At 71.7% G+C, this 55,038-nt stretch carries 57 protein-coding genes (2 of these 57 running past the window's edge); 28 read left to right on the top strand and 29 right to left on the bottom strand.

All coding sequences use genetic code 11. The features are described from left to right. The 3 genes from FDA94_RS02160 to FDA94_RS02150 form a co-directional block, all read right to left on the bottom strand. A protein-coding gene (locus tag FDA94_RS02160; RefSeq protein ID WP_137245289.1) for a carbohydrate ABC transporter permease crosses the window boundary here: on the bottom strand, positions 1–761 show its 5' portion. The gene continues 124 nt to the left of window position 1, outside the view; only the first 761 of its 885 coding nucleotides appear in the window; its start codon is at positions 759–761; the stop codon falls past the left edge of the window. An 11-nt stretch (positions 762–772) separates the two neighbouring features. Then, positions 773–2,107, bottom strand: coding sequence for an ABC transporter substrate-binding protein (locus FDA94_RS02155; RefSeq protein WP_137245288.1), 1,335 nt, complete (start codon positions 2,105–2,107; stop codon positions 773–775). 168 nt (positions 2,108–2,275) lie between these two features. Beyond that, positions 2,276–2,593 carry a hypothetical protein gene (locus tag FDA94_RS02150; protein WP_137245287.1) on the bottom strand — a complete coding sequence of 106 codons (318 nt, stop codon included), beginning with the start codon at positions 2,591–2,593 and terminating at the stop codon, positions 2,276–2,278. 151 nt (positions 2,594–2,744) lie between these two features. Here FDA94_RS02150 and FDA94_RS02145 point away from each other — a divergent pair, with 151 nt between their 5' ends. From FDA94_RS02145 to FDA94_RS02115, 7 genes are read left to right on the top strand one after another with little or no spacing between them, the layout of a single operon-like run. After that, complete coding sequence (locus FDA94_RS02145; protein WP_137245286.1) at positions 2,745–3,671, top strand: carbohydrate kinase family protein; 927 nt, start codon at positions 2,745–2,747, stop codon at positions 3,669–3,671. After that, positions 3,668–4,570: an SIS domain-containing protein gene (locus tag FDA94_RS02140; protein ID WP_246059464.1), complete on the top strand. Its 903-nt coding sequence runs from the start codon at positions 3,668–3,670 to the stop codon at positions 4,568–4,570. Before FDA94_RS02145 ends, FDA94_RS02140 begins: the two co-directional genes overlap by 4 nt. A 2-nt stretch (positions 4,571–4,572) precedes the next feature. After that, positions 4,573–4,860, top strand: coding sequence for a hypothetical protein (locus FDA94_RS02135; RefSeq protein ID WP_137245285.1), 288 nt, complete (start codon positions 4,573–4,575; stop codon positions 4,858–4,860). Further along, complete coding sequence (locus tag FDA94_RS02130) at positions 4,857–5,747, top strand: 1-phosphofructokinase family hexose kinase (protein ID WP_137245284.1); 891 nt, start codon at positions 4,857–4,859, stop codon at positions 5,745–5,747. The genes FDA94_RS02135 and FDA94_RS02130 overlap by 4 nt, the downstream gene beginning before the upstream one ends. Beyond that, positions 5,741–6,556, top strand: coding sequence for a class II fructose-bisphosphate aldolase (locus FDA94_RS02125; protein WP_137245283.1), 816 nt, complete (start codon positions 5,741–5,743; stop codon positions 6,554–6,556). Before FDA94_RS02130 ends, FDA94_RS02125 begins: the two co-directional genes overlap by 7 nt. 11 nt (positions 6,557–6,567) lie before the next feature. Further along, positions 6,568–6,843 (top strand): hypothetical protein, encoded by a 276-nt coding sequence (locus FDA94_RS02120; RefSeq protein ID WP_137245282.1) that lies wholly within the window; start codon positions 6,568–6,570, stop codon positions 6,841–6,843. Position 6,844: 1 nt separating this feature from the next. Then, the gene (locus FDA94_RS02115; protein WP_137245281.1) at positions 6,845–7,516 is read left to right on the top strand and encodes a polysaccharide deacetylase family protein; all 672 of its coding nucleotides are present in this window, start codon (positions 6,845–6,847) and stop codon (positions 7,514–7,516) included. On the opposite strand, the gene FDA94_RS02110 is transcribed toward FDA94_RS02115, so the two are convergent. Beyond that, entirely contained in the window at positions 7,517–8,155 is a 639-nt protein-coding gene (locus tag FDA94_RS02110) for an HD domain-containing protein (RefSeq protein WP_137245280.1), read from the bottom strand. A gap of 94 nt (positions 8,156–8,249) precedes the next feature. On the opposite strand from FDA94_RS02110, the gene FDA94_RS02105 reads away from it, so the two are divergent. The 3 genes from FDA94_RS02105 (at position 8,250) to FDA94_RS02095 (ending at position 10,733) form a co-directional block, all read left to right on the top strand. After that, positions 8,250–9,209 (top strand): GlxA family transcriptional regulator, encoded by a 960-nt coding sequence (locus tag FDA94_RS02105; RefSeq protein ID WP_137245279.1) that lies wholly within the window; start codon positions 8,250–8,252, stop codon positions 9,207–9,209. Positions 9,210–9,273: 64 nt separating this feature from the next. After that, entirely contained in the window at positions 9,274–10,155 is an 882-nt protein-coding gene (locus FDA94_RS02100) for an SDR family NAD(P)-dependent oxidoreductase (protein WP_137245278.1), read from the top strand. Then, positions 10,152–10,733, top strand: coding sequence for a TetR/AcrR family transcriptional regulator (locus FDA94_RS02095; protein WP_137245277.1), 582 nt, complete (start codon positions 10,152–10,154; stop codon positions 10,731–10,733). The genes FDA94_RS02100 and FDA94_RS02095 overlap by 4 nt, the downstream gene beginning before the upstream one ends. Here FDA94_RS02095 and FDA94_RS02090 read toward each other — a convergent pair. Together FDA94_RS02090 and FDA94_RS02085 are read right to left on the bottom strand one after the other, a co-directional pair. Then, positions 10,724–11,368: a response regulator transcription factor gene (locus FDA94_RS02090; protein WP_137245276.1), complete on the bottom strand. Its 645-nt coding sequence runs from the start codon at positions 11,366–11,368 to the stop codon at positions 10,724–10,726. The two genes, FDA94_RS02095 and FDA94_RS02090, sit on opposite strands and share 10 nt — an antisense overlap. Before the next feature lie 11 nt (positions 11,369–11,379). Further along, a complete protein-coding gene (locus tag FDA94_RS02085; RefSeq protein ID WP_212735125.1) occupies positions 11,380–12,570 on the bottom strand; it encodes a sensor histidine kinase in 1,191 nt (396 codons plus the stop codon). Positions 12,571–12,669: 99 nt separating this feature from the next. On the opposite strand from FDA94_RS02085, the gene FDA94_RS02080 reads away from it, so the two are divergent. The 4 genes from FDA94_RS02080 (at position 12,670) to FDA94_RS02065 (ending at position 16,176) form a co-directional block, all read left to right on the top strand. Continuing rightward, a complete protein-coding gene (locus tag FDA94_RS02080) occupies positions 12,670–14,118 on the top strand; it encodes an alpha/beta fold hydrolase (protein ID WP_170990742.1) in 1,449 nt (482 codons plus the stop codon). 29 nt (positions 14,119–14,147) lie between these two features. After that, positions 14,148–14,483, top strand: a complete 336-nt coding sequence (locus FDA94_RS02075; protein WP_137245273.1) for a VOC family protein — start codon at positions 14,148–14,150, stop codon at positions 14,481–14,483. A gap of 89 nt (positions 14,484–14,572) precedes the next feature. Beyond that, positions 14,573–14,947, top strand: coding sequence for a YciI family protein (locus FDA94_RS02070; protein WP_137245272.1), 375 nt, complete (start codon positions 14,573–14,575; stop codon positions 14,945–14,947). Beyond that, positions 14,947–16,176 carry an RNA polymerase sigma factor gene (locus tag FDA94_RS02065; protein ID WP_137245271.1) on the top strand — a complete coding sequence of 410 codons (1,230 nt, stop codon included), beginning with the start codon at positions 14,947–14,949 and terminating at the stop codon, positions 16,174–16,176. Before FDA94_RS02070 ends, FDA94_RS02065 begins: the two co-directional genes overlap by 1 nt. On the opposite strand, the gene FDA94_RS02060 is transcribed toward FDA94_RS02065, so the two are convergent. Next, the gene (locus FDA94_RS02060) at positions 16,129–16,530 is read right to left on the bottom strand and encodes a CPCC family cysteine-rich protein (RefSeq protein WP_137245270.1); all 402 of its coding nucleotides are present in this window, start codon (positions 16,528–16,530) and stop codon (positions 16,129–16,131) included. The two genes, FDA94_RS02065 and FDA94_RS02060, sit on opposite strands and share 48 nt — an antisense overlap. Before the next feature lie 59 nt (positions 16,531–16,589). Here FDA94_RS02060 and FDA94_RS02055 point away from each other — a divergent pair, with 59 nt between their 5' ends. Together FDA94_RS02055 and FDA94_RS02050 are read left to right on the top strand one after the other, a co-directional pair. After that, a complete protein-coding gene (locus FDA94_RS02055; RefSeq protein ID WP_137245269.1) occupies positions 16,590–17,174 on the top strand; it encodes a TetR/AcrR family transcriptional regulator in 585 nt (194 codons plus the stop codon). A gap of 27 nt (positions 17,175–17,201) precedes the next feature. Then, positions 17,202–17,993, top strand: coding sequence for an SDR family NAD(P)-dependent oxidoreductase (locus tag FDA94_RS02050; protein WP_137245268.1), 792 nt, complete (start codon positions 17,202–17,204; stop codon positions 17,991–17,993). On the opposite strand, the gene FDA94_RS02045 is transcribed toward FDA94_RS02050, so the two are convergent. Next, on the bottom strand, positions 17,994–18,851 hold the full coding sequence (locus tag FDA94_RS02045; protein WP_137245267.1) for an SAM-dependent methyltransferase: 858 nt from the start codon (positions 18,849–18,851) through the stop codon (positions 17,994–17,996). A 226-nt stretch (positions 18,852–19,077) separates the two neighbouring features. Continuing rightward, entirely contained in the window at positions 19,078–20,373 is a 1,296-nt protein-coding gene (locus tag FDA94_RS02040) for a CE1 family esterase (RefSeq protein WP_246059461.1), read from the bottom strand. Positions 20,374–20,637: 264 nt separating this feature from the next. Between FDA94_RS02040 and FDA94_RS02035 the strand changes: the two genes are divergently transcribed. Continuing rightward, the gene (locus FDA94_RS02035) at positions 20,638–21,111 is read left to right on the top strand and encodes a pyridoxamine 5'-phosphate oxidase family protein (RefSeq protein WP_137245265.1); all 474 of its coding nucleotides are present in this window, start codon (positions 20,638–20,640) and stop codon (positions 21,109–21,111) included. 3 nt (positions 21,112–21,114) lie between these two features. Here the strand turns inward: FDA94_RS02035 and FDA94_RS02030 are convergent, their stop codons facing one another. Continuing rightward, entirely contained in the window at positions 21,115–21,588 is a 474-nt protein-coding gene (locus tag FDA94_RS02030) for a MarR family winged helix-turn-helix transcriptional regulator (protein ID WP_212735124.1), read from the bottom strand. 106 nt (positions 21,589–21,694) lie between these two features. Here FDA94_RS02030 and FDA94_RS02025 point away from each other — a divergent pair, with 106 nt between their 5' ends. The 4 genes from FDA94_RS02025 (at position 21,695) to FDA94_RS02010 (ending at position 25,379) form a co-directional block, all read left to right on the top strand. Further along, a complete protein-coding gene (locus tag FDA94_RS02025) occupies positions 21,695–21,907 on the top strand; it encodes a hypothetical protein (protein WP_137245264.1) in 213 nt (70 codons plus the stop codon). 23 nt (positions 21,908–21,930) lie between these two features. After that, positions 21,931–22,680, top strand: a complete 750-nt coding sequence (locus FDA94_RS02020; protein WP_137245263.1) for an SDR family oxidoreductase — start codon at positions 21,931–21,933, stop codon at positions 22,678–22,680. A gap of 96 nt (positions 22,681–22,776) precedes the next feature. Continuing rightward, a complete protein-coding gene (locus FDA94_RS02015; protein WP_137245262.1) occupies positions 22,777–23,607 on the top strand; it encodes an esterase/lipase family protein in 831 nt (276 codons plus the stop codon). A gap of 281 nt (positions 23,608–23,888) precedes the next feature. After that, a complete protein-coding gene (locus tag FDA94_RS02010; RefSeq protein ID WP_137245261.1) occupies positions 23,889–25,379 on the top strand; it encodes a non-reducing end alpha-L-arabinofuranosidase family hydrolase in 1,491 nt (496 codons plus the stop codon). Positions 25,380–25,601: 222 nt separating this feature from the next. Here FDA94_RS02010 and FDA94_RS02005 read toward each other — a convergent pair whose 3' ends face one another. Beyond that, positions 25,602–27,035: a glycoside hydrolase family 10 protein gene (locus FDA94_RS02005; protein WP_137245260.1), complete on the bottom strand. Its 1,434-nt coding sequence runs from the start codon at positions 27,033–27,035 to the stop codon at positions 25,602–25,604. A 457-nt stretch (positions 27,036–27,492) separates the two neighbouring features. Here FDA94_RS02005 and FDA94_RS02000 point away from each other — a divergent pair, with 457 nt between their 5' ends. After that, entirely contained in the window at positions 27,493–28,527 is a 1,035-nt protein-coding gene (locus tag FDA94_RS02000) for a LacI family DNA-binding transcriptional regulator (protein ID WP_137245259.1), read from the top strand. Between the two features lie 158 nt (positions 28,528–28,685). Beyond that, the gene (gene xynC / locus FDA94_RS01995; RefSeq protein WP_137245258.1) at positions 28,686–30,365 is read left to right on the top strand and encodes a glucuronoarabinoxylan endo-1,4-beta-xylanase XynC; all 1,680 of its coding nucleotides are present in this window, start codon (positions 28,686–28,688) and stop codon (positions 30,363–30,365) included. Position 30,366: 1 nt separating this feature from the next. On the opposite strand, the gene FDA94_RS01990 is transcribed toward xynC, so the two are convergent. Beyond that, entirely contained in the window at positions 30,367–33,537 is a 3,171-nt protein-coding gene (locus FDA94_RS01990; RefSeq protein WP_137245257.1) for an AfsR/SARP family transcriptional regulator, read from the bottom strand. A gap of 127 nt (positions 33,538–33,664) precedes the next feature. Here FDA94_RS01990 and FDA94_RS01985 point away from each other — a divergent pair, with 127 nt between their 5' ends. Continuing rightward, positions 33,665–34,321, top strand: coding sequence for a DUF998 domain-containing protein (locus FDA94_RS01985; RefSeq protein WP_212735123.1), 657 nt, complete (start codon positions 33,665–33,667; stop codon positions 34,319–34,321). Positions 34,322–34,405: 84 nt separating this feature from the next. On the opposite strand, the gene FDA94_RS01980 is transcribed toward FDA94_RS01985, so the two are convergent. The 13 genes from FDA94_RS01980 to FDA94_RS01920 form a co-directional block, all read right to left on the bottom strand. After that, a complete protein-coding gene (locus tag FDA94_RS01980) occupies positions 34,406–37,351 on the bottom strand; it encodes a right-handed parallel beta-helix repeat-containing protein (RefSeq protein ID WP_137245255.1) in 2,946 nt (981 codons plus the stop codon). Between the two features lie 62 nt (positions 37,352–37,413). Then, entirely contained in the window at positions 37,414–38,427 is a 1,014-nt protein-coding gene (locus FDA94_RS01975) for an alpha/beta hydrolase family protein (RefSeq protein ID WP_137245254.1), read from the bottom strand. After that, positions 38,424–39,428, bottom strand: a complete 1,005-nt coding sequence (locus FDA94_RS01970) for an amidohydrolase family protein (RefSeq protein ID WP_137245253.1) — start codon at positions 39,426–39,428, stop codon at positions 38,424–38,426. Before FDA94_RS01970 ends, FDA94_RS01975 begins: the two co-directional genes overlap by 4 nt. Continuing rightward, positions 39,428–39,952 carry a 3-hydroxyanthranilate 3,4-dioxygenase gene (locus tag FDA94_RS01965; RefSeq protein ID WP_137245252.1) on the bottom strand — a complete coding sequence of 175 codons (525 nt, stop codon included), beginning with the start codon at positions 39,950–39,952 and terminating at the stop codon, positions 39,428–39,430. The genes FDA94_RS01970 and FDA94_RS01965 overlap by 1 nt, the downstream gene beginning before the upstream one ends. Beyond that, positions 39,949–40,374 (bottom strand): RidA family protein, encoded by a 426-nt coding sequence (locus tag FDA94_RS01960; protein WP_137245251.1) that lies wholly within the window; start codon positions 40,372–40,374, stop codon positions 39,949–39,951. Before FDA94_RS01960 ends, FDA94_RS01965 begins: the two co-directional genes overlap by 4 nt. Beyond that, positions 40,371–41,105, bottom strand: coding sequence for a 2-keto-4-pentenoate hydratase (locus tag FDA94_RS01955; RefSeq protein ID WP_137245250.1), 735 nt, complete (start codon positions 41,103–41,105; stop codon positions 40,371–40,373). Before FDA94_RS01955 ends, FDA94_RS01960 begins: the two co-directional genes overlap by 4 nt. Continuing rightward, complete coding sequence (gene dmpG / locus FDA94_RS01950; RefSeq protein WP_137245249.1) at positions 41,102–42,109, bottom strand: 4-hydroxy-2-oxovalerate aldolase; 1,008 nt, start codon at positions 42,107–42,109, stop codon at positions 41,102–41,104. Before dmpG ends, FDA94_RS01955 begins: the two co-directional genes overlap by 4 nt. Next, positions 42,106–43,011, bottom strand: a complete 906-nt coding sequence (locus FDA94_RS01945; RefSeq protein WP_137245248.1) for an acetaldehyde dehydrogenase (acetylating) — start codon at positions 43,009–43,011, stop codon at positions 42,106–42,108. Before FDA94_RS01945 ends, dmpG begins: the two co-directional genes overlap by 4 nt. Further along, positions 43,008–43,796 (bottom strand): 2-keto-4-pentenoate hydratase, encoded by a 789-nt coding sequence (locus FDA94_RS01940; RefSeq protein WP_137245247.1) that lies wholly within the window; start codon positions 43,794–43,796, stop codon positions 43,008–43,010. Before FDA94_RS01940 ends, FDA94_RS01945 begins: the two co-directional genes overlap by 4 nt. Next, on the bottom strand, positions 43,793–45,286 hold the full coding sequence (locus FDA94_RS01935) for a 2-hydroxymuconic semialdehyde dehydrogenase (RefSeq protein WP_246059459.1): 1,494 nt from the start codon (positions 45,284–45,286) through the stop codon (positions 43,793–43,795). The genes FDA94_RS01940 and FDA94_RS01935 overlap by 4 nt, the downstream gene beginning before the upstream one ends. Beyond that, entirely contained in the window at positions 45,283–46,608 is a 1,326-nt protein-coding gene (locus FDA94_RS01930; protein WP_137245246.1) for an FAD-dependent oxidoreductase, read from the bottom strand. Before FDA94_RS01930 ends, FDA94_RS01935 begins: the two co-directional genes overlap by 4 nt. Beyond that, positions 46,605–47,840: a kynureninase gene (gene kynU, locus FDA94_RS01925; protein WP_137245245.1), complete on the bottom strand. Its 1,236-nt coding sequence runs from the start codon at positions 47,838–47,840 to the stop codon at positions 46,605–46,607. Before kynU ends, FDA94_RS01930 begins: the two co-directional genes overlap by 4 nt. A gap of 13 nt (positions 47,841–47,853) precedes the next feature. After that, the gene (locus tag FDA94_RS01920; protein WP_246059458.1) at positions 47,854–48,711 is read right to left on the bottom strand and encodes a tryptophan 2,3-dioxygenase; all 858 of its coding nucleotides are present in this window, start codon (positions 48,709–48,711) and stop codon (positions 47,854–47,856) included. 118 nt (positions 48,712–48,829) lie between these two features. Between FDA94_RS01920 and FDA94_RS01915 the strand changes: the two genes are divergently transcribed. After that, positions 48,830–49,279, top strand: a complete 450-nt coding sequence (locus FDA94_RS01915) for an Lrp/AsnC family transcriptional regulator (protein WP_137245243.1) — start codon at positions 48,830–48,832, stop codon at positions 49,277–49,279. On the opposite strand, the gene FDA94_RS01910 is transcribed toward FDA94_RS01915, so the two are convergent. Genes FDA94_RS01910 through FDA94_RS01900 form a run of 3 tightly spaced genes read right to left on the bottom strand, consistent with a single transcriptional unit; the run spans position 49,276 to position 51,148 of the window. Further along, on the bottom strand, positions 49,276–50,280 hold the full coding sequence (locus FDA94_RS01910; RefSeq protein ID WP_137245242.1) for an LLM class flavin-dependent oxidoreductase: 1,005 nt from the start codon (positions 50,278–50,280) through the stop codon (positions 49,276–49,278). The genes FDA94_RS01915 and FDA94_RS01910 overlap by 4 nt on opposite strands. Then, positions 50,277–50,597, bottom strand: coding sequence for a TIGR04076 family protein (locus tag FDA94_RS01905; protein ID WP_137245241.1), 321 nt, complete (start codon positions 50,595–50,597; stop codon positions 50,277–50,279). Before FDA94_RS01905 ends, FDA94_RS01910 begins: the two co-directional genes overlap by 4 nt. 14 nt (positions 50,598–50,611) lie before the next feature. Beyond that, positions 50,612–51,148, bottom strand: coding sequence for a helix-turn-helix domain-containing protein (locus FDA94_RS01900; RefSeq protein WP_137245240.1), 537 nt, complete (start codon positions 51,146–51,148; stop codon positions 50,612–50,614). Positions 51,149–51,428: 280 nt separating this feature from the next. On the opposite strand from FDA94_RS01900, the gene FDA94_RS01895 reads away from it, so the two are divergent. The 3 genes from FDA94_RS01895 to FDA94_RS01885 are packed head-to-tail and all read left to right on the top strand — an operon-like array spanning position 51,429 to position 54,917. Beyond that, a complete protein-coding gene (locus FDA94_RS01895) occupies positions 51,429–53,015 on the top strand; it encodes an ABC transporter substrate-binding protein (RefSeq protein WP_137245239.1) in 1,587 nt (528 codons plus the stop codon). Further along, positions 53,002–54,084 (top strand): ABC transporter permease, encoded by a 1,083-nt coding sequence (locus tag FDA94_RS01890; RefSeq protein WP_212735121.1) that lies wholly within the window; start codon positions 53,002–53,004, stop codon positions 54,082–54,084. The genes FDA94_RS01895 and FDA94_RS01890 overlap by 14 nt, the downstream gene beginning before the upstream one ends. Then, positions 54,081–54,917, top strand: a complete 837-nt coding sequence (locus FDA94_RS01885) for an ABC transporter permease (protein WP_062356627.1) — start codon at positions 54,081–54,083, stop codon at positions 54,915–54,917. Before FDA94_RS01890 ends, FDA94_RS01885 begins: the two co-directional genes overlap by 4 nt. Before the next feature lie 39 nt (positions 54,918–54,956). On the opposite strand, the gene FDA94_RS01880 is transcribed toward FDA94_RS01885, so the two are convergent. Beyond that, positions 54,957–55,038, bottom strand: the end of a protein-coding gene (locus tag FDA94_RS01880) for an RNA-guided endonuclease InsQ/TnpB family protein (protein WP_137245238.1). It continues 1,112 nt past the right edge of the window; the window shows 82 of its 1,194 coding nt (coding positions 1,113–1,194); its start codon lies beyond the right edge, outside the window; its stop codon occupies positions 54,957–54,959.

Below are 55,038 nucleotides of genomic sequence, written 5' to 3'. Positions count from 1 at the left end.
TAGGCGTAGGTGACCAGCATCGTGGTCGAGTTGCCGGGCCCGCCGCCGGTCATGACGTACACGATGTCGAAGACCTGGAAGCTGTTGATGATCCCGATCACGATCAGGAAGAACGTGGTCGGGCCGAGCTGCGGGATCGTGATGCGGCGCAGCGTCGCCCAGCGGGAGGCGCCGTCGCAGCGGGCCGCCTCGAACACCTCGCGCGGGATGCCCTGGAGGGCGGCGAGGTAGACGACCATGTTGAAGCCGAGGCCGATCCACAGGCTGATGGCCACCAGTGACAGCAGCGCCGGCACGCCCTCGGACTGCCACGGCACCGGGCCGAGCCCGACGACGTCGAGGATACGGTTGACCAGGCCGATGTCCTCGTTGAACAGCCACGCGCCGATGAGCGCGCTGCTCACGCCGGAGATGACCGCGGGCAGGTAGTAGATCGCCCTGATCAGCCCCCGGGCGGGCATCCGCTTGTTCAGCAGCAGCGCCGCCGCCAGGCCCGCGACCAGGCACAACGGCACCGAGATCGCGGTGTAGAGGGCGGTGTTCCACAACGCCGTCCAGAAGATCTTGTCGCTCAGGATCTCCTGGTAGTTCTGCAGCCCCACCCATTTGGCGAGGCCGAAACCGCGGGTCTGCTGGAGGCTGATCCAGAACACCTGGATCAGCGGCCAGAACATGAAGACCGCGAAGACGGCCACCGCCGGTGCGGCGAACGCCAGGCCGGTCAGCGCCTCGCGCGCCCGCCGCGTCCGGACCGTTGCCATCGGGCCTCCTCTTAGGCGGACAGCGCCTTCTCGATCGCGGTGCCGATCGCGCCGACGGTGTCGTCGGCGGACTGGCCGCCGGTGAAGTAGCCCTCCAGGTTCTGCACCAGCGCGTCGTTCACGCCGGAGAAGCCGGGCAGGGTGACGAACTGGACCAGGTCGGCGGGCATGGTGGTGGCCTGCTGCTGGAAGACCGGCATCAGATCGGGGGAGACGGCGTAGTTCAGCTTCGCGTCGGCCAGGTCCTTGCGGGCCGGGAGCACCGTCGTCTGCTCGCAGAACAGCTGCATGTTGGCCGGCTCGGCGAGGAACTTGGCGAACGCGGCGGCGGCCTCGGGCGCCTTGCTCTGCGTGGTCACCGCGACCGCGTTGCCGCCCAGGTCGGAGGCCGCGCCACCCGGGCCCTTGGGCAGGAAGGTCGCGCCGATCTCGATGCCCTTGGCGGTCTTGCTGATGTCGGGCAGCAGGAAGTCGCCGACGAACGCCATGGAGATCTTGCCGGAGCCGAACACGAGGTCGGGGCTGTTGGCCGTCTTGACCATCATGTTCTTCGGCATCAGGCCCTTGTCGTAGAACGACTTGGTGAACTCCAGGGTCTGGCGGGCCTGCGGCGAGTCGAACACGACGCTCTTGCCGTCGGGGCCCAGGGCCTTGCCGCCCGCCTGCCACAGCCAGTTGAACCAGCGGTAGGCGCCGTACTGCTGCCAGTTGACGCCGAAGGGGGCGGTCGCGCCGGTGCCGGCGGCCTTCAGCTTCTCGGCGACCTCCAGGAACTGCTCCCAGGTCCAGGCGGTGTCGAGGGTGGTCGGCACGTCGGTGATGCCGGCCTTCTCGAAGTGCGCCTTGTTGTAGAGGATCGCGCTCGTGTCGGTGTGGTGCGGGACGCCGTAGGGCTTGCCCTCGTACTGCACGCCGGCCCAGAGGGCGTCGATGAACTGGCCCGAGTCCGCGCCGATCGTCGCCGACAGGTCGGCCAGCACGCCCTGCGAGCTGTAGATGCCGATGTCGTTGTAGGTGACGCGGAACAGGTCGGGACCCTGGCCCGACTGCAGCCGGGCGTCGAGGGTGGTGCGCATCTGGTCGTACGGAAGCTGCTCCACCTTCACCTTCACGCCCGAGTTGGCCTTCTCGAAGGCGCGGGCGATGGTGTTGAAGGCGGCCATCTCGGCGTCCGAGCCCCAGACGGAGAACGTCAGGTCGCCGGTGGCCGCGCCGGCGCTCGCGGCGGCGGCGGGGGCGCTGGTGCCGGCGTCACCGCCGCCACAGGCGGCGAGGGCGCTCGTCGCGGCGACGCCCGCGGCTGTCATGCCGGCCGCGCGGAGGAACTGGCGGCGGTTGAAATTCATGGGGGGCCTCCCTTGGGCTCCGGCCTGGTGTGCCGTTCCTATCAACTTCACGCAGAAAACGTCAATACATCCAAAAATGGTCACTTGACAGTCACGACAGCCGTCTCTACGGTCCTGAAATGACAGATCTGCGTGTTTTTGAGAGTTTCGGGGGATCGGTGTGCGCGATCAGGCGGGGCGGTCGCCCCAAGGGCGGGTCACGCCGAGCACCGCGTCGTCTCCGCTGAAGGCAAGGCCCAGGGCGGCGGCGGAGACCTCTTCGGGGGTGTGCCACCGGCCGGTCGGATGCCAGCCGAGGATCAGGCGCGGACGGCCGGACAGCGGGGGCTCCGGCCCGTCCGGCGCGGCGTACGCGCTGGTCAGCACCTGGACGACCCGGTCGGCGCGGGCGTCGATGACATCCCAGGCGGCCTGGTCGCCGAACGGCAGATACGCCAGCGCCAGGTCGAACCGCCGGTCACCCAGGGCCGTCACGAAACTGGGCACATTTGTAACGTCTGCTAGCACTATGTCGGCAATGTCTGAAGTGCGATGTTTGTTGCGCGAAACGACAGAAACGACCATCCCTCTGGCGGCCAGTTCCACCACGGCCGGAGCCAGGATCCCCGTTCCTCCGACGACCAGGACGTGACCTGACATGGAATTCGACCTCCTCGTGGCAGGGGAGCTGAACGCCGACGTCGTCGTCGAGTGCGGCGACGTGCGGCCGACGTTCGGGCAGGTCGAGGAGCTCGTGGAGGATGCCACGATCGTCCTCGGCAGCTCCGGTGCGATCACCGCCTGCGGGGCGGCCCGGCTCGGCGCCCGCGTCGCCATGGCCGGGGTGGTCGGCGACGACTGGCTCGGGGACTTCGTGCTCGACCGGCTGGCCGAGCGCGGGGTCGACACACGCTACTGCCTGCGCAGACCTGGTCGGCGCACCGGGATGACGGTGGTGCTCGGGGCCCGGGGCGACCGCGCCATGCTGACCTTCCCCGGCGAGATCGGCCGCCTGGCCGCCGCCGACGTGCCCGCCGAGGCGCTCGCCGCCGCGCGGCACCTGCACGTCAGCTCCTACTTCCTCCAGTACGACCTGTGGGCGGGCCTGCCCGCCCTGGTGAAGGAGTTCGCCGGCACGACGTCGGTCGACCCCAACTGGGACCCGTCGCGCTCCTTCGACCACGGGCTGCCGGCGCTGCTGCCCCACCTCGACTACCTGCTCCCGAACGAGCAGGAGGCCGAGCACATCGCCCGCGCCAACGGCGGCCCGCTCACCTGCGGCCTGGTGGTGAAACGTGGCGGCGACGGCGCGACCCTGAACCTGCCCGGCGGCACCGCGCTCGGCGTGGACGCCCCCGCGATCACCCCGGTCGACACGACCGGCGCGGGCGACTCCTTCGACGCCGGTTTCCTGGCCACCCTCCTGCGCGGCGGCACCCACGCCGAAGCGCTGCGCGTCGCCTCCGCCTGCGGCGCCCTCTCGACCCAGGGGCTCGGCGGCACCGCCGCGCAGCCCACCCTCCCCGAGGCGCTCGAACTCGCGGGCACCCTCACCGTCCACGATCTCCAGGAGACCCAGAAGTGACCGCAACGACCGCCCCCGAGCTGGCCCGGCGCACGCAGGCCGAAGTGGAGAGCCAGCCGGACACCTGGAGCCGTGCCATCGAGCTGGCCGCCGCGACCGGCGCCCTGCCGGGCGCGGGCGCGAACGTGCTCGGCGTCGGCTGCGGCACCTCCTATTATATCCTCGACAGCTACGCCCGCCGCCGTCAGCAGCTCGGCCAGGGCCGCACCCGCACCGCCATCGCCACCGAACTCGACGACGACGACGCCTACGACGCGGCGATCCTGCTGTCGCGCTCGGGCACCACCAGCGACCTGGTCCGGCTCGCCCGCGACCTGTCGCGGCGCACCCGCACGATCGCGATCACCGGCACCCCCGGCTCGCCGATCACCGAAGCCGCGCACGAGACGATCGTCATGGACTTCGCCGACGAGCGCTCGGTCGTGCAGACCCGCTACGCCACCTCCGCGCTGACCCTGCTGCGCGCCTCGATCGGCGACGACGTGGCCGGCCTGCCGGACCTCGCCCGCGCCGCGCTGGCCGAACCGCTCGCCGTCGACCCGGCCGACTACGACCACATCGTCTTCCTCGGCACCGGCTGGGCGCGCGGCCTGGCCGAGGAGGCCGCCCTCAAGCTGCGCGAGTCGGCCCGGCTGTGGACGGAGTCGTACGCGAGCCTCGAATACCGGCACGGCCCGATCGCCTGCGCCTCCCCGCGCAGCCTCGTGTGGGCGCTCACCCCGCTGCCCGCCGACGTCGTCGAGGCCGTGCACGCGACCGGCGCCACGCTCCGCGTCGCGACCGCCGACCCGCAGGCCGAGCTGGTCCGGGTGCACCGCCTGGCCGTCGCCTACGCCCGCCACCGGGGCCTGGAGTGCGACAGCCCCGAGCACCTGTCCCGTTCGGTCGTCGTGGAGTAGCCGTGCCCTTCGTCCAGTACGCCACCGCCGCCCCCGTCCCCGACGACCTGTCCGCCCGGCTGGCCCGCACGGTCGCCGACGCCCTGGACCTGCCGCCGGGCGCGGTCGTCGCGCAGCGGCTGGCCGCCCTCGACGGCGAGGGCGTCACGGCCGTCGTGCGCGGGCGGCTCCGCGACCCCGCGCTGATGCGCGCGGCGGTCGGCCGGGCCGCGGCGCTGCTCGGCGCCGACCTGGGCGTCGACCCCGACTACGTCTTCGTCTGCTGGCCCGATCCGGGGGTCGTCGGGTGATCCTCACCGTCACGCTCAACCCCGCCTACGACGTCACCTACCGCGTGGCCGACCTGCGGCTGGGCGCCACCAACCGGGTCGGCGAGGTGGCGGTGCGCGCGGGCGGCAAGGGGCTGAACGTGGCCCGCCTCCTGCGGGCGCTGGGCCACGAGGTGACGGCGCTGGGCCTGGCCGACGCCCGGTTCGGCGCGTCGGCCGGTCTGCCGAACGCCTTCACGCCGATCGCCGGGGAGACCCGCCGCACGATCGCGGTCGTGTCCGGCGAGGTCACCATGCTGAACGAGCCCGGCCCGGCGATCTCCGCCGGGGAGTGGGCCGCCTTCCTGGCCGACTTCCGGTCGTGGCTGCCGCGCGCCTCCGCCGTGGTGATGTCCGGCAGCCTGCCGCCGGGCCTGCCGTCCGACGCCTACGCGGTGCTGGCCGCGCTGGCCGGCGACGTGCCGACGATCGTGGACGCCGAGGGCGAGGCCCTCGTCCACGCGCTGGCCGCCCGCCCCCACGTCGTGAAGCCCAACGCCGACGAGCTGAGCCGCACCTTCGGCGCGGCGACCTCCGTCCGCGACGGCGCGATGCGGCTGCGCGAACTCGGCGCCCGCGCCGCCGTCGTCTCCGACGGGCCCCGCGGCCTGCACGCCGACACCTCCGACGGCCTGTGGCGGGCGGTGCCGCCGTTCGCCGAGGGCAACCCGACCGGCGCGGGCGACGCCGCCGTCGCGGCCATCGCCATGGGCGTGGTCGCCCGCTGGGACTGGGCCGAGACGCTGCAGCACGCCGCCGCCCTGTCGGCCGCCGCCGTCAGGTCGCCCCTGGCCGGGCAGGCCGACCACGCCGCCTACCGGGCCAATCTCACCGTCGTCACGACAGAACCACTGGAGCGAGAGTGCTGACCCCCACCGCCGAGATCATCTCCGCCGCGCACGCCGCCGGTCGCGGAGTGGGCGCGTTCAACGTGATCCAGGTCGAGCACGCCCAGGGCATCGTGGCGGGCGCCGCGCAGGCCGGACTGCCGGTGATCCTGCAGATCAGCGAGAACACCGTCGACTACCACGGCGGCCTGGCCGCCATCGGGGCCGCCTGCCTGGAGATCGCCCGCGAGGCTCCCGTGCCGGTCGCGGTCCACCTCGACCACGCCACCCGGGCCGACCTCGTCGACCGGGCGGTGGAGCTGGGCTTCGGGTCGGTCATGTTCGACGCGTCGGCGTTGCCGTACGAGGAGAACGTGGCCGCGACCGCCGAGGTGGTGCGCCGGACCGGCGTGTTCGTGGAGGCCGAGCTGGGGGAGATCGGGGGGAAGGACGGCGTGCACGCGCCCGGAGCCCGGACCGACCCCGCCGAAGCCGCGGCCTATGTCGCGGCGACGGGGGTGCACGCCCTGGCGGTCGCCGTGGGCACCTCCCACGCGATGCTCACCCGCGACGCCGCGCTGGACTTCCGCCTGATCGCCGAGCTGCGCGCGGCGGTGCCCGTCCCGCTGGTGCTGCACGGCTCGTCGGGCGTCGCCGACGACGGGCTCACCCAGGCCGTTGCGGCGGGCATGACGAAGATCAACATCGCCACCCACCTGAACAAGGCGTTCACCGCCGAGGTCCGGCGGGTGCTGGCCGACGACACGACCGTCGACCCGCGCAAGTACCTGCGGCCCGCCCGGACGGCCGTCGGGGCGCAGGTCGCCCATCTGCTGCGCGTCCTCCACTGAAGGAGCCGACCATGAGTCTCACCCCGCACCCCGACCCGGGCGCGATCCTCGCCGAGAACGAACGGCGCGCCCTGGAGCGGGAGGGCATCCCGATGTTCCTCGCGCTGGAGGACCTGCGCGGTCCCTCGCAGCCGGCCGCCGACCGCGCCGAGGGCCCGGCCCTGGCCGACCTGACCGGACGGTACGCGACGGCGGTCCGCCCCGAGGCGGCCGACGACGACCTCGCGGCCCTGGCCTCGGTCGTCACCGTCGTGGCCCGCGTCCACTTCTTCCCGACCGAGGACTGACATGGGTTTCGCCGACTACCGCACCTCTCTCGAAGAGGGCCGCTACCTGCGCGTCGTCAACTACCACAACACCCCGGCGTCGACCGCCGACCAGCTCCGCGAGGAGCTCACCGCCTACGCCGAGGCGTTCGCGAGCGTCACCGTGGCCGACCTCGACCGCTTCTACGCCACCGGCGAGTGGGGCCTCGACCGGCCCGGCTTCATCCCGGTCTTCTACGAGGGCTACCGCAACAACCACACCGTCGCCGCCCCCATCTGCGACGAACTGGGCCTCACCGCGTGGTTCCCGATCATCACCAGGTTCGTCGACTGCCCGCCCGACGAGCAGCGCGCCTTCGCCGACGCCCACGACATCGACCTGGTGGAAGAGGAGCTCTCCTACGACCGCCTAGCCCTGACCTGGGACGAGGTCGCCGAGATCGGCCGGCGTCATGTCGTGGTCCCGCACACCGGCAGCCACTCGCCGATCGGCGCCATCGTCACGGCCGCCGACGTGGAACGCGAACTGGTCGAGCCGCGCCGCCGCATCCAGGAGGTGACCGGCCAGGAGGCCGTCGCCAACGTCTACCTGTACGGCACTCCGTTCGGCACCAGCGACTTCCAGGACCGGGCGGTGCTCGACGCCGGCTACCGCTACCAGATCAGCAACACGATGATCCAGCGCATCGCCTGACTACTCGGGCCAGGCCGAGTTCTCGATGACCTCGACGAAGTCGCCGCGGACGAACCCGGGCACGAAGTGGGCCAGCACGTCGGCCTTGACGTTGCCGAACGTCGTCTCCGGGCGGTCCTTGATCCCGTCGGTGAACGCGGCCAGGATCCGCTTCTTGAAGTCGGGACGGGGATGGGCGTCCACCACGGCCGCGCGCTGGGCGTCGGAGACGGCGTCGTAGCCGATGCCCAGCACGTCGAGCTCGACCCCCCGGGTGACCAGGGCGATCTCGGGCGCCATGTGCAGCGGGATCTCCGGTGTGGTGTGCAGGGCGATGGCCGTCCACACCACGTCGGCCTCCCGGCCCACGATCCCGTGGGTGCGCATGAACCGGCGCGCCTCGTCGGCGCCGTCGATCTCGAACCGCTGACCCTTGCTGCGGTATCGGTCGGTCAGCCCGAGATCGTGGAACATCGCGCCGACGTACAGCAGCTCGGGATCGAAGGACAGGCCCTGGTCGCGCCCGCGCAGTGATCCCCACAGGAACACCCGCCGGGAGTGGTCGAACAGCAGCGGTGTGGCCGCCTCCCTGACCAGCTCGGTCGCCGCCCGCGCGAGAGGGCTGTCGGGGATCCGCACACCCGCGATGGCCTCGCTCATGATCTCTCTCCCTTTCCTCGGTACGACTCCAGACTCTCCCCACGCCTACACTGGGGGCCATGTCCTTTCTGACAGATGAACCACAGATTCAGACATGACCCACCGCGTGGGGTTCGTGGTGTTCGACGGGGTGACCATGCTCGACGTCAGCGGACCCGCCGAGGTCCTGCACCAGGCGGGCCTGGCCGGTCATCCCTACGAGCTCGTCTTGATCTCCGCCTCCGGCGGCCAGGTCACCACGTCGACCGGGATGCCGCTGAGCGGCGTCGTGACGGCGGCCGAGGCCGGCCGGATCGACACGGCGATCGTCTCCGGCGGCGACCGGCTGGCCGAACGGCCTCTCGACGAGGGCCTGCTGGCGACGACCCGCGCGGTGGCCGGCGGCGCCACCCGGGTCGCCTCGGTGTGCACCGGCGCCTTCGTCCTGGCCGAGCTCGGCCTGCTCGACGGGCGCCGGGCCACCACGCACTGGCGGCACGCCGACGTCCTGGCCCGCCGTCATCCCCGGGTGCGTGTCGAGCCAGACGCGATCCACGTCCGGGATGGCCGATTCATCACCTCGGCGGGGATCAGCGCGGGCATCGACCTGACCCTGGCCCTCGTCGAAGACGACCACGGCGCCGAGACGGCCCGCCGCGTCGCCCGCGAACTGGTCGTCTTCATGCAGCGGCCGGGCGGGCAGTCGCAGTTCACGGCGGCCGCCACGCCGCCGCCGCGCAACGACGTCCTGCGCGTCCTGATCGACTCCGTGCTGGCCGACCCGGCCGCCGATCACGGCCTGCCGGCCATGGCCTCCGCCGCTGCCGTCAGCACCCGGCACCTGACCCGGCTGTTCCACACCGAACTGGGCACCACCCCGGCCCGCTGGGTCGAGCGGGTCCGGCTCGAACACGCCCAGCGGCTGCTGCTCGACGGGCACAGCGTCACCACGGCGGCCCGCGACAGCGGGCTGGGCAGCGACGAGACCCTCCGCCGCGTCTTCGACCGCCACCTCGGCATCACGCCCACCGCCTACCGCCGGCGCTTCGCCACCACGATCCCACAAAGCGGATAGCTCATCCACTTGTGCTACCTTCAGATAAGCGGATGAGCTATCCGCTTATCTGAAGGAGGGGCACATGACGAAGACGGCTCTGGTCACGGCCGGCACGGGTGGCATCGGCCTGGAGACCGCGCTGGGGCTGGCCGCCGCCGGGTTCGCGGTCACCGTGGTCGGGCGCGACCCCGGCCGGGGAGCCCGCGCGGTCGAGCGGATCGACGCCACGCGGCCGGCCCACCCCGCCCGGTTCCGATCGGCCGACCTCGGCTCGCTCGACCAGGTCAGGGCGCTGGCCCACGACGTCGCCGCGGCAGGGGTGCCGTTGACGGTGCTGGTCAACAACGTCGGGGCGATGTTCCCCCGGCGCGCGGACCTCGACGGCGTCGAGGCCTCGTTCGTGGTCAACCACCTGTCGCCCTACCTGTTGACCGAGTCGCTGCTGCCCGCGCTCACCGCCGGAGCGCCGAGCCGGATCGTGAACGTGACCTCCGGCGCGGTCCGCGCCGCCAAGCGCCGCTTCGACGCCGTCGAACCCCCGGGCGGCTACTACGGCTTCCACTGGTACGGCCGCGCCAAGCTCGCCAACCTGGCCTACACCCTCGACCTGGCCAAACGGCTCGACGGCACCGGCGTCGCGGTCTTCGCCGCCGATCCCGGCGGCGCCGCGACCGACATGACCGACGGCACCATGACCGACCCGGCGATCGTCTCGCCGCCCCTGCGGCTGCTGTGGCCGCTGGTCCGCCGCGTGTTCGCCCGCAGCACCTCGGGCCCGGCGTCCAGGGCGGCCCGCTCCTCGGTCACCGCCGCCACCGATCCGGCGCTGACCGGCCGGACCGGTCTCGTCATCGGGCCCTGGGGCCGCCCGGTCACCCCGATCCGCGCGGCCACCGACCCCCGCGTCGCCGAGGCCGTGGGCCTGCTCAGCCGAGCTCATGCGCCCGGGATAATCTCCCCATGACGACCACATCGCTGCGCAAGGACGCCGCCCGCAACTGGGAGCGGATCGTCGCCACCGCCCGCGACCTGGTCGACCAGGGCATCGCGTTGCAGCTCAATGACGTCGCCCACCGGGCCGGCCTCGGGGTAGCCACGGTCTACCGTCACTTCGCCACCCCCGAGGCGCTGCTGGAGACCGTCGCCGCTCCCTGCCTGGAGGCGCTGGCCGCGCACGGCGAGCAGGCCCTGGCCGACCCCGACGCCTGGCGTGCCCTGGAGGGCTTCCTGACCCGCGTCGTCGAGGCGCAGGTCACCGACGCCGCCCTGCCCCCGGTCGCCGCCACGGCCACCGACGCCCTGCCGCGTACGACCGAACTCAAGGAGTCGCTCGCCTCGGCCGGCACCGCGCTCCTCGACCGGGCCCGCGCCGCCGGAGCCGTCCGCCCCGACCTCACCGCGGCCGACCTGGTGCCGCTGATGTGCGGCGTCGCCCACGCGGTGGCGGTGCGCGGGGGCGGTCACGCCGACCGGATCGACACCGCCCGCCGCTACCTCGCGATCCTGCTCGAAGGCGTGCCGCCCACGCCGTCTCAGGCCTGAAGGTGACGCAGGACGGCCAGGACGCGGCGGTGGTCGTTGTCCGACGGCGGCAGGCCGAGTTTGGCGAAGATCTGACTGACGTGCTTCTCCACCGAGCCGTACGACAGGAACAGTGCGCCCGCGATGGCGGTGTTCGACCGGCCCTCCGCCATCAGGGCCAGCACGTCGCGCTCCCTGGAGGTGAGGGTGACCAGCGTCTCCGCGCGACGGCTCGCGCCCATGATCTGGGTGACCACCTCCGGGTCCAGCACGGTCTCGCCGCCCGCGATCCGGTCGAGCGCGGACAGGAAGTCGCTCACGTCGGCGACGCGCTCCTTCAGGAGATAGCCCACGCCGTGGGCGCCGTCGGCGAGCAGCTGGGCGGCGTACCGCGTCTCGATGTACTGGGAGAACACCAGCACGCCCACGTTCGGGTGGTCGCGGCGGATCCGGATCGCGGCCTGGAGGCCCTCGTCGGTGTGGGTCGGGGGCATGCGCACGTCGACCACGGCGACGTCGGGTTCGTGTTCGGCCACGGCCGCCCGGAGCGCCTCGCCGTCGCCCACGGCGGCCACCACGTCCCGGCCCCGGGCGGTGAGCAGCATGCGGAGGCCGTCTCTGAGCATCACCGCGTCTTCGGCGATCACGATGCGCATGCGTCATCCCTTCAGATGCGAAAGGGGAGGGCCACGGTGATCACCGTAGGGCCTCCGGCGGGACTGCGGACGTCGATGGCGCCGTCCACCGCGCCGACCCGGGCGGCCAGGCCGCGCAGGCCGGATCCGGCGCCCGCGACCGCGCCGCCCGTGCCGTCGTCGCGGACGGTCAGAGTCAGCCGGCCGTCCCGGCCCCGGACGTCGACGGCGGCGTGCCGGGCGCCGCTGTGCCGGACGACGTTGGCGAGCAGCTCGGTGGCGCAGAAGTAGGCGACGACCTCGATGGAGGGGTCCGGCCGCTCGGGCAGGTCGGTGTGCAGCCGGACGGGGATCGGGGTGCGGGCGGCGAGGGTGGCCAGGGCGGTCTCGAGTCCCTGGTCGAGCGCGGGCGGGAGGATGCCCCGGATCAGGTCGCGCAGTTCGGCCACGGTCTCCTTGGCGTCGCGGTGCGCGCCGCCGACCAGCTCGCGGGCGCGTTCGAGGTGGCCGGGGTGGTGGGCGAGGTCGAGTTCCTCCCTTGCCAGGCCCAGGCTCATGGCCAGCGTCACCAGACGGGCGGAGGTCCCGTCGTGCAGGTCGCGCTCGACCTGACGGAGCCGGGCGACGGCGTCGTCCACCGCGAACGCCCGCGCCTGCTCCAGCCTGCGGATCCTCGTCTCGCTCGCGGACATGCCCAGCAACGTCCCGGCGAGGAGCCGTTCGGGAGCCAGGGCGAGGCGCAGGCCCCGGGGAGCCAGCAGCAGCAGCGCGAGACCGGCCGGGGCCAGCAGCGCCGCGCTCGGCCAGCCGTCGGGGACCAGCCGCCACACCGGGGAGACGAGCAGGATCAGGCCGCCGCCCCACAGCCCGGCGGCGGCGGCGAGGGCGAGGACGGCGGCGGGGATCCGGATCAGGGCGTGGCCGACGGCTCGCCACCCCGTCGCGTCGACGAGCGCCGCGCCCATCCACCGGAACAGCCCCTTTCCCGGCCGGAAAGGGGCCGGATCGGTCACCCGCGCCCCGAGGAGCGCGCGGGCCAGCCGCCGGTTGACCGTGCCCAGACCCCTGGCGGCGACCAGGCTCAGGGCCAGCATCGGCACTCCGACGAGGTTGACCGTCGTGAGCACGCTCAGCAGCACCACGACGAGATGGACCAGGCCGATCCCCGCCGTCAGAGGCAGGAGCAGCGTGTACGCGAGCGCGCGTCCCGTGGTGACCAGCACGCGCCTCCTCTCCTGGCGGACAACCGCGGAGGACATCCGGAAAAGGTCCGGAGGATGTCCCCGTGGTGCCGACCGATCCTCGCCGACAGAGTGATCACCATGATGACAACTGAACGGCGGCGCCGATATGCCGCGCTTCTCACCGGCCTGACGCTGGCTTCCCTGACCTGGCCGGCCCCGGCGGCGGCCCGCGAGCCGCTCTGGCGCGACTGCGCCGGCCGGGACCTGCCGGCGGACATGCGGTGCGCCACGATCGAGGTGCCCGTCGACTGGGCCGAGGCCGGCGGGCCGAGGATCACGCTGGACCTGGTGCGATTACCCGCCACCGAGCCCGCTCGGCGGATCGGCAGCGTCCTGGGCGTGCCCGGCGGTCCCGGTGCCAGCGGCGTCGAGGACCTGAAGCGCGCCGCCGCCGGCCTCGCCGACCTCCGGCGCAGGTTCGACCTGGTCGCCTACGACCCCCGCACCAGCGTGTGGCTCGACCGGCTGCCCCCGGCCTGCCTGGAACCCGCGACGACGCTGTCCGAACCGGTGAGCCGGACGGACTACCGGGCCCTGACCGAGGCGATGGCCGCGGGCTTCGCCGCGTGCCGGGAGGCGGACACGACCGGACTGTTCGCCACCATGGACTCGCTGTCGGTCGCCAAGGACATGGACGCGATCCGCCGTGCCCTCGGCGAGGAGCGGCTGAGTTTCATGGCCAACTCCTACGGAGGGGCGCCCGCCGTCGCGTACGCCCGGCTGTTCCCGCGGCGGATCCGGGCGATGTATTTGGACGGGACGGCCAACCACGTCGACGGCTGGCTCACCCAGACGCTCCGCACTCTGCCCGTCATGGAGGAGACCCTCACCAGGTTCGCCGCCTGGTGCGCGGCCACCCCCGCCTGCGCGCTGCACGGACAGGACGTGAAGGCGGTCTGGCGCGAACTCACCGAAGGCGCCGACCGTACGCCGATCCGGGTGACCTCCCCCCACTTCGGCGAGGGCGAGCTGACCGGATGGCACCTGCGCAGCTTCGGCTTCACGGCCGACCCCGGCCCCGGGAACGCGCGGTGGTCGGCCTTCGCCGACGCGATCGCCAAGGCCGTGCGGGGCGACGGATCCGGCTTCGCCGACGCCGCCCTCGGCAACGCCCGCGCCTGGGCCACCCCCGGAGCTCTGGCGATGACCTGCGGAGACGGGCGTGGCTACACCGGCTACGCGCAGCTGGAGGAGTTCCGCCGTCAGGCGCGGCAGGCGTCGCCGAACTTCGGGGGAGCGGCGTTCGACGCCCTGGGCTGCACCGGCTGGCCGCTGCGCGTCGCCAACCCGCCGCGTCCCCTGCCCACGCGCGAGCTGCCGCCGCTCCTGGGCGCGGGCAGCATGTGGGGCGACTACGTGTGGACGGAGAGCCTGATCAGGAAGGTCCCCGGATCGGTGACGGTCGGCTACGACGGCCCCGGGCACGCGCTGTACCTGTGGGGGAAGAAGTGCCCGATCCGGTACGCGACCACCTACCTGACCGACCTGAGACTGCCCCCTCCGGGCACCGTCTGTCCGGCCGAATGATCGCGGCCGCGATCCCTAGAGTGGGCCGCATGGACCTGTTCGCGGGCATTCCCGTCACCGACTACCGGCGCGCTCTGGAGTGGTACGAACGTCTCCTCGGCACGCCCCCGGCGTTCTTCCCCAACGACGTCGAGGCCGTGTGGGAGCTGGCCGAGCACCGCTACCTCTACATCGAGCACCTCCCCGAGCGCGCGGGCCACGCCCTGCAGACCCTCTTCGTCGACGACTACGACGACCGGGTGGCGGCGATCTCCGCGCGCGGCGTCGAACCCGTCGAGCGGGAGACCTACGAGAACGGCGTCCGCAAGGCGATCTACCACGACCCGGACGGCAACGAGATCGGGATCGGCGGCGGCCCTGTGTGATGTCGAAGCTTGATGTCGATCCGCGACCCGCCCGTTCGACAAGTGGGTGCGAGGGCCGGGAGGCGGCCCCGCCGGATGAGGAGAGCGCGATGCCGAGGTACATGCTGATCATGCGGGGCACCGACGAGACCAACGCGGCCATGATGGCCTCGATCGACGAGGCGATGGCCGCGACCGGCCGGTTCATCGAGGACATGATGAAGGCCGGGGTCCTCCTCGCCGCCGAGGGCCTGGACGATCCGGCGCGGGGCGTCGTCGTCGACTTCGGCGGCGAGACCCCGGTCGTCACCGACGGGCCGTACGGCGAGACCAGGGAACTGTTCGGCGGCTACTTCCTGCTCGACGTCGCCACCCAGCGGGAGGCGGTCGAGTGGGCCACCCGGGTCCCGGCGGTCCGCGGCTCGAAGATCGAGGTCCGGCGGGTGGCCGAGGCCGACGAGGTCCCGCAGGACAGCCGCGCCTGATGACCGACGTCGAGGCCGTCTGGCGGACGGAGTCGGCCCGGATCGTCGCCGCGCTGACCCGGTTCACCGGCGATTTCGGGCTGGCCGAGGACGCCGCCCAGGAGGCGGTGGCCGAGGCGCTGACGTCGTGGCCGCGCGCCTCGCCGGCCAACCCGGCCGGCTGGCTGACGGCCACGGCCCGGCGGCGGGCGATCGACGCGATCCGCCGCCGGACGGTCCTCCACGACAAGTACGCCCTGCTGGCGGCCGACGTCCCGGTCGAGCCGGAGTTCGACCCCGACGGGTTCGGCGACGACGTCCTGGCGCTGATGTTCGTCAGCTGCCACCCGGTGCTCTCGCGCGAGGCCCGGGTGGCGCTGACGCTGCGCGTCGTCGGCGGCCTGTCCAGCGAGGAGATCGCCCGCGCGTTCCTGGCGCCGGTGCCGACCGTGCAGGCCCGCATCACCCGGGCCAAGAAGACGATCGCGGCGGCCGGGGTGCCGTTCGAGCTGCCACCTTCCGGCGAGCGCGGGGAACGGCTGGCGGGCGTGCTCAGCGTCCTCTATGTGATCTTCACCGAGGGGTCGACGGCCACGTCGGGCGACCGGCTGCTGCGCCCCGACCTCGCGTACGAGGCGATCCGGCTGACCCGGATCCTGGCCGAGCTGCAACCCGACGAGCCGGAGGTCCACGGCCTGCTGGCCCTGTGCGAACTGACGTCCGCCCGCTTCCCGGCCCGGACCGCCCCCGACGGCACCCCGATCCTGCTGGAAGACCAGAACCGCCGCCTGTGGGACGCGGCGGCGATCCACCGAGGCCTGGCCGCACTGGCCAGGGCGTCGAAGAGGGGCCTCGGCCCCTACGCCCTCCAGGCCGCGATCGCCGCCGTCCACACCTCGGCCCCCTCGGTCGAGTCGACCGACTGGACCCGGATCGTCCTGCTCTACGAGGCGCTCGGCCGGGTCGCACCCTCGCCGCTCGTCGACCTCAACCGCGCCGTCGCGGTGGCCATGGCCACCGGCCCGGCCGAGGCCCTGACCATCGTGGACGCCCTGATCGCCGGCGACCGGCTCCCCGGCTCGCACCTGGTGCCGACCGTACGCGGCGAACTCCTGGCCCGCCTCGGCCGCCTGCCGGAAGCCCGCGCAGAACTGGAGACGGCCGCCCGGCTGTGCGCCAACGAACGCGAAGCCGCGGTGCTGCTACGCAAGGCCGCGGTCATCGGCGCAGGGGTGCCAGAAGCCGGGTGACCACCAGTACAAGGCCTTGCTGTCGTCCGGCCACGGGTGCAGCTGTTCGTCTGTGGGCTCGAACCGGTCGACCGTCAGGTCGATGATCCGCCAGCCGTCGGGGACGGTCTCCGCTTCCGAGGGAGGCCGGACACGGGGAAGGAATCTCTCTTCGCCGGCCGCGAAGCGGATGAAGTTCCGCTGGGCCTGCACCAAGGACACGCCGTTGGCGCCGTCGTCCATCAACGGCCACCTGAGCTGCAAGGGGTCGTCCTCCCAGAAGCAGATAGGGCAGATCAGATAGCTGCCCGGCCCGTCTTTCAACGTGCGGTATCCGCAGCAGCTGCAGGGATACAGCGCCTTCCGGCCATCCATGTGATCATTATGGCCGGATAGTTCTCCGACAAGTGTTGGAGAAGTGGTATCGTCGAGGTATGACCCGAAGTACCGACCCGCGTGCCGTTCGCACCAGGAACAGGCTCGCGGAGGCGTTCACCGCCGTCGCCGGGGAGGCGCCGGTCTCGGTCAGCGCGATCGTCGAGCGGGCCGGGCTCAACCGGTCGTCCTTCTACGCCCATTTCGACTCCACCAGCGAGCTCGCTCTCTACGTACTGGAGCAGGCCCTCATCGAGATCTCCGTCGACGACCTGCGGGCCCGCGCCAGCGGCGAGGCCGACGGGGTCGAGGCCTCCCGGGTCGTGGTGGGGCGCATTCTCGACCAGGTCGAAGGCCAGCGGGCCGATCTGGTCGCGGTCTTCACCTCGACCGCCGGAGGGGACGCCCGGGTGCTCTTCGGGGAGCGGATCCGGGCCAACCTGACCGGCTACCTCGAGGTCGCCGCTCCCGAGCGGGGGCTCGCCGAGCGGGCCACCGCGGCCGTGATGGTCGGATCGGGGCTGGCGGCGGCGGTGGTCGCGTGGCTCCTGGGGGAGATCGACTGCTCGCGCGACGACCTGCTCGACCTCCTCGTCGGGCTGGTGCCCGACTGGCTCAACGGATTATCCGGACGTCCTCGCTGAGACCAGGAGATTCGAGGAGAGAGAACCATGGATTTGCACCTGAAGGGCCGCCGGGCCCTCGTCACCGGATCGAGCTCGGGCCTGGGCGAGGCCATCGCCCGGCTGCTCGCGGCCGAAGGGGCCGACGTCGTCGTCCACGGGCGGAACGCCGCCAGGGCCGAGGCGGTCGCCGAGACGATCCGCGGCGACGGAGGCGCCGCCACGGCCGCCGTCGGTGATCTCGGTACGGATGAGGGCGCCGACGCCGTCGCCGCGCTCGCCGGGCCGGTCGACATTCTCGTCAACAACGCCGGCGTCTACGACCACATGGGATGGGACGACCTGACCTCCGGCGACTGGGCCGACATCTACAACGTCAACGTCATCGCCGCGGCGCGCATGATCCGCCGCCTCGTGCCCGGCATGCGGGCACGAGGTTGGGGGCGGGTGATCCAGATCGGCGGCGGGCTGGCCTCCCAGCCGATGGCCGACGCGCCCCACTACAACGCGACCCTCGCCGCCCGCCACAACCTGGCCACCTCGCTGGCCCGCGAGCTCAAGGGCACCGGTGTGACCTCCAACGTCGTGTCGCCGGGGGCCATACTCGTCGACCACGTGCGGGAACTCGTCACCCGGATCGCCCCCGCGCGCGGCTGGTCGGGGGAGTGGGCCGACCTCGAACGGGCGGCGTCCGGGGAGTGGGTGCCCAACGACGCCGACCGCTTCGGCCGCCCGCACGAGATCGCCGGGGCCGTCGCCTACCTGTGCGGCGCGTACGCCGACTACGTCAGCGGCGCGACCCTGCGCGTCGACGGCGGAACCGTCCGCAGCGCCTTCTGATCACGGCTTGGCGGCCACGCCGCCGTACGCCCACGCGTGCCCGCCGCCGGGGATGGGCTCCTGGTACTCGTCCTCGTCCGGGTGCCAGGTGACGACCTCGACGACGCCCGGAGGCAGCAGCGTCCAGCCGTCGAAGAAGCTCGTCACCTGCGTGTGGGTGCGGGGGACCATGGACGCCGGGCCCTTGTCGTAGGGCTTGGTGAACTCGTTCTCCTCCACCTGCGGCGCGAAGTCGAGCGTGATGTGCGACAGCAGCAGATGGCTCCCCGACGGCACGGCCGCCTTGTAGCGCTCGACGAGTTCGCCCGGCTTGTCGCCGTCGGTGATGAAGTGCAGCACCCCGGCCATGATGATCCCGACCGGCCGCGAGAAGTCGAGCACCTCGTTGACCTGGGGGTGCGACAGGATGTGGTCGGGGTCGCGCAGGTCGGCCTCGATGACCGTGGTCCTGCCCTCTTCACTGCTGGTCAGCAGGGCCCGCCCGTGCACCAGGACGATGGGGTCGTTGTCGACGTACACCACCCGGGCGGCGGGGTTGACCGCCTGGGCGATCTCGTGGGTGTTGCCCTGCGTGGGGATGCCGGTGCCGATGTCGAGGAACTGCGAGATCCCCGCCTTCGCGGCGAGGTGCCGCACGGCCCGGCTGAGAAAGGCCCGGTGGGCGCGCACGCCCTCGCGGGTGCCGGGCGACAGCTTGATGAGCTGCTCGCCCGCCTCCCGGTCGGCGGCGAAGTGGTCCTTGCCGCCGAGGAGGTAGTCGTAGATACGCGCGGGGTGAGGGATCGTGGGATCGATCCGGGTGATCGGCGGAGCGTCACCGGCGGTCGATGCCTTGGGACCGTTGGGGAAACCGGCCATTACTTTCTCCCTCGGTTGTCTCTTTCTTGTTAACGCTCACAAACGGTAGCCCGTTAGGCGGTGATTCGGCCTGATTGAAGGTCAATTTATGGTTGCGATCCCCGGCTTGAAACGGTCGCCGGACTTTTCAACGGACATTAACCATCAATTGCGCGAATCCGACGACCGGGCTGATCGTCGGCATCCGCGAGGGGATGGAAGCGCGCATCCCCTCGCGGATCACCCGTCAGGCGGTCGTACAAGGGGAGCCGTTGAGGGTGAAGGTCGCCGGTGCCGTGGTGTTGCCCGTGTGGGTCGCCTGGAAGCCGATGTCGAGGCTCGCGCCCGCCGCGAGGTCGGCGTTGTAGGAGACGTTGGTGGCGGTCACCGCCCCGCTGGTCGGCTCGTAGATGGCGTTCCACCCGTTGGTGATGACCTGCCCCGGCGACAGGGTGAAGCGCAACGCCCAGCCGTTCACCGCCGTCGACCCGGTGTTGGTGATCTTGATCGCGGTCGTGAGCCCGGTGTTCCAGGCGTTCGTCGTGTACGTCACCCGGCACGACCCGGTGCCCGGACTCGGTGACGGACTGGGAGAGGCCGACGGTGATGGGCTCGGCGACGGCGAAGGTGTGGGGGAGGTGAACTGGGTGAAGAAGCGCCAGACCTCGGCCGGCACCCAGGTTCGCGATCCGCTGTCGCCCGTCGCGCCGTCCTGCGGTGCGGCGATGTGGCCCTCGTCGAAGGCCGCCCAGGTGACCGGGTAGCCGGACCGGCATCCGGAGTAGGTGGTGACCCGGTGCGACAGGCTGCCCTGGGAGGGCTCCGGCGGGTTCTGCGCCGTGCAGCCGTTGTTGCGGACGAACCGGTCGCGTAACGTCCGCCCCTGCGAGATCGCCAGCACGGAGTCACGCAGCCCGTGGATGCCGAGGTAGGCGACCGGCTGGGTGCCGCCGCCGCAGCCGCTCAGCTGCGCGCCCGACTGCACCGCGACCGCCCGGAAGACGTCGGGCCGCGCGCACGCCAGCGCGTTCGACATGGCGCCGCCGTAGCTGAATCCGACCGCGAACCGCTGGGCGGTGTCGACGCACAGATCGGACTCGATCTGGTTGATGATGGCGTCGACGAGCGTGACGTCCTCGCCGGCCGAGTTGGCCCACCCGTTGTTGAGCCCCTGGGGCGCGACGAAGATGGCGGTGTTGTTCGCCAGCCGCTGCAGGCCGTAGTAGGACCACACGTCACGCTGGACGGTCTGCCCGGTGGCCACGTCGGTGGCGGTGCCGTTCAGCCAGTGGAACCCGAAGACCAGGCGGTACTGCCGGGTGTTGTCGTAGTTGTCGGGGACCCGGAGGATGTACGACCGGCTCTTGCCGTTGTGCTGGAGCGAGTAGGTGCCGCTGCGCAGAGTGGGCGTCTTGCCGCACCCGGCGGTCGCGGCCATGACGCTCTCGGCGGTGCTGTGGCTCAGTGCCGCGGGACCCCAGGCCAGGATGACGAGCGCCGCGGCCCCGGCGGCGGCGAGAACAGATCGGGTTCGTGTGAGCACGGGATTTCCTCTGGTGAATTCCCTTGCGGGAACACTTGTTATCGCTAACATCCAGATTTCGCGGTCACGGTAGGCAGGAGTGAGCGGGCCTGTCAAGAATGGCGTCCGGGCCGCCGAGAGGGCGGCGGGGACGATTCGCGGGCGTGCCACCGAAGACGTCCTCACCGCCGGAACGGGCCGAGGTGAAATTTTCACCTGCCGGCCGCGTGCGTCGCGTCTCCTCGGTTAGACGCCGGAACGAACGCGACGACCACAGGAGGAGCGATGACGGACGGCATGTGGGAGGCGGTCCCGCGACTGCTCGGCGAGAACCGCTACCTCGTGCTCGCGACCGCCGACGATCAGGGACGACCGTGGGCGACCCCGGTCTTCTTCGCCGCCCGCGACGAAGACCGGCTGTACTGGGTGTCGTCACCCGGCAGCAGGCATTCCCGCAACCTCGCCGCCCGCCCCGATGTGGCCATGACGGTCTTCGACTCCCACGCGCCCGTCGGCGGCGCCGAGGCGCTCTACCTCGAAGCGACCGCCGGCCCCGCCGACGATCCCGTCGCGGCCGTGGCCGCGCTCAACGCCCGCCTGCCCGAGGGCGGGGAACTCGTGGACGACGACCTCGCGCCGTCCGGTTCCCTGGTGGCCTACCGCGCCGACGTGCGCACGCACTTCGTGCTGATCCGGGGCGGGGACTCGCGCTTCGACAACGTGACCGACGCGCGGCTCCGCGTCACCCGCCCCCGGTAAGGGTCAGTTGTCGGCCGGTTCCTCGGTGGCGAGGTTGCCCAGGACCGACTCCGACAGCACGGCCAGGGTGTCGAGCTGCCGAGGAGTGACGACGTCGAGGAAGATCCGGCGGACGTACTCGATGTGCAGCGGGACGGCCTTGGTGATGGCCTCGTGTCCGGCCGGGGTGAGGCTGATCTGCTGGCCGCGCGGGTCGTCGGCGCAGGGGTTGCGCTCGACCTGTCCGCGCGTGACCATCCGCGAGATCTGGTGGGTGAGCCGGGTCTTCTCCCACCGGAGTCGTTCCCGCAGCTCGAAGACGCGCAACGAGTTGTCCGGCTGCATCCACAACGTGCTGAGGACGGCGTAGTCGGCCAGCGACAGGCCGGTGTCCTGCAGCAGTTGCCGGTTCATGTGGCGGCGCAGGTCCTCCTGCATGGTGAGGAAGGCGTACCAGGCACGGCGCTCGCGCTCGCTCAACTCCCCGGATCCGGTCACCTTCTCAGGCTACCGAACGGACAAACGCGGACATTTGCTTTTTCCCGAAGGGTGACGCATCATCCTTTCAAGGGTGACACATCACCCTTACCGGAGGAGAGTGATCATGAAACGCATCTGGCTGGTCACCGGCGCCACCGTCGTGCTGACCGACCGCCGCACCGACGGAGCCGCGGAGCTCGTCGCCGCCCTGGACGCACCCGACACACCCCTGCGGCCGGCCTTCGGCAACGACCCCCTCGACCGCCTCACGGCGGCGGCCAAGCGGGAGCGCGACGCCTGGGAGTCCCTGTCGCGCGGCACCGACTTCGACGAGTGAACGACATGGGAAAGGAGCCCGCGATGGATCGCGTGGCGGGAAAGACGGCCATCGTCACCGGCGGCGCCATGGGCATGGGGGCGGCTACCGTACGGCGGCTGGCGGCGGAGGGCGCGAACGTCGTCGTCGCCGACGTCAACGTCACGGCGGCCCGGGAACTCGCGGCCGGTCTCGGCGCGCGCGTCGTCGCCGAACGGCTCGACGTGCGGTCGGAGGAGGAGTGGGCCGGGGTCGTCGGGCGTACCGAAGAGAGGTTCGGCTCGGTCGACGTCCTGGTCAACAACGCGGGCGTCGCCGACCCGGCGCCCCTGGAGCAGTGGGACGCCGCCCGGTTGCGGCGCACGCTCGACGTCAACCTGGTCGGCGTCTTCAACGGCATCCAGGCCGTCGTCCCGGCGATGAGACGGGCGGGCGGCGGCTCGATCGTCAACATCGGCTCGGTCGGCGCGCTGCAGGGTGTGCCGAGGATGTCCGGGTACGTCGTCTCCAAATGGGGTGTACGCGGCCTCACCAAGACCGCCGCCCTGGAACTGGGCGTCTTCGGCATCCGGGTCAACGCCGTCCACCCCGGGCAGATCCGCACCCCGATGACCGACGGCGTCGTCTTCGACACCCGGAACGTCGCGCTCGGACGCGTCGGCGAGCCGGACGACATCGCCGCGATCGTGCTGTTCCTCGCCGGTGACGACTCCCGGTTCGTCACCGGCGCCGAGGTCGCCGGCGACGGCGGCCAGATCGCCGGCCCGGCCGACTACCAGGGACTGCCCCAGTGACCGCGCCGTGCCGCCGTAAGTAATGATCACCGCAAATGATCTTCCGTAGCGGCGGGGCTGCTCGGATTCCCCCTGGTCAGGGGCCGCAATGAGGGCATGACGATCAATCGTGTCTCAGCATGGGCCGCCGCGGTGACCCTGGCCCTGGCCGCCGGGGTCGGCCTGACCGCCGCGCCCGCCGCGGCCGACATCTCGCCCCTGGGCGCCAACATCTGGACCTGCAAGCCGTCACCGCTGCGCCCGCGTCCGGTGGTGCTGGTGCACGGCACGTTCGAGGACATGGCGGGCAACTGGGCGACGCTCGCGCCGAAGCTGAAGGCGGCGGGCCACTGTGTCTTCGCGCTCAACTACGGCCGGGTCCCGGCCACGGGGCCGCTCAACGGCGTGGGGGACATCGCCCGGTCGGCCCGGCAGCTGTCGGACTTCATCGACCGGGTGCTGACGGCGACCGGCGCGTCCGAGGTGGACATCGTCGGTCACTCGCAGGGCGGGATGATGCCGCGCTACTACCTGAAGTTCCTGAACGGCGCGGCGAAGGTCCATCGGCTGATCGGCGTCACGCCGTCCAACCACGGCACAAACTCCAACGGGCTGGTCAACCTCGCCCGGCTGCTCGGGCTCAGTCCCGCCATCTCACTGGTGTGCCAGTCGTGTCAGCAGCAGATGGTCGGCTCCGACTTCATGAGGACGCTGAACGACGGGGGCGACACGGTGCCCGGCGTCCACTACACGGTGATCGCCACGAGGTTCGACCTGGTGGTCACGCCGCACACGTCGAGTTTCCTCACCGGCGACTCCGTCGAGAACATCCTGCTCCAGGACCGCGCCCCGCTCGACTTCAGCGGCCACGTGGCCGTCAACTACGACCCGGTGGTGCACCAGATCGTGCTGAACACACTCGACACCTCGCCGGACGCGCTGCCCTAAGGGTGAACGTTTCAGCACAGAAGCGATCTTGTACGGTCCGGCCGTAGGACCGTAAGAGCAGAAGAAGGGCCCAACCGAGGCGGACGGTTCGAAAGTCCGGGCCGAGGGCGCGCCTTGACGCGAATCGGCCGCCTCGTATTAGCTCCGCGCACTGCCGTCCCGGCAGAGAAGGAGCAGTGGGTCACCGATCATTTGTTAGCGCTATCAGACTTCTCTGACACGGGAGCCGGCTCCACACCGGTCGCCGACAGCGGCTGGACGAACCAACGAGGAGCATCCCCATGCGCCTTCCCTGGCGAACGCGGACCCCGCGCCGTTCCGCGGTCACGCCGTCGGCGGCGTCCCGATCGGCCGTACGCCGCCGCTTCGCGATCATCTCCCTCCCGATCCTGCTGACGGGGGCCGGACTGGTGGCCACGCAGCCCGCCCAGGCCGCCGTCGCCTGCCGGGTCGACTACACCATCACCTCGTCGTGGCCCGGCGGCTTCGGCGCCAACGTCACCATCCACAACCTGGGTGACGCGGTGAACGGCTGGCAACTGGGCTGGACCTTCGGCTCGGGCCAGCAGATCAGCCAGATGTGGAACGCCACGCCGTCCCAGTCGGGTACGTCGGTGACCGCCACCAACATGAGCTACAACGCGTCGATCCCCTCCGGCGGCAGCACCGGCTTCGGCTTCAACGGCTCCTTCAGCAGCAGCAACGAGTTGCCGACCTCGTTCTCCCTGAACGGCGTCCCCTGCACCGGAACCCCCGGCACGCCGACGCCGACGCCGAGCCCCACACCGACCCCCAGTCCCACACCCACTCCCAGTCCCACGCCCACGCCGAGCCCGAGCCCGACCCCGAGCCCGACGCCGACGTGCAACCTCCCCTCGACCTACCGGTGGACCTCGACCGGCGCGCTGGCGCAGCCGAGGTCGGGCTGGGTGTCGCTGAAGGACTTCACCGTCGCCCCCTACAACGGGCAGCAGCTCGTCTACGCCACCACGCACGACTTCGGGTCGAGCTGGGGTTCGATGAACTTCGGCCTGTTCACCAACTACTCGCAGATGGGCTCGGCCAGCCAGAACGCGATGAACTCGGGCACCGTCGCGCCGTCGCTGTTCTACTTCCAGCCGCGCAACATCTGGGTGCTGGCCTACCAGTGGGGTGGCCCGGCGTTCTCCTACCGCACCTCCTCCAACCCGACCAACCCGAACGGCTGGTCGGCGCCGCAGACGCTGTTCTCGGGCAGCATCTCCAACTCGCAAACCGGCCCGATCGACCAGGCGCTCATCGGCGACAGCCAGAACATGTACCTGTTCTTCGCCGGTGACAACGGCCGCATCTACCGGGCCAGCATGCCGATCGGCAACTTCCCCGGCAGCTTCGGCTCCAACTACACGACCATCATGACCGACACCACGAACAACCTGTTCGAGGCGGTCCAGGTCTACAAGCTGGCCGGCCAGCAGCGCTACCTGATGATCGTCGAGGCGATCGGCTCGCAGGGCCGCTACTTCCGGTCCTTCACCGCCACCAGCCTGGGCGGCTCGTGGACCCCGAACGCCACCACCGAGTCCAACCCGTTCGCGGGCAAGGCCAACAGCGGCGCGACCTGGACCAACGACATCAGCCACGGCGAACTGCTCCGCACCAGCGCCGACCAGACCATGACCGTCGACCCCTGCAACCTGCAGCTGCTCTACCAGGGCCGCAGCCCCAGCTCCAACGGCGTCGACTACGGCCTCCTGCCCTACCGGCCGGGGCTGCTGACCCTCCAGCGCTGACGGCGCGACGCTCCTGCTCGTACCGGCGGCGGGTTCGGCTGGGACACACCCGCCGCCGGTACGACCGCCACGGCCGGCAGATCCCCGATCTGCCGGCCGTAAGGCATGCGAAACCCCGGAAGCCTGAACGGTTCTGCCGTTCAGGCTTCCGGGGCTTTCCCTTCGTGGGTCGGCCGTCCGCCCGGCCCGATCCCGGGCGGACGGCGTCTCCCCGAAGGGAGATCAGGCGCGGGAGCAGGTGCTCCCGTTGAGGGTGAAGGTGGAGGGCACGGCCGTGTTACCGGTGTGGGTGGCCTGGAAGCCGATGTCCACCGACCCGCCGGCCGGAATCGAGCCGTTGTAGTTCAGGTTCGTAGCTGTGACCTGGCCACTCGACGGCGAGTAGGTCGCGTTCCAGCCACCCGTCACGGTCTGCCCCGACGGCAGGGTGAAGACGAGCGACCAGCCGTTGAGCGCGGCGGATCCGGTGTTGGTGATGGTGATCGCCGTGGTGAGGCCGGTGTTCCAGGCGTTGACCGCGTAGCTCACCCGGCACGGCCCACCCGGGCTCGGCGTCGGCGTGGGCGTCGGAGTCGGAGTCGGCGTGGGGGACGGCGTGGGCGTGGGCGTGGGCGTGGGGGTCGGGCTCGGGGTCACCGCGTTGAGGGCGTTCAGGACCGAGGTGTACGCGGCCTTCTTATTGCCCGAGGAGTCGAACAGGAGCGGGTTCTCGCCGGTTCGCCAGGAGTCGCTGTCGCGGATGCCCCAGACCGTGATGCCGTTGCAGCGGGCCACGTTCAGGCAGGCGCGGGTGACGCCGGCGAAGATGTTGGCCTGGTTGGAGCCCTGGGCGACGTCGAGTTCGGTGATCTCCACGTCGACGCCGAGGTTGGCGAAGCGCTGCAGGTTGGCCTGGTAGTCGCTGGACAACGAGGTGCCCAGGTGCGACTGGAAGCCGACGCAGTCGATCGGCACGCCGCGCGACTTGAAGTCGCGGACCATGTTGTAGATGCCGGTGCTCTTGGCGTTGATTCCGTCGGTGTTGTAGTCGTTGTAGCAGAGCTTGGCCCCGGGGTCGGCCGCCCGCGCGGCCCGGAAGGCGGCCTCGATCCAGTCGTTGCCTGTGCGCTGGAGGTTGGAGTCGCGGCGTCCGCCGCTGCCGCCGTCGGCGAAGGCCTCGTTGACGACGTCCCAAGAGTGGATCTTGCCCCGGTAGTAGGTGGCGACCCGCGTGACGTGGTTGATCATCGCGCTGCGCAGGTCGGAGCCCTCCATCCCGCGCGCCCAGCCCGGCTGCTGCTGGTGCCAGAGCAGGGCGTGGCCGCGAATCTTCATGCCACGCGAGATCGCGTGGTTGGCGATGCGGTCGCCGTTGCCGAAGCTGAAGCTGTTGCGGGACGGCTCGGTGGCGTCCCACTTCATCTCGTTCTCGGCGGTGACCTGGTTGAACTCCCGGTTGAGGATGTTCACATAGGTCGAATTGCCGAGCCGGCCCGCCGCGATGGCCGCGCCGAAGTACCTGCCCGACTGGGCGGCCGCAGCCCCCAGGGTGTCGGCCGCGGCCGAGGCCGATGGTGGTGTGACCGCCAGGACGCCGGCCCCGAGGGCCGCGGCGACGGTGACGACGAGGGTCCGTCTGACCGAGGGGGCGATGGTCAGAATCGCAGGTGGGAGCATGCCGCTTCCTTGGAGGGGGGTTCGAAGGCGTGGCCGCGGAGCTCTGTTATCGCAAACATTTTTTCCGTGGCGCCCTGACGAGCGGAGTTAATCCGACGGTCCGACCCGGGTCAACGAGCCGCCGTGGGCGGGCGGGCCCGGGTGCGGGCGTGATCGCGTGGCGGGCCTGGGCATTCGACCCGGACGGAGATCGCGCTGCACCGCTCGTTCGGGTGAAAATTTCACAGAAACCACCTGCTCGGCACCTTTGCTTTCGGTCACGTTCCGAGCGCTTTCCCGGCTCGCCTCCGGGCCGGGGCGGGGGAGAGCGTGCCTGGTCAGCGAAACTTTTCTCATATCATTCGATAATTTTCAGAACATTGTTCCGCCGAAGGTTGATCTCGCGACCGCAAAAGGGGCTGGGATCAGCGGAAACTGAGCCATGTATCGGCCGAAAACATTTACGTAAACTTCCGGCATGACCGCGACCGAGGATGTCCCCCGCGCTCCCGCCGACGCTCTGACCCTCGCCGAGATCGCCGGGCTGGCCGGTGTGTCGGTGGCCACCGTCTCCAAGGTCGTCAACGGCCGTTCCGAGGTCGGCTCCGAGACCCGGGCCCTGGTCGAAGGCCTCATCCAGGAGCGGGGGCTGCGGCGGCAGCGCCGTCGCATCAAGCCCGCGGGCCTCATCGAGGTCGTCTTCCACGAGCTGGCCGGCGACTATCCGACGGAGATAGTCAAGGGCGTCAGGGCGGCGGCGGAGCACCACGGCGTGAATGTGATCGTCTCGGAACTGGGTGGACGACACGTCCCCGGCCAGCGCTGGATCAAGGACGTGCTCGGTCGGCGTCCCGCCGGGATCATCACGGTGTTCTCCGGCCCGACCGAGGAGCAGCGCCTCCTGCTGGCCACCCGCGACATGCCCCTGGTCGTGCTCGACCCGGCGGGCGATCCCGGCCGGGGAGTGCCGGCGGTCGGGGCGACCAACTGGAGCGGCGGCCTGGAGGCCACCCGCCACCTGCTCGAACTGGGGCATCGGCGGATCGCCATGATCACGGGCCCCGAGTTCGCCTTCTCCAGCCGGGCCCGTCTCGACGGTTACCGCACCGCGCTCGACGCCGCCGGGATACCCGCCGATCCCGCGCTGATCCGCCGGGGGTCGTTCCAGATCGAGGACGGGGTCGTGCACGCCCGCCGGCTGATGGAGCTCTCCGCCCCGCCGAGCGCGATCTTCACGGCCAACGACGGAATGGCGATCGGCGTCTACCGGGCCGCCCACGAGCTCGGCCTGCGCATCCCCGAGGACCTCAGCGTGGTCGGATTCGACGACACGGCCACGTGGAGGTGGGCCAACCCGCCGCTCACGACCGTCCGCCAGCCCTTGGCCGAGATGGGGTCGGCGGCCACCGAGATGCTGATCAAACTGGCCACGGGCGAGCGGCTGGGCCAGCGGCGGGTGGAGCTGGGCACCGAACTGATGATCCGGGGCAGCACGGCGGTCCCCGCCTGCTGATTCTTTCGGGCGTCCACCTGCGTGAATCGTTGAAATTTTCACGACCCTCCGTAGATTCGCACAGCGTGTCGGCTGGTCGGCTCAGGTCCTGTTTGACGCTTCGCGTGCTGCGGCGTTCCTGTGTGCGGGAACAGGACCCCAGCGACACCGGAGACGTGATGATGGAAGATCAGAATGAGCCCGAGAGCGGCGGCCGGAGTCTGCTGAGCCGCAGAGCCGTGCTGACCACGATGGGGACCCTGCCGGTGATCACGGCTGCTACGTCGGTCATCGGGGCCTCGGAGGCGGCGGCCGCCACAGCGGTCATCGACCCGTCGACGCAGCGGCAGACGATCCGCGGGTTCGGCGGCATGGCGCACGCCGCGTGGATCGGCGACCTCACGGCCGCCCAGCGGGAGACGGCCTTCGGCACCGGCGAGGGCCGCCTGGGGTTCTCGGTGCTGCGCATCCCCGTCCCGGAGAGCTCGGCCGACTTCAGCCGTGACCTGGCGACGGCCCGGCGCGCGGCCGAACTGGGGGTGCTGGTCTTCGCCTCGCCGTGGAACCCGCCGGCCTCGATGATCGAGACCTTCACCCGGGGCAGCCAGACCAACGCCAAGCGCCTGCGGTACAACGCCTACGCCGCCTACGCCCAGCACCTGAACGACTTCACCACCCACATGCGCAACAACGGGGTGAACCTGTACGCCATTTCCGTGCAGAACGAGCCCGACTACGCCCACGACTGGACGTGGTGGACCTCGGCCGAGATGCTGCGCTTCCTGCGCGACAACGCCGGCCAGATCTCCACCCGGGTCATCGCCCCCGAGTCGTTCCAGTACGTCAAGAGCATGTCCGACCCGATCCTGAACGACGCCGCCGCGCTCGCGAACGTGGACGTCATCGGCGCCCACCTCTACGGCACCCCGTACTCCAACTTCCCCTACCCCCTGTTCCAGCAGCGGGGCGCGGGCAAGGAGTTGTGGATGACCGAGGTCTACTACCCCAACAGCAGCGACTCGGCCGACCTGTGGCCGCAGGCCCTGGACGTGGGGGAGCACATCCACCGCGCCATGGTCGACGCGGAGTTCCAGATGTACGTCTGGTGGTACATCCGGCGCGGCTACGGCCCCATGCGCGAGGACGGCCAGATCAGCAAGCGCGGTGCGATGATGGCCCACTACGCCCGGTTCGTCCGCCCCGGCTACGTGCGCATCGGCGCCACGGCAACCCCCGCGTCGAACGTCTACGTGTCGGCGTACCGGAACGGGAGCACGGTCGTCATCGTGGCCATCAACAAGAACACCTCGGCGGTGAGCCAGCAGTTCACCATCGCGGGCAGCACCGCCACCAGCGCGTCGTCGTGGGTGACCGACGCCGGCCGGAACGTCGCGCCCCAGGGGACCACGGCCATGACGAACGGCTCCCTGACCGTCACCCTGCCCGCCCGCAGCGTGACCACCTTCGTGACCAGCAGCGGCCCCGTCCCCTCGCCCACCCCCACCCCGACGCCCACGCCGACACCGTCGCCCAGCGGCACCGGGCAGTTCCGGGTGGCGTACACGATGAACGCCTGGAACAACGGCTTCACCGCCGGCATCAGCATCACCAACACCGGCACGTCCACGGTCAACGGCTGGACGCTGGTCTTCACCCTGCCGTCCGGGCAGGCGATCTCGGGGGGCTGGAACGCGACCTACTCGCCCTCCAGCGGCCAGGTCAGCGCGGTCAACGTCGGCCACAACGCCACGATCGCGCCGGGCGCCACCGTCGAGGTCGGCTTCCAGGCCACCCACACCGGCAACACCGCCGAACCGGGCGCGTTCACCCTCAACGGCGTCCCCTGCACCGTGGTCTGACCTACTCCCGGATCACCTGCGCGGCAGCGGCGGTGGCCGTTCTCCCGTCCATCGCCCAGCCGCGCGTGTACGCCGAGGCGAACACCTCTTCGCCCAGTGCGGTGCGGCCCCGGTCGGTGAGTTCGCGGACCCGGGGATCGGTGTGGTCGTGGGCGCCCCGCAGCCGGGCGGCGGCGCCGAGCAGCACGGCCGACTCGTGCCGCCGCCCGCGCGTCTCGGCGAGCGCGGCCGCGTTCACCACCACCAGCGACAGGACGGGCAGTTCACCGGTCGCCAGGGCCGCCGCGTACGCCTCTCGCAGCGACTTGCCCGCGCCCTCCGGGTCGCCCTGCGCGAGGTGGAGGGCGGCCCGGGTGTTCTCGGCGGACGTCCGGGCGTGGTCCGAGAGGAGGGCGGTGTCGCCGAGCAGGTCGGCCGCCCGGCCGAGGTCGCCGAGCCGGATCCGGAGGTCGGCCTCACATGTGTCGATCAGGACCAGCGGCTCCGTCGACGACGCGCGCTCCCTGGCGGAGCCGATCAGCGCCAGCGCCTCGTCGACGTCGCCGCGCCGCAGGTGCAGGTCGATCCAGCGCAGGTCGCCGCGGATCCGGTCGCCGAGGCTGAGCGCGCCGAACTCGCCGGCCAGTCTTCCGGCCTCGCGCAGGTCGGCGAAGGCGCCGTCGAGGTCGTCGTAGCGCCGGAGCCGGGCCCGCATCGGCAGGGTGGCGGCCTGGCCCCAGCGGTCGCCGGCCTGCCGGAAGCGGGCCAGGGCCGCCTCCACGTGGATACGCGCCCGGTCGAGCGCGCCCGCGTTCTCGGTGATCTCGGCCTGGAACATGTGGGCCAGCCCGGCCAGCCACACGTCGTCGCCGTCGGCCAGGCGCCGGAAGACCGGGAGCGCGGCCTCGTCGTCGTACAGGAACAGCAGGATCGGGCCGAACACGCGGTGGTGGCCCGGCAGCCCGGCATGGGCGAGCAGCCGGTCGGCCAGCTCACGCGTCTCCGCCCGGTCGTCGGCGGTCTCCCCGGTGGTGACCTCGGGGAGGACGTCGGCCCGGTTGAGCAGGTAGGCGGCGCGGGCGCAGTCGCGTTCGGGCGTCGGCCCGCCGTCCGGAACCGCCAGCGCCTCGCCCAGCCAATGGGCGGCGTCGGCGTGGCGGGCGAACATCTGCCAGTACCAGATCAGGCTGAGGGCGAGGGCGATCGCGCCGGAGGAGTCGTGGGTGGCGCACCGGTGGCGCAGGGCGGCGAGGGTGTTGTCGTAATCGGCGCCGATGACCCGCATGGCCGCGAGCTGGTCGGGTCCGCGCAACCGGGGATCGTGGCGGGCGGTCAGTTCGGTGAAGTGGGCGGCGGCCAGGTCGCGGGCGGCGTCGAGGTGGCCGGTGGCGGCCAGGCGGTCGGCGCCGTATTCGCGGATGGTTTCGAGCATGCGGTGGCGGCCGGGACCGGGGGCGAGCTGGAGCAGCGACCGGTCGACGAGGGCGGCGAGCAGGCCGGGGATCTCGGCGGCGGGCACGGCGGTGTCGGCGCAGACGGCGGTCGCCGAGGCGGCGGTGACACCGCCGGGCAGGATGGAGATCCGTTCGGCGACCGTGCGTTCGTGGTCGTCGAGGAGGTCCCAGCTCCAGGCGATGACCGCGCGGAGCGTGCGGTGCCGGGGCGGCGCGGTGCGGCTGCCGGTGGTGAGCAGCCGGAACCGGTCGGAGAGCCCGTCGGCCAGGTCGGGCAGTGCCAGCGTCCGCAGCCGGGCGGCGGCCAGTTCGAGGGCCAGCGGCAGGCCGTCGAGGCCGCGCACCACGCGCAGGACGTCGGGGAGGGTGGTCTCGTCGACGTCGAATCCGGGCCGCACGGCGGCCGCCCGCTCGGTGAACAGGCGCACCGAGGCCGCCTCCCGGGCCCTTCTGACGTCGTCGTCCGGCGCGGGCAGCGCGAGCTGGGCCAGCGGCAGGAGCACCTCGCCGTCGACCGCGAGGGGTTCGCGGCTGGTGGCGAGCACACGTAGCCCCGGGCAGCGCGACAGCAGCGCCACGACCAGGTGCGCCGCAGCGTCGATCAGATGCTCGCAGTTGTCGACCAGCAGCAGCCCTTCGCGGCGGCCGAGTTCGCCGACGAGGACGTCCAGCTCGTCGCCCTCGACACGCTTGCGCGCGTCGAACATCGTGCCGCGCGGCCCGATCGCGGCCAGCACGGCCGCGGTGATCTCCGCGGGTTCGGCGACGGACGCCAGGTCGACGAGCCAGGCCGGGTGTGCGCGGCGGCGGGCCGCCTCCAGCGCGAGCCGGGTCTTCCCGCTGCCGCCGGGGCCGACGACCGTGACCAGGCGCCCGGCGCCGAGCAGGGCGTCGATGCGGGCGAGGTCGTCGTCACGGCCGATGAAGCTGGTCAGAGGCGTGGGCAAGGTGGTCGCGGACGGCTTCGGGGCGGGCCGGTCGGGGCGCAGCAGCCGCAGGTGGCGCTCCCGCAGAGCGGTGCCGGGGTCGGCGCCCAGGACGTCGGCCAGGGCCCGGCGGGTGCGCTCGTAGACGGTCAGCGCCTCGGCCTGCCGTCCCTGGGCGGCGAGCGCGTCCAGCAGCGACGCGGCCACCCGCTCGTGCACCGGCTGCTCGGCCAGCAACGCGGTCAGCCGGGCGGCAGCCGGCTCGGGCCGCCCCAGTGAGGTCTCGGCGTCGGCGAGGTCGGCGACCGCCTCGATCGACACCTGCGCCAGCCGGGTCGCGACCGCGGGCGCGACCGAGGCGACGACGGCGGGTTCCGCGCCGGGACGGTCGCCCCACAACGCCACGGCCTCGGCGAGGGCGGCGCGGGCGGCCTCCGGCTCACCGGCCCACAACCTCTCCCGGCCGGTGGTGACGAGCCGCTCGAAGCGCACCACGTCCACGTCGCCCGGCTCGACCACCAGCCGGTAGCCGCCCGCCGCCCACACGACGGCGTCAGGGGTCGCGCCGGCGGGGTCGAGGGTGCGGCGCAGCCGGGAGACGAGGGTCTGCAGGGCGTGGGCGGGGACGGCCGGCGGCTCCGCTCCCCAGATCGCGTCGACCAGGACGCCGGGCTCGACCGCGCGGCCCCCGGCGAGCGCCAGCCGGACGAGCAGGCTGCGCGACCGCGCGCCCGGCACGGGCACGACGGCCGCACCGCGAGTCACCCGCGGCGCGCCGAGCAGTGTGACGCGAAGCCGCGCCCCCTCGTCCATCGGCCCATCTTCGCGCGCCTTTCCCCAGGCCCCAAACCGGGCGGCGGCCGTACGAGCGCCGTGACAGCCCCGTGTGAGCGGCCGGCCCCAGTCTTCGCAGACCACTTTCGAACCTCAGGAGGAAACCGTGTCCGACGTACGGAGCCGCGCGGCGGGGGCGGCGCTCATCGCCGGCGCCGGCGTCTACTTCACCGCCGAGTTCGTCGCGGCGGCGGCGTGGACGGACCCGCCCTACAGCTACACGCACCACTTCATCAGCAACCTCGGGGTGCGCGGCCCCGCGACCGCGTTCGGGCAGTACATGTACTCGCCGCTCGCCTGGGTGATGAACACCGGGTTCTTCCTCTTCGGAATCGCCGCGCTGACCGGCGCCGTCCTGCTGAGGGGGCTGCCCGGCCGCCGTCGCCTGCCGATCGTCGCGATGGCGGTGCTGCTCGCGGCCGGGGGCGTCGTCCTGGCGTTCTTCCCCGGCTCGGGCGACACGGCGAGCACCGCGGCCGACTACCACGGGCTGGGCGCCTTCTCGGCCTTCATCGGCGGCAACGTCCTCGCCGTGCTCATCGGCACGGCGCACCGGCTCCTCGGGCTGTCCCGCAGGCTCGGCCGGGTCCTGGTCGCGGCCGGGGTGATCGGCCTGGTCTCGCTGGCGGGCTACATGGCCCTGCTCGAATCGGGCGCGGGGATCCTCATCGGCCTCGTCGAACGCGGCGTCGTGTATCCGTTCCTGATCGGCTTCGTCCTGGCCGGGGCGGCGTTGCGGAGGCGTCCTGTGTCGTGTCCATGAAACCTGGTGACCCGCGCCGCATCGCCGGAAAGGCGACGGATGCGGCCGCGGGTCACGGATTCCCTGTCGGCGGGTGTCGTGTGGTCAGCTCACGCTGAAGTCCTTGAAGTTGAACTGACCGGTGACGTTCGCCGCGTGGGAGGTGGCGATGAGCCCCGCGTCCTGCTTCTCGGCGATGCCGGGCAGGGTCACGGTCGGGCCGACCTTCGTCCAGGTCGTGCCGTTCTTGGAGTAGTAGCCGCTGACCTGGTTGTCGGTGCGGACGAGCCGGACCCACACCGGCGCGGTGACGCCCGACGCCCCGCTGAAGGAGTCGAGGTAGCCGTTGCCGTTGGCGTCCCACTGGAACGCCACCCCGTTGCCGGGGGTGGCGACCACGGCCGCGTAGCCCGGCGAGGCCGCCGAGCCCGTGAGGTCGTTGCGCAGCACGACGCCCGCCTTGGCCCACGCGTTGGTGTTGTCCATGCGGGTGACCTGCGCGGTGACGGTGGCGGTGGCACCGGCCGCATCGTCGCGGTAGATCGCGCCGTACTCGTCGAAGGAGCCGCCGGCGTCCTGCCAGATGTCGGCTCCCGACGTCAGGATGACGAACTCCCCTCCGGCCTCGGCGAACTGGCTGGGCACCGAGCCGTGACTCTTCATCGAGGTCAGCGGGTTGAGCGCCGTCACGGTGAGCGATCGGGTCAGGCTGAAGGCGGCCTGGTCGGCCCGGCCGGTGACGGTCGCCTTCACCTCCGCCCGGCTGACGGGGGTGGCGACCGACGCGGGGGCGGTGACCTTCCACGTCTCGCTGTCGGACACGCCGGAGTCGAGACCGTAGCGCACGGGCTTGCCGACGCGCTCGGCCTGCCAGCCGGCGGGGACGGTGAGGGCGACGGCGAACTCCGAGGCCCGGCGCGGGCTGAAGTTGCGGACGGTGACGGTGACCTCCGTCGACTCCCCGGCCCGCAGGGTCGGCGGGTTCGCCGCCAGGGCCGCGCCGACCGGAGGCCGCTGCGCCTCGGGGGCACCGCGGTGGTCGCCCGTGGGGCCGGCCTCATAGATCACCCGGCTGGCCTCCAGGGGCAGCGTGGCCTCGGTGACGGTGAGGTTCCCCCGGGCGACGTTGCCGCGCTGGCCGTTGGTGATGCCGGTGATGGCCGGGTTGGTGGCGAAGTTGTCGATCAGGGTGAGGTCGCCGGTGCGGTTGCCGTTCTGGTTGTTGGCGTGCGCCCACTGGGCGGCGGTCCGGACGAACACGTTGCGGCTGGCGCTCAGGTAGCGGGAGCCCTCGTCGAAGTAGAGGCCCAGCTGCCCGCTGTTCTCGCAGTAGTTCTCGTCGATGACGCTGCGCGGCATCGCCGACAGCGTGTAGATGCACCCGGCGTCGAACATCGTCTGCACGACGTTGCGGACGTGGTTGCCGACGACGCGGACGTCGCTCAGGGTCGTCGGCGTGTCATAGACGGGCTGGAAGTCGTACAGGCCGCGGTTGACGTACTCCGGGCTGCCGCCCGGGTCGTTGGCGCCCCAGCCGTAGCCGAGTCCGATGCCCGTGTACGGCATGTCGGAGACGTAGTTGTGCTCGATCGACAGCCGGGTGACGTAACTGGCGAAGATCGCGTCCTGGTCGAGGTACTCCAGGGCGGTCGCGAAGACGCGGTTGTTGCTGATCGAGATGTCGCTGTTGATCATGCGGGGGTCGGAGGGGTGGTGCGCGTCGGGCCGGACGCCGCCGACCATGATCCCGCCACCGGCGTTCGCGGTGAAGGTGCTGCCGACGACCGACACCTTGCGCGCGCCCAGGCCGACGGCGCTGGCGTGGGCGTTGGCGTCGTTCCCGATGCCGAGCGCGACGGAGCCGAGGTTGGTGAAGGTGCTGCCGGTGAACGCGATGTCCTCGGCGGCCGACACCTGGACGGCCGAGGACGACTGGGCCCAGCCGTTGCGGGAGCCCTCGAACCCCTTGCAGCCGAACGCGCAGGAGGTGAACCCGTCGGCGGGCCGGTGCGGCTGGACGCCGCTGATGAACACGCCAGTCTGCTGGTTGGCGTACCCGTCGTTCGTGCCGGGGTGGAGCCACGTGGTTCCGGTGAACGTCAGGTTCTCGAACCGCAGGTTGCGGGCCGGGGCGTCGTAGGTGCCGCCGACCTGGAGCAGCGACTCCAGGCGGGGCAGTTCGACGCGCGCCTTGGTCATGTCCTGGCCGGACAGCGGCTTGTAGTAGAGGACGCCGGCGGTGGTGTCGAGGTACCACTCGCCCGCCTCGTCGAGGAACCTCTTGGAGTTGAGCAGGGTGAAGGTGGCCGCGCGCAGCGGCGACTGGATGGTGTCGTAGCCGTAGGTGTTGTTGTCCCAGGCCGGCTGCTGCATGACGACCGTGGAGCCGGTGATGCTCTGGACGGGCGCGAACCGGTTGGTGAACGACAGCATCGCCTGCAGCTCGATGCGCTTCTGGTCGGGCAGGCCCGAGAGGTAGGACAGCGCGGGGTTGTTGATCGTGAAGCCGGCCGCGTTGAGCGTGATGTCGCTGCGGGCGATCCTGAGCCGCGCCCGCTGGGCGAGTTTGCCGTCGACGTACAGCTGACGGGTGTCGAAGCCGGTGCCGACGGCGGCCTTGTAGACGCCGGTGGCGGCGTCGTCGAGCTCCCAGCCGGTGACGGGCGTGGCGCCGCTGATCACCGGGTGGGCGTCGCGGGCGGCCGTCCAGGTGACGGCGGCGCCCTCATCGGCGGAGTCGGCGGCGTCCAGGCGCAGCGGCGCGGTCAGCCGGTGGACTCCGTCGAGGAGTTCCACGTTCACGTTGATGTTTCCCTGGGCGAGAGCGGCCCGGACCCGGCGCTGCGCCTCACCGAGCGTGGCCAGCGGCTCGTCTCTGCGGCCGGAACCGTCGTCGTCGGCGTTGGCGGCGCCCGTCGGCGCGACCACGATGGTCTGGCTCGTGGGGGCGGCGTGAGCGGGGGCGGACAACGTCCCGGCGAGCAGCGCGGCGGTGAGTGCGGCCGCCAGGGCGGCCGCCGGACGTCTGCGCGTTTTGGGGGATGGACGCACAGTGGTTCCTTTCTTCCGGTGAGGGCGCGAGGCCCACCGGGGAACGTAATTCGTATGACGTCTTACGTCAATGCGTCCACCTCGGTCATCGTCGAAACCCAGATCTCGGACGCCGGGTCGATCACCGCGAAGTGGTCGCCCGGCCGTTCGAGATACGTGACGTCGTCGCCCGCCGCACGAGCCCCGGCGGCGTAGCGGCGGTTGAAGTCGAGCAGGTCGAGGTCGTCGTCGGCGCCCACGACGATGAGCTGTCGCACGCCGAGCGGCAGGCGGCTCATCGGGTCGGCGGCGGCGTACACCTCGGGGAGGTCGGCGGAGGGACCGCCGAGGGCGTGCGCGACCGCGCCCGTCCCGACCCGGCGGCGTTCGCCCTCGGTGAGGTCGACCACCCCGGCGAGGGAGACGGCCAGGGCGATCCGGGCCTGGTCGGCGGCGGCGCGCAGGGCGAGCTGGCCGCCCGCCGAGTGGCCGAAGACCACGACGCGGTCGAGGTCGAGGAAGTCGAGGCCGGTCAGGCGGTCGAGGCCGGCCGCGACGTCGGCGACGGTGGCCTGCCAGCCGTGCCGGTCGGGGCGGCGGTATTCGAGGTTCCAGGCGGCGTAGCCGCGCTCGGCCAGGTCGACGGCGAGGGCGTCCATCAGGTCGGCGGCCCAGATCGAGCGCCAGTAGCCGCCGTGGATGAGCACCGCGACCGGCAACGGGCCGCCGTCGTGGTGCGGCGGCAGGCGCAGGTCGCCCCACTGCTCGTCGCCGGGGCCGTAGGCGACGCGCTCGGCGGGGTGCCGCAGGCGGTGGAAGGCGTGCCGGATCGCCCAGGTCAGGCCCCAGAGACCCCGGCCGTACAGGTGGACGGAACCGGGGGAGACCTCGACCGGGCCGGTGTCGGCGGGGTCGTACCAGACGACGGGGGCGGGGTGCGGGACCGGGCGGCCCAGCGCGACCACGGCGTCGGCCGTCTCGTCGAGGCCGGTCACCACGCGGCCGTCGACTCCCAGGCGCCGGAACTCCGTCTCGGCGATGTGCCGGACCAGATCGGGGTCGGCCGTCAGGCCGGGCATGACCGCCACCAGCATCATCGTGTTCTCCCGAGGAAGCGCAGGGCGTTGCCGGACAGCAGCTTGTCCCGCTGCTCCGCGCCGAGGAACTCCGCGTCGCGCACGACCTTGCCGACCGGGCGCTCGCCCAGGGGGTACGGGTAGTCGCTGCCGACCATGACCCGGTCGTCGCCCAGCACGTCCACCAGCAGCCGCAGCGCCGCCGGGTCGAACACGACGCTGTCGACGGAGAACCGGTCGACGTAGTGGCTCGGCGGGTGCGCCGACCGGCCGCGCACCACGTCGCCCCGGCGGTGCCAGGCGTTGTCGGCGCGGCCGAGCCAGAACGGGAAGCTGCCGCCGCCGTGGGCGAAGCACAGCCGCAGCGTCTCCGGGACCTGGTCGAAGACGCCGCCGAGGATGAGCGCCAGCACCGACAGGTGCGTCTCGGCCGGCATGCCGGTCAGCCAGCGCGCCATCCACCGGTCGAGCCTCGGGCCGCCGGGCATGTCCCACGGGTGGACGAAGACCGGCGCGCCGACCTCCGCGCAGTGCCGCAGGAACATCACGATGCCCGCGTCGTCGAGGTCGCGGTCGCCGACGTGGTTGCCGATCTCGACGCCCGCGTGGCCGTCGGCCAGGCAGCGGTCGAGCTCCTCGCACGCCGCCTCCGGGTCCTGGAGCGGCACCTGGCAGAACGGCACGAACCGTTCGCTGTTCCCGGTCATCTCCAGCGTGAGGTCGTTGAAGATGCGGGCGACCTTGACGGCCTGGTCGGCCGGGCGGTCGTACGAGAAGAAGACCGGCGTGGGCGAGACGACCTGCACGTCGACGCCGTCGGCGTCCATGTCGGCCAGGCGGGTGCCGGGGTCCCAGGCCTCGGCGCCGATCGGGCGGAACTCGGTCTCGCCCACCATGATCATGGCGGCGCGTTCGGAGTCGACGCGCAGCCAGGGCCAGCCCGTGCCGCCGCACCGGGCGGCCAGGTCGGGCCACCCCTTCGGCACCAGGTGGGTGTGGACGTCGACGACGGGCCCGGCCATCAGCCCTTGCCCGGGTGGAGCGCGCCGCACTCGGCGCAGGTGCGGGCGGCCTCGTCGGCGTAGAAGGCCTGGAAGACCGGCGGCAGGTCCTTGACGATGTCGCGGACCTGGAGCTCGACCTCGTGCAGCAGGTGGCCGCAGTCGAGGCAGTACCACTGGAACTTCTCCAGCGTGCCCTCCTCGCGCACCCGCTCGACCACCATGCCGATCGACCCGGCCTCGGGCCGCTGCGGCGAATGGGGCACGTCGCCCGGCAGCATCCACATCTCGCCCTCGCGGATGTGCACCGTCCGAGGCCCGTCAGGCGTCATGAGATTGACGTGCATGTTGCCCTTGACCTGGTAGAAGAACTCCTCATAGGGGTCGACGTGGAAGTCGGTGCGCTGGTTGGGGCCGCCCACGACCTGCACGATGAAGTCCGACCCGCCCGGGAACATCTCCTTGTTGCCGACCGGTGGCTTGAGCAGGTGCTTGTTGCCCTCGATCCAGCCAGGGAAGTTCACCGGCTCCGTGATGTCGGTCATTGTTCGACTCCTTCCGGCAGTAGCGCCACGGCCTGTATCTCGATCAGCAGATGGGGGTGGGGAAGCTGGTGCACCGCCACGGTGGTGCGGGCGGGCCCGGTCTCGTCGAAGTACTCGGCGTAGACCTCGTTGTAGCCGCCGAAGTCGTTCATGTTCACCAGGTAGGTCGTCACCTGCACCAGGTCGGACAGGCCCGCCCCGGCCGAGGCGAGGATGTCGCCGATGTTCTCGATCACCGCCCGGGTCTGCACCCGGATGTCCAGCGACGTGGTCCCCATCGCGTCGGCGCTCGCGCCCGCGATGGTGTTGTCGGGACGACGGCTGGAGGTCCCCGAGACGAACGCGAACCCCCCGGCGACCTTCAGATGCGGAAACCGGCCACGCGGGGTGGCCTTCCCGGGCACGATCTTGCCCGCGCTCATGAGGCCGCCTTGAAGGACGCCGTGCCGAGCTTCTCGACCACCGCGCGGACGTGGTCGCCCGGGCTCAAGGGCACGGCCGCGGTCGCCGCGCCGGCCAGGACGATCCAGCCGTCGCGCAGCTCGACGCCCCGGCCACCGGCCAGGCGGACCGCCGCGTCGAAGGCACGGCGCGGGTCGCCGAGGATGGCGGCCGTCGAGCCGGTCTGCACCACCCGGCCGTTGACCTCCAGCAGCACGCCGAGGTTGTCCAGCCCCTCGGGCGCCGGCCGCCACGGGCCGACGACGAACCCGGACGCCGAGGTGTTGTCGGCGATCACGTCGGGCAGCGAGAAGTCGAAGCCCTCGAAGCGTGAGTCGATCACCTCCAGCGCCGGGGCGACCGCCCGGATGACCGGTTCGGGGTCGTGGGAGAGCAGGAACGCGACCTCGGGTTCGGCCCGCGCGTGGATCAGCCGCGTCAGGTCGAGCGCGCCGCCGTCGTCGATCCGCATGCCGTCGGTGAGGTGGCCCCAGATGACCTCGTCCACGCCGACCTGCGCCATCTTCGCCCGGCTGGTCAGGCCCATCTTCAGGCCGACGAGGCGTTCGCCGCGCGCCAGCCGCCGTTCGATCAGCGCCCGCTGGACGTCGTAGGCCCCGGCCGGGTCGAGACCGGCCGCCGCCGCGAGGCGGGGGATGGCCGTGGCCGTCAGCGCGGCCTGGTCGAGGCGGTCTGCGAGCTCACTGATCATCGGGTTCCTCCGAGGTCGAGCGCCACGTCGACGATCATGTCTTCCTGGCCGCCGACCATGCGGCGGCGGCCCAGCTCGACCAGGATGGCGCGCACGTCCACGCCGTAGCGGTCGGCGGCGCGTTCGGCGTGGCGCAGGAAGCTGGAGTAGACCCCGGCGTAGCCGAGCGAGAGCGTCTCGCGGTCGACCCGCACGGGCCGGTCCTGGAGCGGCCTGACGAGGTCGTCGGCGGCGTCCATCAGCGCGAACACGTCGCAGTCGTGCGGCCAGCCGTGGAGTTCGGCGACGGCGGCGAAGACCTCCAGCGGGGCGTTGCCCGCCCCCGCGCCCATCCCGGCGAGCGAGGCGTCGACCCGGGTCGTGCCGTGCTCGACGGCGACGACGCTGTTGGCGACGCCGAGCGACAGGTTGTGGTGGGCGTGGATGCCGATCTCGGTGCCCTCGTCGAGCACCTGCCGGTAGGCGTCGACCCGTTCGGCGACGTCGCGCATGAGCAGCCGGCCGCCCGAGTCGGTGACGTAGACGCAGTGCGCGCCGTACGACTCCATGAGCTTGGCCTGCCCGGCGAGCGTCGCCGGGTCGGCCATGTGGGACATCATCAGGAAGCCGGCCACGTCCATGCCGTTGTCCCTGGCCCAGGCGATGTGCTGGGCGGCGATGTCGGCCTCGGTGCAGTGGGTGGCGATGCGCACGCTGGTGACGCCGAGGTCGCGGGCGGCCTTCAGGTCGGCGATGGTGCCGATGCCGGGCAGCAGCAGCGTGGTGAGCCGGGCCCGGGTCATGACGGACGCGGCGGCCTCGATCCACTCGGCGTCCGTGGCCGCGCCGTGGCCGTAGTTGACGCTGGAGCCCGCCAGGCCGTCGCCGTGGGCGACCTCGACGGCGTCGACCCCGGCCGCGTCCAGCGCGGCGGCGATCCGGGCGACCTGCTCGGGCGTGTAGCGGTGGGCGATGGCGTGCATGCCGTCGCGCAGGGTCACGTCCTGGATGTAGAGGCGGTTCACCGGGTCACCATCCGTTCGGCCGTGCGCAGCGCCGCAGAGGTCATGATGTCGAGGTTCCCGGCGTATTCGGGCAGGTAGTGGCCCGCGCCGGAGACCTCCAGGAAGACCGACACCTGGAGGCCGGTGAACCGCCGGCCGAGGGCGGGGACGTGGGCGTCCACGGGATCGAACTGCACCTCCTGCTTGAGGCGGTAGCCGGGCACGTACTCCTGGACCGAGGCCACCATCTCGGTCACCGAGCGGGCGATCGCCTCGTGGTCGGCGTCCGCGCAGAGGCAGTAGACCGTGTCCCGCATGAGCAGCGGGGGTTCGGCCGGGTTCAGCACGATGATCGCCTTGCCGCGTTCGGCGCCGCCGACCACCTCGATCGCCCGGGACGTCGTCTCGGTGAACTCGTCGATGTTGGCGCGGGTGCCCGGCCCGGCCGACCGCGAGGAGATGGAGGCGACGATCTCCCCGTACACGACGGGGGTGACCCTGCCGACGGCGGCCACGATCGGCACGGTGGCCTGGCCGCCGCAGGTGACCATGTTGACGTTGCGCTCGCCGAGGTGCTCGTCGAGGTTGACCGGCGGCACCACGTAGGGGCCGATCGCGGCCGGGGTGAGGTCGACGACGAGCTTGCCGTGGGCGCGCAGCACCTCGTCGTTGTGCCGGTGGGCCCCGGCCGAGGTGGCGTCGAAGACCACGTCGACGTCGGCGAACTCCGGCATCGCGACCAGGCCCTCGACGCCCTTGTCGGTGGTGGCCACGCCCATCCGCCGGGCCCGCGCGAGGCCGTCGGAGGCGGGGTCGATCCCGGCCATCGCGACCATGCGGAGCGTCTTCGACAGGCGCAGCACCTTGATCATCAGATCGGTGCCGATGTTGCCGGAACCGATCACCGCCACTCCGGTGTTCAACGCAGACCTCCGAAACAGGTTCTGACCGACCCGAGCCCCGAGATGCGCGCCTCGTAGGCCGCGCCCGGGGTCACCGGGACCATCGGCCCCAGCGCGCCCGAGAGCACCACGTCACCGGCCCGCAGCGGGCGGCCCGCCCGTGTGAGCGTCCCGGCGAGCCAGGCCACGGCGTGCGCCGGGTTGCCCAGGCAGGCCGCGCCCGCGCCGACCGAGACCGGCTCGCCGTCGTGTTCGAGCACCGCCCCGCACAGCCGCAGGTCCACGTCGGCGACGCGGCGGGGGCTGGTCCCGAGCACGAACAGGCCGCTGGAGGCGTTGTCGGCGACGGTGTCGACGATGGAGATGTCCCAGTTCGCCACCCGCGAGCCGACGATCTCGATGGCCGGCAGCAGGTGGTCGGTCGCGCGGACGACGTCCACGACCGTCACCTGCTCGTGAGGCAGGTCGGCGCCGAGGACGAACGCGATCTCCGCCTCCACCCGCGGCTGGAGCACCCGCCCGGGGGCGACCTCCGCGCCGTCGGGCACCGCCATGTCGGCGAACAGCACCCCGAAGTCGGGCTGGAAGACCCCGAGGGCCTTCTGGACGACGGGGTTGGTCAGCCCGATCTTCGCGCCGACCGGCCGCCGCCCCTCGGCGGTCCACCGCTCCACCTGCGCCTGCTGGACGGCGTAGGCCGTGGCGACGTCCCCCTCGGGCAGCAGGTCGCCGCGCAGGGGAGGGCACGGCGTGCCGGTGTCGTAGGCGTCGCGCAGGATCTGGGCCGCGCGCCGGATGTCGGTCATGAGAGGTCCACGCAGACGTTGGTGAGCTCCGAATAGAAGGCGAGTGAGTGTACGCCGCCCTCGCGGCCCACCCCAGAGGCCTTCACCCCGCCGAACGGGGTGCGCAGGTCGCGCAGGAACCAGGTGTTGACCCACACGATCCCGGCGTCGAGCCGGGCGCCCGCCCGGTGGGCGCGGCCGACGTCGCGGGTCCACACGGTCGCGGCCAGGCCGTAGGCGCTGTCGTTGGCCAGCGCGAACGCCTCGTCCTCGTCGTCGAACGGGGCGACGTGGCAGACCGGGCCGAAGATCTCCTCCCGGTTGGTCCTGGCGTCCTGGCCGAGGCCGGTGAGCACGGTCGGCCGCACGTACGCGCCGCCGTCCCGCACGTCGTCGAAGACCGGCACGTCGCCGCCGGCCAGCACGGTCGCGCCCTCGGCGCGGGCCAGGTCGTAGTAGCCGAGCACCTTCTCGCGGTGACCACGGGAGATCAGCGGCATCGTGCCGGTCGCCGGGTCGGACGGCCAGCCGAAGCCCTGCTCGGCGGCCCGCCGGGCCAGCCGTTCGGTGAACTCCGCGAAGACCGGCCGCTGCACGTAGAGCCGTTCGGTGCACAGGCAGACCTGGCCGCCGTTGGTGAAGCTGGAGCGGACCGAGCCCTCCACGGCGGCGTCGAGGTCGGCGTCCGCGAAGATCAGCCCGGCGTTCTTGCCGCCCAGCTCGAACGAGACGGCCTTCACCCCGTCGGCCGCGGCCCGCATGATCGCGCTGCCGGTGGCCGACTCGCCGGTGAAGGTGATCGCGTCCACTCCCGGGTGGGTGGTGAGGAACTCGCCCGCCGAGCCGGGGCCGAAGCCGTGGACGAGATTGAACACCCCGTCGGGCACGCCGACCGCCGCCATCACCTCGGCCAGCAGCGTGGCCGAGGCGGGCGTCTCCTCCGACGGCTTGACGATCACCGCGTTCCCGCACGCCAGCGCCGGGGCGACCTTCCAGGTCAGCAGCAGCAGCGGCAGGTTCCACGGCACGATGACCGCCACCACGCCGACCGGCTTGCGCACGGCGTAGTTGAGCGCCCGCCCGCCGGTGACGAACGACTCGGTCGGGGTGGTGGTGACGATCTCGGCGAAGGCCCGGAAGTTGGCCGCGCCGCGCGGGATGTCCAGCGTCCTGGCCTGCGAGATCGGCTTGCCGGTGTCGGCGACCTCGGCGGTGACCAGGTCGTCGAAGCGCCGGTCGAGCTCGTCGGCGACGGCGTTCAGCATCCGCGCGCGTTCGCGCTCGTCCATCCGGCCCCACGGGCCGCGCATGGCGCGGCGGGCCGCCGCGACCGCCGCGTCGACGGTGCCGGCGTCCGCCTCGGCGACCTCGAAGACCGTCTCCCCGGTGACCGGGCTGACCTTGGCGAACCTCTTCCCCTCCGGCACGAACCGGCCGTCGACGAAGTTGCGCAGCAGGCCCGGCTCACCGGCCGGGCGTCCGGACATCAGATCCGGGGTCCACAGCGTCATGCGCCGCGCCTCCCCTTCAGGAGGGCGCCGACGGCGAGCAGGGCGCCCGCGCCGACGGCCGCGCCGACCACCCGGTGCTGGCGGCGCACCCGCCGCCACACCTGCGCGTAGGGGACGGTCGAGAAGGAGACCAGCTCGTAGCGGGAGACGTAGCGGCCGGGCAGGGCCCGCTCCAGGGCGTGCTCGACCTTCTTCTGGAGCTGGAAGACGGGGGAGGCGACCTTGTCGCGCATCTCGACGAAGTTGGCCAGCGCCATCTTCGCGATGGCCTCGGTGTTGTCCCTGCGCCGCTCCTCATAGAGGGGCAGCGCGCGGGTCCAGTCGCCGGCGGTCTCGTCGAGGCAGCGGTCGAGTTCGACGACGTCCTCGAAGGCGCAGTTGGCGCCCTGGCCGTAGAACGGGACGATCGCGTGCGCGGCGTCGCCGATCAGGGCGGCCGTCCCGCCGACGTGCCAGGGGGTGCAGCGCACCGTGCCGAGCAGGCCGACGGGGTTGTGCCGGTAGTCCTCGACGAGGGTGGGCGCGAGCTCGATCAGGTCGGGGTAGTGCTCGGTGAAGTGGCGCTCGATCGCGGCGGGGCTGCCGATCGAGGCGAAGCTGCTGGTGCCGCTGTTGGGCCAGAACAACGTGCAGGTGAAGGAGCGGTCGGGATTGGGCAGCGCGATCATCATGGAGGTGCCGCGCGGCCAGATGTGCAGGGCGTCCGGGGCCAGCGCGAACTCGCCGTCGCGGGCCGGGATGCGCAGCTCCTTGTAGCCGTAGTCGAGGAAGTCGAGGCTCTCGGTCAGCCCGGCGTGCGCGAGCAGCTGGGCCCGCACCGCCGAACCCGCGCCGTCGGCCCCGAGTACCACGGCCGCCTTCTCCTGGACGACGCCCTGCGGGGTCTCGTACGTCATCTCGCCCGTGCGCGGGTCGAGGCCGGTCAGCCGGTGGTCGAAGGCGATGCGGACGCCGGGCTGCTCGGCCGCCGCGGTCAGCAGGGCGTTGTTGAGGGCCGAACGGCTGATCGAGTTGATCGCCCGCTGCCCGTCGTGGCTGTAGGGCTGGAAGTCGAGCTCGCCGTGCACCGGGTGGATGACCCGGCCGCGCATCGGCAGCGCGTCGGCCATGACCTGCTTGTCCAGGCCGATGCGGCGCAGCGCGTCGAGGCCGCGCTCCGACAGCGCCAGGTTGATCGACCGGCCCCGCTCGACGGCGCCGGTCCGGGGGTCGGGGCGGCGTTCGTACAGGGCGACCCGCAGGCCGCGCCGGGCCAGGAAACAGGCGAGCAGGCAACCGGCCAAGCCGGCGCCGACCACCGCGATCTCGTCCGGATCGCTCATCGGGCCTCCTCGAGGATGTGCGCGAGGGCGTCGGCCAGACGCCAGCAGTCGTGGTAGGAGCAGTACAGGGGCACCGGCGCGGCCCGGACGATGTCGGGCTCCCGGGCGTCGGTGATGACGCCGAACTCGAAGCGCAGCCGTTTGGCCAGCTCGTGGGCGCTGCCGGTGCTGATGCGCAGGGAGAGCTGGCTGCCCCTCCGGCCGGGATCGCGCGGGGTCACCAGGGTCGTCGGGAGCTCGTCGAGCAGCGATTCCAGGTAGCCGGTGAGGCGCACGCTGCGGGCGCGCAGGTCGGCCATGCCGATCCGGTCGAAGATCTCCAGGGAGGTGCGGACCGGGCCCATGGCGTAGATCGGCGGGTTGGAGACCTGCCAGGCGTCGGCCGTCGCCGGGGGACGGGAGACCGGGGCCATCTCGAAGCGGGTGGCCGGTTCGGTGCTCCACCAGCCCTCGAACCGCTGCACGGCCGGGTCGCCGAGGTGCCGCTCGTGCACGAACACGCCGCCGAGCGCGCCCGGTCCCGAGTTCAGGTACTTGTACGAGCACCAGGCCGCGAAGTCGGGCCCCCACTCGTGCAGCTCCAGCGGGACGTTCCCGGCGGCGTGCGCCAGGTCCCAGCCGACCAGCGCGCCGGCCTCGTGCCCCGCGCGGGTGATCGCCGGGATGTCCATGAGCTCGCCGGTGAGGTAGTTGACCCCGCCGAGCAGCACCAGCGCGACCTCGTGGCCCTCGCGGGCGAGGTAGGCGAGCACGTCGGCGGGGTCGAGCCTGACCACCGTCGCGTCGGGGTCGAGGCCGTGGAAGCGGGCCTGGCTGCGGACCGCGTAGCTGTCGGACGGGAAGGCCGTGTCCTCGATGACGATCTTCGTCCGGGTGCCGGTCGGCCGGTAGAAGGACACCATCAGCAGGTGCAGGTTGACGGTCAGCGAGTTCATCACCACGGTCTCCGCCGGCCGCGCGCCGACCAGCCGGGCCGCCGTGCCGGTCAGGAACTCGTGGTAGGGCAGCCACGGGCGGGCCGCGTCGAGATGGCCCTCGACGCCGAGCCGCGCCCAGGCGTCCAGGTCGTCGAGCAGGTCGCCCCTGGTCGCCCTGGGCTGCAGCCCCAGCGAGTTGCCGGCCAGGTAGGCGGCCTCGGCGTAGCGGCCGCCCTCCGCCGGGGGGACGTGGAAGAGATCGCGGTGGCCGGGGTCGGCCGCGTCGCGTTCGAGGGCGTCGGCCTCGGTGAACATCGTCGTGCTCCGCTCAGACGAGGGTCCTGGCGGACCAGATTTCGGGGAAGACCACGCGGGCCATGCTGCGGCGCAGCCAGTTCGCCCCGGCCGAGCCGCCGCTGCCGGACTTCTCGCCCATGGTCCGCTGCACCGCCTTGAGGTGCTGCCATCGCCAGTCAGAGAAGCCGTCGGCGAGCTCGGTGAGCGCCTCGCCGAGCGACCACAGGTGGTTGCCGGGGGTGTTCTCCCGGTAGATCTCGACCCAGGCGGCCTCGACGGCGGGGTGGCCCTCGTGCTCGACGGTCACGTCGCGGTCCAGCAGGTCGCGGGGGATGTCGAAGCCCTGCCGGGCGAGCGTCGCGATGACGTCGTCCCACAGGCTGGGGGCGCGCAGGGTCTCCTGGAGGGCGGCGTACACCTCGGGTTGACGGTGGAAGGGCCGCAGCAGCGTCGCGCTGCGCAGGCCCAGGAGGAATTCCAGGTGCCGGTACATGGCGGACTGGAAGCCCGAGGCCTCGCCGAGCTGGTCGCGGAAGCGGTTGAAGTCGGCCGGGGTCATCCAGTCGAGCCCGCGCCAGGCGGCGTTGAGGCCCTGGATGTCGAGGGCGGCGCGCTTCAGCGGGGCGAGCGCGCCCCAGACGTCGTCCTCACGCAGCAGCCGCTGGGCCTCGCGCAGTTCGAAGGAGGTCAGGCCGAAGTAGAGCTCCATGATCTGGCTGACCATGAGGAAGGACATCTCGCCGGGATCTTTGCTGATGGTCTGCTGCAGCGAGTGCAGGGTCTCGGCGTGCACGTAGACGTCGTACGGCAGACCGTCGGAGAACTCCAGGGTGGGGTTCCCGCCGTTGGCGGCGGCCCTGGCCGCGCGCGTGCTGTTCGTGCTCTCCACAACTTCATGCTCCACCAATCGGTCATATGTTTAGAAGGAGCGCTTAACGGTACGATGCGCCCTTGGCCTGTTGTTTCACGGCCAAACCGCTCAACCGCTTTATGAACCGAAGGTCGCCATGGACGATATGGATTGGGCGCTGCTGCGCGAGTTGCAGGTCGACGCGCGGCTGTCCTTCAGCGAGCTGTCCCGCCGGGTGCACCTGTCGCCGCCCGCCGTGGCCGAGCGGGTGCGGCGGCTGGAGGAGACCGGCGTGATCTCGGGCTACCACGCCCGGGTCGACCTGACCCGGACCGGCTGGCCGGTGATGGCGATCATCCGGATGTCGTGCTACGGGCCCCGCTGCATGCTGCGCGACCCGGCGGTGGCCGAATGGCCGGAGGTGCTGGAGATCCACCGCATCACCGGCGACGCCTGCTGCATCCTCAAGGTGGCCGCCGAGACGATGGACGCCTTCGAGCACGTCATCGACCGGCTCGCGCCCTACGGCCAGCCGTCGAGCACGATGGTGCTGTCGACCCCGCTCCCGTGGCACTCCGTCACCCCGCCCCGCACCAGGCCCGCCTAGGAGCGCCGCAGCCCCGGCAGCACCGCCGACCCCAGGAGTTCCACGCCGCGCCGGTCGCTCAGCCCGTGGGGGGTGCCGAACTCGACCCGGCGCACCCCCGCGTCGATGAGCGCCTGCGCCTGTGCGGCGACGTGGTCGGGGGTGCCCGCGAACGCGAACAGGTCGAGCAGGTCGCCGGGGATGAGCCGGCCCGCCTCCTCGTGCCGCCCGGCGTCGACCAGCTCCTTCACCCGGGCCACCAGGTCGGCGGGGATCTCCAGGGTGGGGTCGAGCTCGGCCACGACCGCGAGGTACATGGCCACCTCCGCCCGTGCCCGGGCCCGCGCCGCCGCGCCGTCGGTGTCGACGACGGTGACCGCGCCGAGCACGATCCCGACGTCCTCGGCGTTCCGTCCGGCGGCCTCCGCGCCGGGCCGCAGCCGCTCGCGGATGACCTTCACCATCGACGGGTTGGCGCTGCCGCCCACCTTTATCTCGTCGGCGATGCGCCCGGCCAGCGCCGCGCCCTTGGCGCCCCACGCGCCGAGCAGCAGCGGCGGATCGGGACGGTGCACGGGGTAGCGCAGCGTGGTGCCCGGGGCCAGCCGGAACACCCTGCCCTCGTACCCTTCGGCGTCGCCGCGCAGCAGCCGGTAGACGACCTGCGCCGACTCCTCCAGGGTGGTCAGCGGGCGCTGCTGGTCGATGCCGACCGCGCCCAGCCAGGTTCCTCTTGCCAGGCCCAGGTAGGCGCGGCCGCGCGAGGCCAGGTCGAGCGCGGCGATCTGGCCCGCGATCTCGTAGGGAGCCAGGGAGTAGGGGTTGAGGCAGGCCACGCCCAGGCGCACCCGCTCGGTGGCGGCGGCCATCTCCAGCAGCGGGAAGATCGGCGGCTGGTACATGAGGTCGCCGAAGACGGTCAGCACGTCGAAGCCGTGCGCCTCGGCGCTGCGCGCCAGTTCCGCGTAGTCGCCCGCGCCCTTGTCGCTCTGCAGGCCGAGCCCGATCTCGACGGTGGTCACGTCAGATCCGCCGAGTTCATCCGGCGGCGGCAGGTGCGGGAGACCTGCATGATCAGGCGCTCCTCCGGGTCGGGGCAGGCGAACTGGGTGTCCTGGGCCAGCCAGTCGCCCGCCGCCAGGTCGCGCTGCTTGGCCGCCAGGAACGGGAGCACGGAGGCCAGGGCGTACACGCAGAAGTGCTGCCCCTCGGGCAGCTTCAGGTGGGCGCTGTGCGTCAGGTCGAAGTGGTCGCCGACGTTCATGCCGCAGACCGACCGGCCCTCGATGCGTTCGACCGTCACCCGTAGGTCGTAGAGCTCCATGTCTGTGTCGTCCATCGGGCCGGTCTCCTTCACGGTGTCGGGGGGTTTATGGCCAGAACGATCTCCGTCTCGGTGTCGGAGGTGTTCAGGTAGCGGTGCGGGCGGTTGGAGTCGAGCGTCAGGCTCTCGCCCGCGGTGACCGTGTAGGCCGACCGCTCGACCTGGACGGTCAGCGTGCCGGACACCACGTACACGCACTCCAAGGACGGATGGCTCCACAGCTCGTCGCTGGAGACCTCGCCGGGCGCCAGCACGGCGTGCAGCACCTCGAGCTGCCCGTTGCCGGGGGTCAGGCGCTCGTAGCGGATCTGGCCGTTGGGCGCGCCGAGGGTGGTGCGCTCACCGGGCCGGCTGATCCACACCGCGGGCGCGGCGGGATCTTCGAACAGCGAGGCGATGGACGCGCCGAACACCCCGGCCAGGCGGCGCAGGGTCGACAGGCTGGGCTCGGTGACGCCCCGCTCGATCTGACTGAGCAACGTCGGTGAGACGCCGGCCTGCTCGGCCAGGGCGCGCAGGCTCATCCCCCGTTCGGTGCGCAGTTCGTGCAAGCGATCTCCGATCACCCGCGCCGTCCTTCCTACCATCGCACTGTCACGTGCAGGTTAACTACACGCGTGGGCGACACCGTAGGGGTGTCGGCATGCGCCGTCAACAGACAGTTGTGAGCAGGTCGTTCCCGGTAATCGGTCTTGACGGGGTCCCGGCCGACGGCCTAGCGTGCGCGGTCAACGTGCAGTAAGGCTGCACGTCGGGTTGCGGCCTCGCGCCGCTGCCGCACAGGAGAGTCATGACATCGCCCCATATGTCTGAGCGGGCCCCCATAGCCCGGCCTTGGAGTCCCTCATGAAGATCCGCCGGTCTGCCGGTGCGCTCACCGCCGCAGTGGCGCTGAGCCTGCTCGCCGCCTGCGGCGGTGGCAACACCGCCGCCCCGTCCTCGCCCGGCGGGCAGGGCGGGAAGACCCTCGTCATCGACACCGCGTTCCAGCTCAAGACCACCGACCCGGCCCGCATGTTCGAGCCCTCGGGGTTGCTGATCGACCAGACGATCTACGACACGCTGCTCACCTTCAAGGGCGGCGACGTCACCAAGCCGGTCCCGGCGCTCGCGGCGTCGTACACCGCCTCCGACGACGCCAAGACCTTCACGTTCAAGCTGCGCCCCGAGGCGAAGTTCTCCGACGGCACCCCGGTCACCTCGGCCGACGTCGTCTTCTCGCTCAACCGCGTGAAGAACGTCAAGGGCAACCCGTCGTTCCTGATGGCGGGCCTCACGGTCACCGCGCCCGACGCGACCACCGTCGAGATCGCCAGCGAGGAGCCCAACACCGCCATCCCGTTCATCCTGCCCAACCCCGCGCTGGGCATCGTCAACTCGGCCGTGGCCAAGAAGAACGGCGCCAGCGACGCCGAGGACGCCGACAAGACCGACACCGCCGAGGCGTTCTTCAACAAGCAGTCGCTGGGCAGCGGGCCGTACGTCCTGGAGAGCTACAGCACCACCTCGCAGGTCGTGCTGAAGCTGAACGAGAACTACTGGGGCACCAAGCCCGCCTACTCCAAGGTCGTCGTCCGCAACACGCAGGCCAACGTGCAGCGGCTCAACGTCCAGAAGGGCGAGTCGCAGATCGCGGTGGACCTGTCGCCCGAGCAGGCCAAGAACATGGGCGACCTCCAGGTCGTGAACGGCGCCTCGCCGAACGTGTTCTTCCTGTTCACCAACAACAACCCGGAGATCTCCAAGATCTCCTCGAACCCGAAGTTCCAGGAGGCGGTGCGCTACGGCATCGACTACCAGGGACTGGTCGACCTGGCCGGTGAGGGAGCCGTGCAGGCGCCCGGCATCGTGCCGTCGGTCTTCCTCGGCGCGCTCCCGGCCGGCGACGGCATCAAGCGCGACGTCGCCAAGGCCAAGGCCGCGCTGGCCGAGTCGGGCCTGCAGAACCCGACCGTCAAGCTGAACTACCCGAGCGACGTGCAGGTCAACGGCCTCAACTTCGGCGACCTCGCCGCCCGCGTCCAGGCCAACCTCAAGGAGGTCGGCATCAACGTGGAGCTGGCCCCTGCGTCGGTGCAGACCGCGCTGGAGTCCTACCGCGGCGGCACCGAGGAACTGGGCCTGTGGCAGTGGGGCCCCGACTTCCCCGACCCCAGCAACTACCTCAACTTCCTCCCGGGCCAGCTCGTGGGCCTGCGCGCCGGATGGGCCGAGGGCAGCGCCCCCGAGCTGGAGGAGCTGGGCGGCAAGGCCCGCACCACCGTCGACGACGCCGCCCGCTCGGCGCTGTACGTCGACATCCAGCACAAGATGAACGAGGGCGGCCCGATCATGCCGCTGATCCAGCCGGCGCAGATCCTGGTCGCCGCCAAGTCGGTGACCAACCTGCAGTCGAACGCCCTCTGGCTGGTCAACGTCCGTGAGCTCGGCTAAGCCGAAAAGCGGTGCCCCCGGGACGGGTCGCAGGCCGGCCCGTCCCGGCGGGGTGCTGCTGCGGTTCCTGGCCCGGCGGCTCGCGGCCGCCCTGCTGCTGTGCGTGGGCATCACCCTCGTGGCCTTCACCCTGACCCAATTGGTCCCGGGCGATCCCGCCGCCGCCAACCTGGGGCAGCAGGCGATCGGCGACCCGGCCGCGGTGGCCGCGTTCCGCGCCAAGTACGGGCTCGACCAGCCCCTTCCGGTGCAGTACCTGACGTACATCGGCAACGTGTTCCAGGGGAACCTGGGCATGTCGCAGCAGAGCCACCGGCCGGTGGCCGAAGACCTGGCCGAGTTCGTGCCGGCCACGATCGAGCTCGCGCTGTTCGCGATCGTGCTGTCGCTGGTCGTGGGCGTCGCCCTCGGCGTGGTGGCCGCCGTCAACCGCGACCGCTGGCCCGACCAGGTGCTGCGCGTGGTGAGCCTGGGCGGGGTGTCCATGCCCACCTTCTGGGTCGCGCTCGTCGCCTTCTACCTGCTGTCCTTCAAGTTCGACCTGCTGCCGGGCACCGGACGGCTCGATCCGGTGCTGAGCCCGCCGCCGTACACCACCGGCTTCTACTCCGTGGACGCGGCGCTGGCCGGACAGTGGGACGTGATGTGGTCGGCGCTCGGTCACCTGGTGCTGCCGTCGCTGGTGCTGGCCGTCTACACGGTCGGCATGCTGATGCGCTTCAGCCGCGCGTCGGTGCTGGAGATCCTCGGCAACGACTACGTGCGCGCGGCCAGGGCCAAGGGCCTGCCCGAGCGGGTCGTCATCGTGCGGCACGTGCTGCGCCCCGCGATGGTCGCGATCATCACCGTGGCCGGCGTCGCCTTCGGCAGCCTGCTGTCGGGCGCCGTGCTGGTGGAGAAGATCTTCTCCTGGCCCGGGGTCGGCCAGTACGCCTACCGCAGCGCGGTCAACCTCGACCTGCCCGGCATCATGGGCGTCAGCATCGTCGTCGCCGGCGTGTACATCCTCATCAACCTGCTCGTCGACCTGCTGTACGGGGTCATCGACCCGAGGATCAGGCTCACATGACGACTGGATCCCGCACCCCGTGGCGGCAGCCCCTGGCCCTGGTCGGCGCCGCCTTCGTCGTGCTGTGGGTGCTGGTGGCGGTGCTCGCGCCCGTGCTGGCGCCGTACGGCCCGCTCGACCAGATCGCCGACAAGCTGCTCGAACCGTCGGCGCAGCACCTGTTCGGCACCGACCAGCTCGGCCGCGACGTGCTCAGCCGCGTCATCTACGGCGCGCAGGTCTCGCTGCCGCTCGCGTTCCTGCTCGTCGCCCTCTCGGCGGTGATCGGCTCGGTCGTCGGCGCGGTGGCCGGGTTCTTCGGCGGCTGGGTCGACGGCACGCTCATGCGGCTGGCCGACCTGGTGTTCGCCTTCCCCGGCATCATCCTGGCGATGGCGGTCGCCGCCGCGCTCGGCCCCGAGCTGCGCAACGCCGTGCTCGCGGTGGTCGTGGTGTCGTGGCCGTCGTACGCCCGGCTGGTGCGCGGCCTGGTCATGTCGGCCCGCAACTCCGAGTACGTCGCGGCCGGGCGGCTGCTCGGATCCTCGTCCGTCCGCACGATGATCGTCGACCTGCGGCCGAACGTCGCCGGGCCGGTGCTGGTCATGGCGGCGCTCGACGTCGGCAACGCCGTGCTGCTGCTGTCGGGACTGTCGTTCCTGGGACTCGGCGCGCAGCCGCCCATGGCCGAGTGGGGCTCGATGGTGGTGTCCGGCATGGACTACTTCGACCTGTGGTGGCTGTGGCTGTATCCGGGCCTGTCCATCCTGACCGTCGTGCTCGCCTTCAACTTCGTCGGAGACACGCTGCGGGACGCCCTCGATCCGCGCACCGCGCGTGCGATCAGGGGTTGACATCCTCCCCCGTCCGAAGGCGGGGGATTACAACTCATCTCACGCTGAAAGGAGGACGAGTTGAGGTTCGCGGTTCATAGGCCCGGTAGCCCGGTCGCCTCCCCGCGCATTCACCGCATGC

The sequence above is a fragment of the Herbidospora galbida genome (genome assembly GCF_005233835.1).
In the GTDB taxonomy this organism is placed as follows: Bacteria; Actinomycetota; Actinomycetes; order Streptosporangiales; family Streptosporangiaceae; genus Herbidospora; species Herbidospora galbida.
This window is presented reverse-complemented; position numbering and strand designations above follow the sequence as displayed.

Bases quoted from the DNA above. Each gene is read 5' to 3' on its own strand.
- FDA94_RS02155 (WP_137245288.1), bottom strand. From the start codon at position 2,107: ATGAATTTCAACCGCCGCCAGTTCCTCCGCGCGGCCGGCATGACAGCC.
- FDA94_RS02145 (WP_137245286.1), top strand. From the start codon at position 2,745: ATGGAATTCGACCTCCTCGTGGCAGGGGAGCTGAACGCCGACGTCGTC.
- FDA94_RS02120 (WP_137245282.1), top strand. From the start codon at position 6,568: ATGAGTCTCACCCCGCACCCCGACCCGGGCGCGATCCTCGCCGAGAAC.
- FDA94_RS02115 (WP_137245281.1), top strand. From the start codon at position 6,845: ATGGGTTTCGCCGACTACCGCACCTCTCTCGAAGAGGGCCGCTACCTG.
- FDA94_RS02110 (WP_137245280.1), bottom strand. From the start codon at position 8,155: ATGAGCGAGGCCATCGCGGGTGTGCGGATCCCCGACAGCCCTCTCGCG.
- FDA94_RS02105 (WP_137245279.1), top strand. From the start codon at position 8,250: ATGACCCACCGCGTGGGGTTCGTGGTGTTCGACGGGGTGACCATGCTC.
- FDA94_RS02100 (WP_137245278.1), top strand. From the start codon at position 9,274: ATGACGAAGACGGCTCTGGTCACGGCCGGCACGGGTGGCATCGGCCTG.
- FDA94_RS02095 (WP_137245277.1), top strand. From the start codon at position 10,152: ATGACGACCACATCGCTGCGCAAGGACGCCGCCCGCAACTGGGAGCGG.
- FDA94_RS02090 (WP_137245276.1), bottom strand. From the start codon at position 11,368: ATGCGCATCGTGATCGCCGAAGACGCGGTGATGCTCAGAGACGGCCTC.
- FDA94_RS02080 (WP_170990742.1), top strand. From the start codon at position 12,670: ATGATGACAACTGAACGGCGGCGCCGATATGCCGCGCTTCTCACCGGC.
- FDA94_RS02075 (WP_137245273.1), top strand. From the start codon at position 14,148: ATGGACCTGTTCGCGGGCATTCCCGTCACCGACTACCGGCGCGCTCTG.
- FDA94_RS02070 (WP_137245272.1), top strand. From the start codon at position 14,573: ATGCCGAGGTACATGCTGATCATGCGGGGCACCGACGAGACCAACGCG.
- FDA94_RS02065 (WP_137245271.1), top strand. From the start codon at position 14,947: ATGACCGACGTCGAGGCCGTCTGGCGGACGGAGTCGGCCCGGATCGTC.
- FDA94_RS02060 (WP_137245270.1), bottom strand. From the start codon at position 16,530: ATGGATGGCCGGAAGGCGCTGTATCCCTGCAGCTGCTGCGGATACCGC.
- FDA94_RS02055 (WP_137245269.1), top strand. From the start codon at position 16,590: ATGACCCGAAGTACCGACCCGCGTGCCGTTCGCACCAGGAACAGGCTC.
- FDA94_RS02050 (WP_137245268.1), top strand. From the start codon at position 17,202: ATGGATTTGCACCTGAAGGGCCGCCGGGCCCTCGTCACCGGATCGAGC.
- FDA94_RS02045 (WP_137245267.1), bottom strand. From the start codon at position 18,851: ATGGCCGGTTTCCCCAACGGTCCCAAGGCATCGACCGCCGGTGACGCT.
- FDA94_RS02035 (WP_137245265.1), top strand. From the start codon at position 20,638: ATGACGGACGGCATGTGGGAGGCGGTCCCGCGACTGCTCGGCGAGAAC.
- FDA94_RS02025 (WP_137245264.1), top strand. From the start codon at position 21,695: ATGAAACGCATCTGGCTGGTCACCGGCGCCACCGTCGTGCTGACCGAC.
- FDA94_RS02020 (WP_137245263.1), top strand. From the start codon at position 21,931: ATGGATCGCGTGGCGGGAAAGACGGCCATCGTCACCGGCGGCGCCATG.
- FDA94_RS02015 (WP_137245262.1), top strand. From the start codon at position 22,777: ATGACGATCAATCGTGTCTCAGCATGGGCCGCCGCGGTGACCCTGGCC.
- FDA94_RS02010 (WP_137245261.1), top strand. From the start codon at position 23,889: ATGCGCCTTCCCTGGCGAACGCGGACCCCGCGCCGTTCCGCGGTCACG.
- FDA94_RS02005 (WP_137245260.1), bottom strand. From the start codon at position 27,035: ATGCTCCCACCTGCGATTCTGACCATCGCCCCCTCGGTCAGACGGACC.
- FDA94_RS02000 (WP_137245259.1), top strand. From the start codon at position 27,493: ATGACCGCGACCGAGGATGTCCCCCGCGCTCCCGCCGACGCTCTGACC.
- xynC (WP_137245258.1), top strand. From the start codon at position 28,686: ATGATGGAAGATCAGAATGAGCCCGAGAGCGGCGGCCGGAGTCTGCTG.
- FDA94_RS01990 (WP_137245257.1), bottom strand. From the start codon at position 33,537: ATGGACGAGGGGGCGCGGCTTCGCGTCACACTGCTCGGCGCGCCGCGG.
- FDA94_RS01975 (WP_137245254.1), bottom strand. From the start codon at position 38,427: ATGATGCTGGTGGCGGTCATGCCCGGCCTGACGGCCGACCCCGATCTG.
- FDA94_RS01970 (WP_137245253.1), bottom strand. From the start codon at position 39,428: ATGGCCGGGCCCGTCGTCGACGTCCACACCCACCTGGTGCCGAAGGGG.
- FDA94_RS01965 (WP_137245252.1), bottom strand. From the start codon at position 39,952: ATGACCGACATCACGGAGCCGGTGAACTTCCCTGGCTGGATCGAGGGC.
- FDA94_RS01960 (WP_137245251.1), bottom strand. From the start codon at position 40,374: ATGAGCGCGGGCAAGATCGTGCCCGGGAAGGCCACCCCGCGTGGCCGG.
- FDA94_RS01955 (WP_137245250.1), bottom strand. From the start codon at position 41,105: ATGATCAGTGAGCTCGCAGACCGCCTCGACCAGGCCGCGCTGACGGCC.
- FDA94_RS01940 (WP_137245247.1), bottom strand. From the start codon at position 43,796: ATGACCGACATCCGGCGCGCGGCCCAGATCCTGCGCGACGCCTACGAC.
- FDA94_RS01935 (WP_246059459.1), bottom strand. From the start codon at position 45,286: ATGACGCTGTGGACCCCGGATCTGATGTCCGGACGCCCGGCCGGTGAG.
- FDA94_RS01930 (WP_137245246.1), bottom strand. From the start codon at position 46,608: ATGAGCGATCCGGACGAGATCGCGGTGGTCGGCGCCGGCTTGGCCGGT.
- kynU (WP_137245245.1), bottom strand. From the start codon at position 47,840: ATGTTCACCGAGGCCGACGCCCTCGAACGCGACGCGGCCGACCCCGGC.
- FDA94_RS01915 (WP_137245243.1), top strand. From the start codon at position 48,830: ATGGACGATATGGATTGGGCGCTGCTGCGCGAGTTGCAGGTCGACGCG.
- FDA94_RS01905 (WP_137245241.1), bottom strand. From the start codon at position 50,597: ATGGACGACACAGACATGGAGCTCTACGACCTACGGGTGACGGTCGAA.
- FDA94_RS01895 (WP_137245239.1), top strand. From the start codon at position 51,429: ATGAAGATCCGCCGGTCTGCCGGTGCGCTCACCGCCGCAGTGGCGCTG.
- FDA94_RS01885 (WP_062356627.1), top strand. From the start codon at position 54,081: ATGACGACTGGATCCCGCACCCCGTGGCGGCAGCCCCTGGCCCTGGTC.